The sequence below is a fragment of the Streptomyces sp. NPDC059957 genome, from assembly GCF_042730015.1.
In the GTDB taxonomy this organism is placed as follows: Bacteria; Actinomycetota; Actinomycetes; order Streptomycetales; family Streptomycetaceae; genus Streptomyces.
This window is the reverse complement of the sequence record NZ_JBHWMB010000015.1, coordinates 8,651-63,812: the sequence shown is the minus strand read 5'-3', so window position 1 is coordinate 63,812 and position 55,162 is coordinate 8,651. Positions and strand designations below refer to the sequence as shown.

The 55,162-nt window shown below is 71.7% G+C and carries 57 protein-coding genes (1 of these 57 only partly in view); 26 read left to right on the top strand and 31 right to left on the bottom strand.

Annotation, left to right across the window (positions count from 1 at the left end):
• The 3 genes from ACFWBW_RS12915 to ACFWBW_RS12905 all read left to right on the top strand — a co-directional run.
• Positions 1-751: the 3' portion of a class I SAM-dependent methyltransferase gene (locus tag ACFWBW_RS12915; RefSeq protein WP_385371200.1), read on the top strand. Its footprint begins 59 nt before the window's first position; 751 of the gene's 810 nt are visible here — the last part of the coding sequence; the start codon falls outside the window, past its left edge; it ends in the stop codon at positions 749-751.
• 215 nt (positions 752-966) lie between these two features.
• Positions 967-2,016, top strand: coding sequence for an NlpC/P60 family protein (locus ACFWBW_RS12910; RefSeq protein WP_385371197.1), 1,050 nt, complete (start codon positions 967-969; stop codon positions 2,014-2,016).
• A gap of 262 nt (positions 2,017-2,278) precedes the next feature.
• Positions 2,279-3,529 carry a PP2C family protein-serine/threonine phosphatase gene (locus ACFWBW_RS12905; RefSeq protein WP_385371195.1) on the top strand — a complete coding sequence of 417 codons (1,251 nt, stop codon included), beginning with the start codon at positions 2,279-2,281 and terminating at the stop codon, positions 3,527-3,529.
• A gap of 104 nt (positions 3,530-3,633) precedes the next feature.
• On the opposite strand, the gene ACFWBW_RS12900 is transcribed toward ACFWBW_RS12905, so the two are convergent.
• The 6 genes from ACFWBW_RS12900 to ACFWBW_RS12875 all read right to left on the bottom strand — a co-directional run bounded on the left by ACFWBW_RS12900 (position 3,634) and on the right by ACFWBW_RS12875 (position 8,027).
• Positions 3,634-3,978, bottom strand: coding sequence for a DUF2516 family protein (locus ACFWBW_RS12900; protein ID WP_385371191.1), 345 nt, complete (start codon positions 3,976-3,978; stop codon positions 3,634-3,636).
• 124 nt (positions 3,979-4,102) lie between these two features.
• Entirely contained in the window at positions 4,103-4,657 is a 555-nt protein-coding gene (locus ACFWBW_RS12895; protein ID WP_385371189.1) for a hypothetical protein, read from the bottom strand.
• Between the two features lie 67 nt (positions 4,658-4,724).
• Positions 4,725-5,183 (bottom strand): helix-turn-helix domain-containing protein, encoded by a 459-nt coding sequence (locus tag ACFWBW_RS12890; protein WP_385371186.1) that lies wholly within the window; start codon positions 5,181-5,183, stop codon positions 4,725-4,727.
• A 62-nt stretch (positions 5,184-5,245) separates the two neighbouring features.
• Complete coding sequence (locus ACFWBW_RS12885) at positions 5,246-6,007, bottom strand: putative protein N(5)-glutamine methyltransferase (RefSeq protein ID WP_385371183.1); 762 nt, start codon at positions 6,005-6,007, stop codon at positions 5,246-5,248.
• Between the two features lie 63 nt (positions 6,008-6,070).
• Complete coding sequence (locus ACFWBW_RS12880; protein ID WP_385371180.1) at positions 6,071-7,315, bottom strand: GNAT family N-acetyltransferase; 1,245 nt, start codon at positions 7,313-7,315, stop codon at positions 6,071-6,073.
• Positions 7,316-7,400: 85 nt separating this feature from the next.
• Complete coding sequence (locus ACFWBW_RS12875; protein WP_385371178.1) at positions 7,401-8,027, bottom strand: AmfC protein; 627 nt, start codon at positions 8,025-8,027, stop codon at positions 7,401-7,403.
• Positions 8,028-8,159: 132 nt separating this feature from the next.
• On the opposite strand from ACFWBW_RS12875, the gene dtd reads away from it, so the two are divergent.
• Entirely contained in the window at positions 8,160-8,585 is a 426-nt protein-coding gene (gene dtd, locus ACFWBW_RS12870) for a D-aminoacyl-tRNA deacylase (RefSeq protein WP_243339461.1), read from the top strand.
• A gap of 25 nt (positions 8,586-8,610) precedes the next feature.
• On the opposite strand, the gene ACFWBW_RS12865 is transcribed toward dtd, so the two are convergent.
• The 13 genes from ACFWBW_RS12865 to ACFWBW_RS12805 all read right to left on the bottom strand — a co-directional run bounded on the left by ACFWBW_RS12865 (position 8,611) and on the right by ACFWBW_RS12805 (position 18,745).
• On the bottom strand, positions 8,611-9,579 hold the full coding sequence (locus tag ACFWBW_RS12865) for a YgfZ/GcvT domain-containing protein (protein WP_385371175.1): 969 nt from the start codon (positions 9,577-9,579) through the stop codon (positions 8,611-8,613).
• A gap of 119 nt (positions 9,580-9,698) precedes the next feature.
• Complete coding sequence (locus ACFWBW_RS12860) at positions 9,699-10,160, bottom strand: Fur family transcriptional regulator (protein WP_385371172.1); 462 nt, start codon at positions 10,158-10,160, stop codon at positions 9,699-9,701.
• 125 nt (positions 10,161-10,285) lie between these two features.
• The gene (locus ACFWBW_RS12855; protein ID WP_385371169.1) at positions 10,286-10,858 is read right to left on the bottom strand and encodes an FABP family protein; all 573 of its coding nucleotides are present in this window, start codon (positions 10,856-10,858) and stop codon (positions 10,286-10,288) included.
• Between the two features lie 294 nt (positions 10,859-11,152).
• The gene (locus ACFWBW_RS12850; protein WP_385371166.1) at positions 11,153-12,166 is read right to left on the bottom strand and encodes a hypothetical protein; all 1,014 of its coding nucleotides are present in this window, start codon (positions 12,164-12,166) and stop codon (positions 11,153-11,155) included.
• Complete coding sequence (locus ACFWBW_RS12845) at positions 12,163-13,041, bottom strand: hypothetical protein (protein ID WP_385371164.1); 879 nt, start codon at positions 13,039-13,041, stop codon at positions 12,163-12,165. Before ACFWBW_RS12845 ends, ACFWBW_RS12850 begins: the two co-directional genes overlap by 4 nt.
• Positions 13,038-13,925, bottom strand: a complete 888-nt coding sequence (locus ACFWBW_RS12840; RefSeq protein ID WP_385371162.1) for a hypothetical protein — start codon at positions 13,923-13,925, stop codon at positions 13,038-13,040. The genes ACFWBW_RS12845 and ACFWBW_RS12840 overlap by 4 nt, the downstream gene beginning before the upstream one ends.
• A 114-nt stretch (positions 13,926-14,039) precedes the next feature.
• Entirely contained in the window at positions 14,040-14,303 is a 264-nt protein-coding gene (locus ACFWBW_RS12835; protein WP_385371159.1) for a DUF3099 domain-containing protein, read from the bottom strand.
• A gap of 158 nt (positions 14,304-14,461) precedes the next feature.
• Entirely contained in the window at positions 14,462-14,752 is a 291-nt protein-coding gene (locus tag ACFWBW_RS12830; protein ID WP_243339454.1) for a DUF1416 domain-containing protein, read from the bottom strand.
• Positions 14,753-14,821: 69 nt separating this feature from the next.
• Complete coding sequence (locus tag ACFWBW_RS12825; RefSeq protein WP_112449118.1) at positions 14,822-15,667, bottom strand: sulfurtransferase; 846 nt, start codon at positions 15,665-15,667, stop codon at positions 14,822-14,824.
• Positions 15,668-15,843: 176 nt separating this feature from the next.
• A complete protein-coding gene (locus ACFWBW_RS12820; protein ID WP_350206375.1) occupies positions 15,844-15,927 on the bottom strand; it encodes a putative leader peptide in 84 nt (27 codons plus the stop codon).
• Between the two features lie 164 nt (positions 15,928-16,091).
• The gene (locus ACFWBW_RS12815) at positions 16,092-16,805 is read right to left on the bottom strand and encodes a DUF2993 domain-containing protein (protein ID WP_385371154.1); all 714 of its coding nucleotides are present in this window, start codon (positions 16,803-16,805) and stop codon (positions 16,092-16,094) included.
• Between the two features lie 190 nt (positions 16,806-16,995).
• Entirely contained in the window at positions 16,996-18,480 is a 1,485-nt protein-coding gene (locus ACFWBW_RS12810) for a hypothetical protein (protein WP_385371152.1), read from the bottom strand.
• Positions 18,481-18,490: 10 nt separating this feature from the next.
• Positions 18,491-18,745, bottom strand: coding sequence for a MoaD/ThiS family protein (locus ACFWBW_RS12805; RefSeq protein WP_112449116.1), 255 nt, complete (start codon positions 18,743-18,745; stop codon positions 18,491-18,493).
• A 545-nt stretch (positions 18,746-19,290) separates the two neighbouring features.
• Here ACFWBW_RS12805 and ACFWBW_RS12800 point away from each other — a divergent pair.
• The 5 genes from ACFWBW_RS12800 to ACFWBW_RS12780 all read left to right on the top strand — a co-directional run bounded on the left by ACFWBW_RS12800 (position 19,291) and on the right by ACFWBW_RS12780 (position 25,106).
• A complete protein-coding gene (locus ACFWBW_RS12800; RefSeq protein WP_385371149.1) occupies positions 19,291-20,061 on the top strand; it encodes a response regulator transcription factor in 771 nt (256 codons plus the stop codon).
• Between the two features lie 81 nt (positions 20,062-20,142).
• Positions 20,143-21,165 (top strand): LacI family DNA-binding transcriptional regulator, encoded by a 1,023-nt coding sequence (locus ACFWBW_RS12795; RefSeq protein ID WP_385371146.1) that lies wholly within the window; start codon positions 20,143-20,145, stop codon positions 21,163-21,165.
• 428 nt (positions 21,166-21,593) lie between these two features.
• Positions 21,594-22,829 carry a S1C family serine protease gene (locus ACFWBW_RS12790; protein WP_385371144.1) on the top strand — a complete coding sequence of 412 codons (1,236 nt, stop codon included), beginning with the start codon at positions 21,594-21,596 and terminating at the stop codon, positions 22,827-22,829.
• A gap of 64 nt (positions 22,830-22,893) precedes the next feature.
• Positions 22,894-23,643, top strand: coding sequence for a response regulator transcription factor (locus ACFWBW_RS12785; protein ID WP_385371141.1), 750 nt, complete (start codon positions 22,894-22,896; stop codon positions 23,641-23,643).
• On the top strand, positions 23,640-25,106 hold the full coding sequence (locus ACFWBW_RS12780) for an ATP-binding protein (RefSeq protein ID WP_385371138.1): 1,467 nt from the start codon (positions 23,640-23,642) through the stop codon (positions 25,104-25,106). The genes ACFWBW_RS12785 and ACFWBW_RS12780 overlap by 4 nt, the downstream gene beginning before the upstream one ends.
• Here ACFWBW_RS12780 and ACFWBW_RS12775 read toward each other — a convergent pair.
• Positions 25,086-25,994: a phosphatidylinositol-specific phospholipase C gene (locus ACFWBW_RS12775; protein ID WP_385371363.1), complete on the bottom strand. Its 909-nt coding sequence runs from the start codon at positions 25,992-25,994 to the stop codon at positions 25,086-25,088. The genes ACFWBW_RS12780 and ACFWBW_RS12775 overlap by 21 nt on opposite strands.
• 100 nt (positions 25,995-26,094) lie before the next feature.
• Entirely contained in the window at positions 26,095-26,664 is a 570-nt protein-coding gene (locus tag ACFWBW_RS12770) for a TetR/AcrR family transcriptional regulator (protein WP_385371135.1), read from the bottom strand.
• Positions 26,665-26,813: 149 nt separating this feature from the next.
• Between ACFWBW_RS12770 and ACFWBW_RS12765 the strand changes: the two genes are divergently transcribed.
• Positions 26,814-27,611 (top strand): alpha/beta fold hydrolase, encoded by a 798-nt coding sequence (locus ACFWBW_RS12765; protein ID WP_385371132.1) that lies wholly within the window; start codon positions 26,814-26,816, stop codon positions 27,609-27,611.
• Between the two features lie 94 nt (positions 27,612-27,705).
• Here the strand turns inward: ACFWBW_RS12765 and ACFWBW_RS12760 are convergent, their stop codons facing one another.
• Complete coding sequence (locus tag ACFWBW_RS12760) at positions 27,706-29,529, bottom strand: bifunctional metallophosphatase/5'-nucleotidase (protein ID WP_385371129.1); 1,824 nt, start codon at positions 29,527-29,529, stop codon at positions 27,706-27,708.
• Between the two features lie 261 nt (positions 29,530-29,790).
• Between ACFWBW_RS12760 and mshD the strand changes: the two genes are divergently transcribed.
• A complete protein-coding gene (gene mshD, locus ACFWBW_RS12755) occupies positions 29,791-30,723 on the top strand; it encodes a mycothiol synthase (RefSeq protein WP_385371126.1) in 933 nt (310 codons plus the stop codon).
• A gap of 82 nt (positions 30,724-30,805) precedes the next feature.
• On the opposite strand, the gene ACFWBW_RS12750 is transcribed toward mshD, so the two are convergent.
• Positions 30,806-31,090 carry a hypothetical protein gene (locus ACFWBW_RS12750; protein ID WP_385371123.1) on the bottom strand — a complete coding sequence of 95 codons (285 nt, stop codon included), beginning with the start codon at positions 31,088-31,090 and terminating at the stop codon, positions 30,806-30,808.
• Positions 31,091-31,774: 684 nt separating this feature from the next.
• On the opposite strand from ACFWBW_RS12750, the gene ACFWBW_RS12745 reads away from it, so the two are divergent.
• The 10 genes from ACFWBW_RS12745 (at position 31,775) to ACFWBW_RS12700 (ending at position 45,693) form a co-directional block, all read left to right on the top strand.
• Positions 31,775-34,105 (top strand): RNA degradosome polyphosphate kinase, encoded by a 2,331-nt coding sequence (locus ACFWBW_RS12745; protein ID WP_385371120.1) that lies wholly within the window; start codon positions 31,775-31,777, stop codon positions 34,103-34,105.
• Complete coding sequence (locus ACFWBW_RS12740; protein WP_385371119.1) at positions 34,086-35,051, top strand: CHAD domain-containing protein; 966 nt, start codon at positions 34,086-34,088, stop codon at positions 35,049-35,051. Before ACFWBW_RS12745 ends, ACFWBW_RS12740 begins: the two co-directional genes overlap by 20 nt.
• 320 nt (positions 35,052-35,371) lie before the next feature.
• Positions 35,372-36,508 (top strand): phosphate ABC transporter substrate-binding protein PstS, encoded by a 1,137-nt coding sequence (gene pstS, locus ACFWBW_RS12735; RefSeq protein ID WP_385371116.1) that lies wholly within the window; start codon positions 35,372-35,374, stop codon positions 36,506-36,508.
• 132 nt (positions 36,509-36,640) lie between these two features.
• Positions 36,641-37,630, top strand: coding sequence for a phosphate ABC transporter permease subunit PstC (pstC, locus tag ACFWBW_RS12730; RefSeq protein ID WP_385371113.1), 990 nt, complete (start codon positions 36,641-36,643; stop codon positions 37,628-37,630).
• Positions 37,630-38,712 (top strand): phosphate ABC transporter permease PstA, encoded by a 1,083-nt coding sequence (pstA, locus tag ACFWBW_RS12725; RefSeq protein WP_385371112.1) that lies wholly within the window; start codon positions 37,630-37,632, stop codon positions 38,710-38,712. The genes pstC and pstA overlap by 1 nt, the downstream gene beginning before the upstream one ends.
• A gap of 28 nt (positions 38,713-38,740) precedes the next feature.
• Positions 38,741-39,517 carry a phosphate ABC transporter ATP-binding protein PstB gene (gene pstB, locus ACFWBW_RS12720; protein ID WP_385371109.1) on the top strand — a complete coding sequence of 259 codons (777 nt, stop codon included), beginning with the start codon at positions 38,741-38,743 and terminating at the stop codon, positions 39,515-39,517.
• 250 nt (positions 39,518-39,767) lie between these two features.
• The gene (locus ACFWBW_RS12715) at positions 39,768-41,216 is read left to right on the top strand and encodes an integrin alpha pat-2 (protein ID WP_385371107.1); all 1,449 of its coding nucleotides are present in this window, start codon (positions 39,768-39,770) and stop codon (positions 41,214-41,216) included.
• An 89-nt stretch (positions 41,217-41,305) separates the two neighbouring features.
• A complete protein-coding gene (locus ACFWBW_RS12710) occupies positions 41,306-42,754 on the top strand; it encodes an FG-GAP-like repeat-containing protein (RefSeq protein WP_385371104.1) in 1,449 nt (482 codons plus the stop codon).
• A gap of 35 nt (positions 42,755-42,789) precedes the next feature.
• Positions 42,790-44,235: an FG-GAP-like repeat-containing protein gene (locus ACFWBW_RS12705; RefSeq protein ID WP_385371102.1), complete on the top strand. Its 1,446-nt coding sequence runs from the start codon at positions 42,790-42,792 to the stop codon at positions 44,233-44,235.
• 15 nt (positions 44,236-44,250) lie between these two features.
• Complete coding sequence (locus ACFWBW_RS12700; RefSeq protein WP_385371100.1) at positions 44,251-45,693, top strand: FG-GAP and VCBS repeat-containing protein; 1,443 nt, start codon at positions 44,251-44,253, stop codon at positions 45,691-45,693.
• Between the two features lie 87 nt (positions 45,694-45,780).
• Here ACFWBW_RS12700 and ACFWBW_RS12695 read toward each other — a convergent pair whose 3' ends face one another.
• Both ACFWBW_RS12695 and ACFWBW_RS12690 read right to left on the bottom strand, forming a co-directional pair.
• Complete coding sequence (locus ACFWBW_RS12695) at positions 45,781-46,779, bottom strand: inorganic phosphate transporter (protein ID WP_250744618.1); 999 nt, start codon at positions 46,777-46,779, stop codon at positions 45,781-45,783.
• A 5-nt stretch (positions 46,780-46,784) separates the two neighbouring features.
• On the bottom strand, positions 46,785-47,405 hold the full coding sequence (locus ACFWBW_RS12690) for a DUF47 family protein (RefSeq protein WP_355409568.1): 621 nt from the start codon (positions 47,403-47,405) through the stop codon (positions 46,785-46,787).
• Between the two features lie 194 nt (positions 47,406-47,599).
• Between ACFWBW_RS12690 and ACFWBW_RS12685 the strand changes: the two genes are divergently transcribed.
• Positions 47,600-47,956, top strand: coding sequence for a metal-sensitive transcriptional regulator (locus ACFWBW_RS12685; RefSeq protein WP_385371095.1), 357 nt, complete (start codon positions 47,600-47,602; stop codon positions 47,954-47,956).
• A 13-nt stretch (positions 47,957-47,969) separates the two neighbouring features.
• On the opposite strand, the gene ACFWBW_RS12680 is transcribed toward ACFWBW_RS12685, so the two are convergent.
• Positions 47,970-48,125, bottom strand: a complete 156-nt coding sequence (locus tag ACFWBW_RS12680) for a hypothetical protein (RefSeq protein ID WP_250744641.1) — start codon at positions 48,123-48,125, stop codon at positions 47,970-47,972.
• A 181-nt stretch (positions 48,126-48,306) separates the two neighbouring features.
• Positions 48,307-49,146: a hypothetical protein gene (locus tag ACFWBW_RS12675; protein ID WP_385371092.1), complete on the bottom strand. Its 840-nt coding sequence runs from the start codon at positions 49,144-49,146 to the stop codon at positions 48,307-48,309.
• A gap of 146 nt (positions 49,147-49,292) precedes the next feature.
• On the opposite strand from ACFWBW_RS12675, the gene ACFWBW_RS12670 reads away from it, so the two are divergent.
• Complete coding sequence (locus ACFWBW_RS12670; protein ID WP_385371089.1) at positions 49,293-49,529, top strand: hypothetical protein; 237 nt, start codon at positions 49,293-49,295, stop codon at positions 49,527-49,529.
• A gap of 85 nt (positions 49,530-49,614) precedes the next feature.
• The gene (locus ACFWBW_RS12665; RefSeq protein ID WP_385371087.1) at positions 49,615-49,854 is read left to right on the top strand and encodes a hypothetical protein; all 240 of its coding nucleotides are present in this window, start codon (positions 49,615-49,617) and stop codon (positions 49,852-49,854) included.
• Positions 49,855-50,030: 176 nt separating this feature from the next.
• Here the strand turns inward: ACFWBW_RS12665 and ACFWBW_RS12660 are convergent, their stop codons facing one another.
• The 4 genes from ACFWBW_RS12660 to ACFWBW_RS12645 all read right to left on the bottom strand — a co-directional run bounded on the left by ACFWBW_RS12660 (position 50,031) and on the right by ACFWBW_RS12645 (position 53,652).
• The gene (locus tag ACFWBW_RS12660) at positions 50,031-50,744 is read right to left on the bottom strand and encodes a phosphatase PAP2 family protein (RefSeq protein WP_385371084.1); all 714 of its coding nucleotides are present in this window, start codon (positions 50,742-50,744) and stop codon (positions 50,031-50,033) included.
• A gap of 212 nt (positions 50,745-50,956) precedes the next feature.
• On the bottom strand, positions 50,957-51,976 hold the full coding sequence (locus ACFWBW_RS12655) for an NlpC/P60 family protein (RefSeq protein WP_385371081.1): 1,020 nt from the start codon (positions 51,974-51,976) through the stop codon (positions 50,957-50,959).
• 171 nt (positions 51,977-52,147) lie between these two features.
• Positions 52,148-52,978, bottom strand: coding sequence for a thioesterase family protein (locus ACFWBW_RS12650; protein WP_385371079.1), 831 nt, complete (start codon positions 52,976-52,978; stop codon positions 52,148-52,150).
• Between the two features lie 65 nt (positions 52,979-53,043).
• Positions 53,044-53,652: a LysE family translocator gene (locus tag ACFWBW_RS12645; protein WP_385371076.1), complete on the bottom strand. Its 609-nt coding sequence runs from the start codon at positions 53,650-53,652 to the stop codon at positions 53,044-53,046.
• 99 nt (positions 53,653-53,751) lie between these two features.
• Here ACFWBW_RS12645 and ACFWBW_RS12640 point away from each other — a divergent pair, with 99 nt between their 5' ends.
• Both ACFWBW_RS12640 and ACFWBW_RS12635 read left to right on the top strand, forming a co-directional pair.
• Positions 53,752-54,603 carry a pentapeptide repeat-containing protein gene (locus ACFWBW_RS12640; RefSeq protein WP_385371074.1) on the top strand — a complete coding sequence of 284 codons (852 nt, stop codon included), beginning with the start codon at positions 53,752-53,754 and terminating at the stop codon, positions 54,601-54,603.
• A gap of 172 nt (positions 54,604-54,775) precedes the next feature.
• Positions 54,776-55,072, top strand: a complete 297-nt coding sequence (locus ACFWBW_RS12635) for a hypothetical protein (RefSeq protein WP_385371071.1) — start codon at positions 54,776-54,778, stop codon at positions 55,070-55,072.
• Positions 55,073-55,162: the final 90 nt, after the last annotated feature.

Genomic DNA, 55,162 nt, shown 5'->3' with positions numbered 1-55,162 from the left:
GACGAACCCGAACCGGCTGCGCCGCATGGACCGCTGGATCGCGGCGACGCACGGGGCGGCGCTGCGGCGCGCGGAGGACCCGGTCGCGGTGGACCTCGGCTACGGGGCGGCGCCCTGGACCGCGGTGGAGCTGCTGGCGCGGCTGCGGGAGGCGGCCCCGCGGGTGCGGGTGGTCGGCATCGAGATCGAACCGGCCCGGGTCGCGGGCGCGAAGCCGTACGAGCGGGAGGGCCTGAGCTTCAGGCACGGTGGCTTCGAGGTGCCCTTGGAGGACGGGGTCCGGCCGGCGCTGATCCGGGCGGCGAACGTGCTGCGCCAGTACGACGAGGAGCAGGTCGAGGCGGTGTGGGAGCGCTTGTGTGCCCGGCTCGCTCCCGACGGGCTGCTGGTGGAGGGGACCTGCGACGAGATCGGGCGGCGCCACGTCTGGGTCGCGCTCGGGCCCGAAGGGGCGCGCACGGTGACCTTCGCGACCCGGCTGGGCTCCCTGGAGCGCCCCTCGGACCTGGCGGAGCGGCTGCCGAAGGCGCTGATCCACCGCAACGTGCCGGGCGAGCCGGTGCACGCGTTCCTGCGCGACTTCGACCGGGCGTGGGCGGCGGCGGCCCCGTACGCCTCCTACGGGGCACGGCAGCGCTGGATCCGGACGGCGCGGGCGCTGGCCGGGGACTGGCCGCTGGCGGACGGGCCGGTGCGGTGGCGTCAGGGGGAACTGACGGTGCGGTGGGAAGCGTTGAGGCCTTCGGGGTGACGGGGGCGGCCGTGGCTGCCGTGGCTGCCGTGACTGCGGTGGCGGCTGTGACTGGCGTTGCCGGCCGCGGCGGCCGTGGCCCGGGGGGCCGCGGGGGCGATCGGGACGCATCGGATGGATATCCACAAGGGTGTTGGAATTCACCGACTCGTGGCACCATCCCGAAGGCAATCACAAGTTACTGACGATTAATCAGTCTGGTGTCTGGGGGGACCATGAGGAAACGACGACGGGGTTCGATCGCCCTCACTCTGCTCTGCGCGATGGCGCTGCTGTCCGCGCCCGGCGCACTGGCCGGCACGGCGTTCGCGGCGCCGGAGCCCCAGCAGGGCAAGTCCCTGGAGCAGGTCCGCAAGGACATAGAGGGCCTCTACCGCGAGGCGGGCGCCGCCACGGACGCCTTCAACCTCGCGGAGAGCGAGACCAGGACGCAGTCCGACAAGATCGTGGAGATCGCCAACCTGGTCCTCGCGGGCCAGGACCGCATCACCACCCTGAAGGGCCGCGCGGGGGCTGCGGCCCGTGCGCAGTACCGCTCGGGCGGGCTGCCGCCCGGCGCGCAACTGGCCCTGAGCAACGACCCGGCGCAGTTCCTGGACGGCAACGACCGGCTGCGCCAGGGCGAGAAGGCCACTTCGGACCTGCTCTCCGAACTGAACCGCACCCAGAGCGACTTGCAGCAGTACGCGAGGGACGCGAGCGCGCACTGGGAGACCCTGGAGGCCAACCGGGTCAAGCAGGAACTCGCCAAGAAGCAGGTCGAGGACAAGATCAAGGCGGCGGAGGACCTCGAGAGCAAGCTGGAGGCCGAGCAGAAGGCCCGGCTGCTGGAGCTCGAGGCCGAAGCGCAGCGCAAGGCGCAGAACGACTGGCTGTCCACGCGCCCGATCAACGGCTCCTCGGGCAAGGCCGCCACCGACGCGGGCAAGCGGGCCGTGCAGTTCGCGGCCGCCCAGATAGGCAAGCCGTACGTGTGGGGTGCGGAGGGACCCGGTTCGTTCGACTGCTCCGGGCTGACCTCGCAGGCCTGGCTCGCGGCGGGCAAGCGGATCCCGCGCACCTCGCAGGAGCAGCTGCGGCTGCCCAAGGTCGCGGTCAAGGACATGCGGCCGGGCGACCTGATCATCTACTTCGACGACGCGAGCCACGTCGGCATGTACGTCGGGGACGGCGCGATGGTCCACTCCCCGCGCCCCGGCCGCAACGTCACCATGGCCGGCGCGGGCTCCATGCCGATCAAGGCCGTGGTCAGGCCGGACGCGTAGCGACGGCCCGCTCACCGACAGGCAGCGCCACCGGGGGTTCACCACCCCCGGGGACGGCCCGCCCCCGACGGCGGTACGTCTCGGTGGGCGGGACGTCGTAGGCCTCCGCCGTGACGTTGGTCATTCGCCGACGCGGACTTTCCCACCCGATAACGGCATATGCCGGAGCCCCGAGCCCGACCCGCCATTCCGCTTCCCTCGTCCCGCCGCTAGGGTCGCCGGACGAGCGAACCCCCGAGGGGGCGGGAAGGAACCGGAGACGATGCCCGTACCCGTACCGCGGCAGAGGGACATCCCGGGCACCGAGAGCGGCCCGGGCGCCACGTCATCGCTCACCCTGCTGGTGATCGAGGACGACCCCGCCGGCGGCCTCACCGTCCCCGAGATACTCGACGCCGACGGCCACCGCATCCGGCTGCGCAGCGCCCGCAACCTCACGGAGGCGGCCCGGCTGCTCACCCCGGACGTGAACTGCGTCCTGCTCGACCTCTCGCTCCCGCACGGCGGGGGCTCCGGCTCCGGCTCCGGCGAAGCCGCCGATCCCTTCGGCGCCCTGCGCCAGGTGCTCCGCATCGCCCCGCGGCACGCCGTCCTCGTGCTCACCTCCGAGGAGGACGCGGATCGCGCCGCGGAGGCCGTGCGCGTGGGGGCCCAGGACTTCCTGTTCCGCGACGAGCTCGACGGGCGGCTCCTCGGCCGTGCCATCCGCTACGCGGTGGAGAGAAAACGGGCGGACATCGCCCAGTACAAGCTTGCAGAATCGAAACTTCGGGCCCAGGAGAACGCCCGCCTGGAGCGCGGACTGCTCCCGCACCCGCTCCTGGAGGGCTCCGACCTCCGCTTCGCCGCCCGCTACCGGCCCGGGCGCAGCCGCGCGCTCCTCGGCGGGGACTTCTACGACACCGTCCGCACCCCCGACGGCACCGTCCACGCGATGATCGGCGACGTCTGCGGCCACGGCCCGGACGAGGCCGCCCTCGGCGTCGAGCTGCGCATCGCCTGGCGGGCGCTGACCCTGGCCGGCCTGTGCGGCGACGACCTGCTCTCCACCCTCCAGCAGGTCCTCGAAGTCGAGCGACCCTGCGAGGAGATCTTCGCGACGCTCTGCACGGTGGACATCGCCCCGGACGGCCGGCGCGCGGGCCTGTGCCTGGCGGGCCATCCGGCGCCGCTGATCTCCCGGCCGGGCCGCCCCGCGCGACTGCTCCCGTACGAGAACAGCGGCCCGGCGCTCGGCCTGCTGCCCAAGGCCCGCTGGCCGCGCCGCCAGGTGGAGCTGGGCGGCACGTGGAGCCTGATGCTCTACACCGACGGCCTGATCGAGGGCCGCATCGGCCAGGGCAAGGAGCGGCTCGGGCAGGACGGCATGGTCGAGATGATCAACCGCCACCTGTCCGACGGACTGAGCGGCGAAGGCCTGCTCGAAGCCTCCGTGACCGAAGCCCGCCGCCTCAACGGCGGGGAGCTGACGGACGACGTCGCCGTCGTCCTCCTCTCCCGCGCCGAGGGCTGACGGGCCGGGCAGGCCTTCTACCGCCTACCCGGCTACCGGCTACCGCCTACCCGGCTACCGGCCACCGGCCACCGGCCACCGGCCACCGGCCACCGGCTGTCCGCCTACCGTCCGCCGTTGTAGGGCCCGTACGGCCCGTCGCTGCTGCTGCCTCCACGCCGGCCGCCACCGCCGCCGCCCGAGACCTGCTTGAGGGCGGGGCGCACGTCGACGAAGAACACGATGCTGGCGACCAGCCCGGCGATCTGCAGGAAGAGCATCCCGAGGAAGAAGTCCACGACCACGGTGATGCCGAGGATGACCAGCCAGAAGGTCTTGGTCTGCTTGCTCGCCGCCCGGTACGCGTCCTCGCGCGCCGTCAGCGCCATCACGAAGGCCACCACGGCGAGCACGAGCATGGCGTACCCGAACAGCGGTAGCACCCCTTGATTGAACCCGTTCATCAACATCGTCTGACCGCCTTCTCACGCCTCGCTCGCCGGATGCCGCCTGCCTCCACGCTACCGGCAGAGCCCGATTCCCAAACCACAACGGACCGGACGCCCATCGGGTGCCCGGTCCGTCGCGCGCATCTCAGCTCTCGTCGGCCGGCTCTGCGGCGGCCTTCTTGGCCGCGGCCTTGCGGGCCGGAGCCTTCTTCGGCGCGGGCTCGGCGGCGGGCTCCGCCACCGGCTCGGCGGCTTCCGGCTCCACGACCACGGCGATGTCGACGATCTCCTCGGAGACCTCGCCGCGCCATGCCCGTACGGTCTGCTCACCGTGCTCGGCGACCTTGTCGTAGGCCTCCTTGGCCTTGACCGCGTACTCGGCGGCCACGCCGACCCCGCGCAGCGCCAGGTCCTGGGCGGTCTCCCCGAGCTTCTTCGCGTCGATCGACCCGAACACCTCGGCGACGGTGGCGGTGACCGCCTCCTGCGCCTCCTTGGCCTTCTCCTTGGCCTTCTCCTGCACGGCCTTCGGGTCGGTGTTCTTCACGGCCTCGATGCGCGCGGGAGCCTCGGCGCGCAGCTGCTCGATCAGCCCGGGCACCTTCCTGGCCTGCTGCACGGCGAGGTCGGCGGTGCCGGCGGCGAAGTAGAGGGGGGTCGGGTCGGTGAGGGTCTTCTTCAGGTCATCGGCGATGGCCATGTGGTGGTCCTCCCGGATCACGGTCTCAGTTCGTGCTCTGCGTGTTCAGTGCGTAGTCAGCCTGTGCTCAGCTCGTACGGCGCATCTCGGCATCGCCGCCGCTGCCGCCGTCGGCGGCGGCTTCGGCTCCGGCCGCCCCGGCCCCGTCATCGTCCTCGGCCGCTGCCTTCACCTCGGCCTCGGCGGCGTTCTCCTTGCGGAAGGACGCGTAGATCTGGAGCAGCACCTGCTTCTGCTGCTCGCTGATGGACGGATCCGCGAGGATCACGGCCGTCGTCTCCACGGCGTCCCGGTCCCGCTCGTCCAGGATTCCGGCCTGCACGTACAGCGTCTCGGCGGAGATCCGCAGCGCCTTGGCGAGCTGCTGCAGGATGTCCGCGCTCGGCTTGCGCAGCCCGCGTTCGATCTGACTGAGGTACGGATTCGACACCCCCGCCGCATCGGCCAGCTGCCGCAGCGAAAGCTGCGCCTGCCGCCGCTGCTCGCGCAGGTACTCGCCGAGGTTCCCGACGTTGAGCGATGCCATGCCCCGATCCTGCCGCACCTTGCTAACTATTGCAAGCAGCTGCTTGCAATAACTCCCACGGACTACGGCGCCCTCGCGACGACCACCGTCGCGTAGTACTCCTCGGAGGTCACCGCACGCACCGACAGGCCCGCCGCCGTCAGGGCCGCCGCCGTGACGGGGGCCTGACGGGTGCTCGTTTCGATCAGGAGGGTGCCGCCCGGTGCGAGCCAGGGCGGGGCGCCCGCCGCCACCCGGCGGTGGACGTCCAGGCCGTCCGCCCCGCCGTCCAGGGAGACGGGCGGTTCGTGATCACGGGCCTCCGCCGGCAGCAGGGCGATCTCCCCGGTCGGCACGTACGGGGCGTTGACCACCAGGACGTCCACCCGGCCCCGGAGCCCGGCGGGCAGGGGCGCGTAGAGGTCGCCCTCCCACACCCGGCCGCCGTACGGGGCCACGTTGCGCCGGGCGTAGGCGAGCGCGGCCGGGTCGATGTCCGCCGCGTGCAGCTCGGCCCCCGGCACCCCCGCGGCCACCGCGGCGCCGAGCGCGCCCACCCCGCAGCACAGGTCCACGACGACCGCTCCGGGCCGGGCCGCCGCCACCGCCTGCCCCGCGAGGAACTCACTGCGCCGGCGCGGCACGAAGGCCCCCTCGCCGACGGCCATGCGCAGCCCGCAGAACTCCGCCCAGCCGACGACGTGTTCCAGCGGTTCGCCGGCCACCCGCCGGGCCAGCAGCCCCTCGAGGTGCCCCGCGTCCTCGGCGGCGGCCGTCAGCAGCTCCGCCTCCTCCTCCGCGAAGACGCAGCCGGCCGCGCGCAGGGTTTCCACCAGTGTTGCCAAGTACCTCAGTCCTCGTCCGTCCAGTTTCCCGCTCGGCCGACCGCCCGACACCCCGGACGGGGCTCAAAAGATGTCCGGGCACCACGGCCTGCGCGCCGTGCGGAACACCGCGTCCGCGAGCGCGAGCGTCCCGGGCCGCTCCTCCGTGATACTGCCGAGCGCCGCCAGCCGCACCGCCGACTCGTCGCCCAGGTACAGCGCCCCCAGTGTGCCCACGTCCAGGCGCAGATCGGCCGGCTCCTCCGTGCGTACGCAGTGCCCCGCGCCCGCGTCCAGCCGGTAGCGCCCGCCCGCCGGCCCGGACGGGTCGGCGACCTCCAGGACGAGGACCCCGGGCACGGCGTACGTCCGTGCGCCCAGGGCCCGTACGACGTCCAGCAGCCGCACCCACAGCCAGTCGGCCGCGGTCACCAGCCGGGCGGCGCGCGGGTCGGGCAGCAGTTGGGCGACGAGGTCGTCGGGGGCGCGGTAGCCGGTGCGGACCTTCATCACCCAGTCGATGGAGCAGAGGAAGTGCCACAGCGCCCGCTCCACGTCCGGGGTGAGGGCGAGCAACTGCCGGACCTGCACGGTGTTCTGCGGGACCTTGGCGTCGGTCCAGTGGTCGTCGCAGGTGTACCGGACCAGGCCGGCCACCTCGCCCTCGGCGGTCCGGTACACCGCGTGGAAGGACGGCGTGTACGGGTTGTGGGACAGCGTCTCCACGCCCGTGGTCACCCGCCACCAGCGGGCGTCGCGGCTCACCGCGCCGGGCACGGCCGCCCGCAGCCGCTCGTGCAGGGCCGGGCCCAGCTCCCGCACCTCGGCCTCGTCCACGAGGTCGATCCTGCCGCCGTCGCCGCAGACTGCGGCGCGCGGGTCGAGCCCGGTGCGCGGTACGTCGATCTCCCACTCCGAGGCGGAGGTGGCGGGCCCGTACCCGTACCGACCGTAGATCGGGTACTCGGCGGCGATCAGCGTCGACACCACGTCGCCGCGCGCGTGGGCGGCGGCCAGCTCGGCGGACATCATCCGGGTCAGCAGACCCTGCCTGCGGTGCGTGGGCGCCACGGTCACGTTCGTGACGGCGCTCGACGGGACGAACCCCCCGCCGGGCACGGTCAGTTCCTGCGCGAAGGAGCGGAAGGTCGCCACGCACCGCCCGGTGTCCGCGTCGAACCCGCCCTGGGTCCGGGCGCAGTCGACGTGCCCGGCCACCTGAGCGTGGTCCTCGGCCGTGGGATGCTTCGCGTTCAGGAAACCGGTCTGCTGGGCACGCAGCCACTGGGGAAGCTCGGATGCGGCGATCGGCCGGACGTCAGCGCTCATAGCGACCCACGCTAATCGGCCCGCCCCGCCCCCGTCGCCCGCATTTTTCCCGCGGGCCCCCGCGTCCCCCGCGCCTCCCGCCCGCTCAGGCCAGCAGGTCGTCCACCTGGGCCTCGCCCTCCCGGTAGCGCCGGGTGATCTCCGCGCTGCAGTCGTCCGCCGTGCGCTGGAGCTGCTGGCGGCGGCGCGAGACCTGCTGCTCGTAGCGCACCAACCGGCCCATCCCCTCGTGGAGTTCCTCGTCCGTGCGCGCTCCCAGGTCCGACAGCTCCACGTCGGAGAGCATCTCGGCCGCCAGCAGCCGGTACTCCTCCCCGTGCGGGGTGCCGAGCGTGACGTGCCGGGCGGAGGCGCTGCGGCTGGAGGGGGCGTCCGCGAGGATCTCCGAGAGCCGGTCCACCACCGGCGCCTCGGGGTCCGTACGCCGGGCCAGTTCGGCGCGCAGGATGTCGATGCGGCCCTGGAGCAGCCGGCGTACGTAGCTCAGGTCCGCCTCGTCGCGCTGCGCGTCGCGGCGCAGTCCGCGCAGCTCGGGCAGGCCGAGTGCGGTGGTCGGCGTCGGCGGGGCGTCCGCGGCCCCGGTCCGCTGCGCGGGCGGGCGCGGCGCCGGGGTCTCGGCGGCCGCCGCGGACGCCATGGGTGCGACGGGCGCCGCGGAGCCCACGGTTGCGATGGGCGCAGAAGCAGGTGCGGAGGTACCAGAAGTGTTCATGCGTTCGTGTCCGTCCCCTCGACCGGTGCTGGGGGCACCGCCTGCGTGCATCGTGCCACTCCCCGTGGTACCGACGCAGTCCCACTCCACCCGATCGGCCCCGGACGGGTGCACGCCTGGTACACAGGTGTTATGCGAGCAGTGGTGCAGAGGGTGGACGGCGCGAGCGTCGTGGTGGCCGGCGAGACCGTCGGAGAGATCGTCGGGGAGGGGCTGTGCGTGCTGGTGGGGGTGACCCACGACGACACCCCGGAGAAGGCGGAGCTGCTGGCGCGCAAGCTCTGGTCGGTGCGGATCCTTGAGGCCGAGAAGTCCTGCAGCGACGTGAACGCGCCGCTGCTGGTGATCTCCCAGTTCACCCTCTACGGAGACGCCCGCAAGGGCCGCCGCCCCACCTGGAACGCGGCCGCCGGCGGGGCCTTCGCCGAGCCGCTCGTGGACGCGGTCGTGGCGCAACTGCGGGCGCTGGGCGCGACGGTGGAGACGGGCCGGTTCGGCGCGGACATGAGGGTCTCGCTGACCAACCACGGCCCGTTCACCATCGTCATCGACATCTAGGTCGTCTGGATCCGGCGCGCGGCGGTCATGGCGCCACGACGACCTCCTGCGCGGCGGCCGTCTTGCCCACCAGCAGCGGGGCGTCCACCGGGACGTTCCGCTTGACCAGCGCGAGCGCGATCGGGCCCAGCTCGTGGTGGCGGACCGAGGTGGTCACGAAGCCCAGCTGACGGCCCTCCTCCCCGTCCGCGGCCAGCCGTACGGGCGCGCCGTGCGCGGGGAGCAGCACCTCGGAGCCGTCCAGGTGCAGGAAGACCAGCCGGCGCGGCGGCTTCCCCAGGTTGTGGACGCGGGCCACCGTCTCCTGGCCGCGGTAGCAGCCCTTCTGCAGGTGCACGGCGGTGCCGATCCAGCCGAGCTCGTGCGGGATGGTGCGGTGGTCGGTCTCCAGGCCGAGCCGCGGCCTGTGTGCCTCCACGCGCAGGGCCTCGTACGCGAGCAGCCCGGCGGCCGGGCCGTGGGAGTCGGCGAAGGCCTCCAGGGCGTCGCGCGGCAGGAACACGTCGCGGCCGTACGGGGTCTCGCGTACGGCGAGTTCCTTGGGGACCTCGGCGATGGAGCCGGCCGGCAGGTGCACGACGGCGAACTCGGCGGTCCGGTCGGCGACTTCCACGCGGTAGAAGAAGATCATCGACTCCAGGTAGGCGATGAGCGCCTCCTGGGTGCCGGGCTCGACGTGCATCCACATCGTCTCGCCGTCGTCGACGAGGTAGAGCGCGTGCTCGATGTGGCCGTTCGCGGAGAGGATCAGCGCTTCGGTGGCCTGGCCGGCCGGGAGGGCGGTGACGTGCTGAGTGATCAGCAGGTGCAGCCAGCTCAGCCGGTCCGAGCCGGTGACGGTGACGACCCCGCGGTGGGAGAGGTCGACGAAGCCGCGGCCGTCGGCGAGCGTGCGCTGTTCTCCGTACAGCTCTCCGTAGTGGGCGGCGACGCCCTCGTCGCGGCCTTCGGCCTGCACGGCGCCGGGGAGATGGAGCAAGGGGCTGCTGGTCATGGCACCAGCGTACGACCCTGCCCCGGGCAGTCCTAGTGCCGCCCGGCGGCGCTCGTGCCGCTCTGCGGTGCGAGGCGGCGCCAGGTGGGGCCGGCGGGGCTAGGTGGGGCCGGGCGGGGCTAGCGCTGCTTGGCGGCGCAGGTCTTGCAGCGGCCGAAGATCGCGAAGTGCTTCATGTCGGTCTCGAAGCCGAAGGTGTCGCGGAGCTTGGACGTGAACTCGGCGGCGATGTCCACGTCCGCCTCGATGACCTCGGTGCAGTCGCGGCAGACCAGGTGGATGTGGTGGTGCCGGTCGGCGAGGTGGTACGTGGGGGCCCCGTGCCCGAGGTGGGCGTGCGAGACGAGCTTCAGCTCCTCCAGGAGCTCTAGCGTGCGGTAGACCGTGGAGATGTTGACCCCGGAGGCCGTCTTCCTCACCTCGACGAGGATCTCGTCCGGGGTGGCGTGCTCCAGGGCGTCCACGGCTTCCAGCACGAGTTGGCGCTGCGGGGTCAGGCGGTATCCGCGCTGGCGCAGGTCGCTCTTCCAGTCACCGCTGTCGGCGGCGGCGAGGTTCTCGGTGCTGTCGGTGGTCACCACCCGGCCAGTGTAGGCCTCGGGCCCGTTCGAGGGGAGCGGGGAGGCCGTACGGAAGGCGCCGCACGTGCGGGAGCCCCCGGCGGCCGAGGCTGCCGGGGGCTCCTGCGCACGCTTGCCGGGGCGCTCTAGCGGAAGAAGGCGATGCCGTCGTCCGGCATGTCCGGGAGGTTGCGCGCCATCTCCGCGACCTCCTCGGGCGTGACGACCTTCTTCAGCTGGGCCGACATGTAGGGGCGCAGCTCCACCTCGGGGGTGGCCTTCTCGCCGACCCACATGAGGTCGCTCTTCACGTAGCCGTAGAGCCGCTTGCCACCGCTGTACGGGCCGGAGGCCGCGGTGCGGGCGACCGCGTCCGTGACCACGTCGATCTGCGGCTTCTTGTCGGCGAGCTCGCCGTACCAGACCTCGACGACGCCCTGGTCACGGACCATGACGATCTCGACCTTGCGGTCATTGTCGATGCGCCAGTAGCCCGACTCGGACTCCAGCGGGCGCACCTTGTTGCCCTCGGCGTCGAGCACCCAGGTGTGGGAGGTGTACTCCAGGAAGTCCCGGCCGTCGTGGCTGAAGACGACTTCCTGGCCGAAGTTGCACTTCTCCTCACCAGGGAAGTCGAAGACGCCTGCGCCCTCCCAGTTGCCGAGGAGGAAGGCGAGGGGGACGAGACCGGGGTTCAGGTCGGACGGGATCTGGATCATGAATGGCTGCTCAGCTCAGGCGATCTGTGGGAGGGGTTCCGGTATCCGGGGCGGTCGGCGGCAGATCCGAGGGGATCAGCGCTGGCCCTGGTACAGCTTCTTCACGGCCAGGGCGGAGAAGGCGAGGACGCCGACACAGACCAGGACCAGCAGGGAGGTGAAGACTGCCTCAAGCACGGGGTGCTCCTCGGAGTGAAGGGTGGCGTTACGGGGCCGGTCCCCAAGCCTACTGGCCTGGGGACCGGGGCACCGTGTGAGGTAGCCCGTACGACGCGCTCCCCCGGCGGCCGCGCGCTAGCCGAGCAGCTGGTGCTGGAGGATCACCGTCTGGTGGAAGGGCACGGTCGCCACCTCGCCCTTGCGGGTCTGCAGGACGAGGGCCTGGATGTCTCCGGACTGGATGCAGCCCAGCTTGGTCTGCTCGTCGCCCGTGGGCTTGGGCTCCTGGTAGAGGATGATCTCGCTGGTGTTGCCCTGCGTGCTGAACCCGGAGGTCCGGGCCCCCAGCGGGTGCCGCTGCGAGGACTTGGCGTTGCGCCAGTCCGTGTCGATCTCCAGCCTCGTGGCACTGCCGATGCTGGTGTCGGCTCCGCAGCCCTTGAACGCGCCGAGGAACTCGGGTGTGTGGAAGCGCAGCAGGTAGACCCGCGTACGGGTGCCGTCCGGAGTGGTCCAGCCGCGCGCGGCGATCTGGCGCAGTCCTTCGTTCCCGAACTGCTCCTTCATCTCCTCGCGGGCCGTGGCCCCGTACTCCTCCAGGAGGGTGTCGACGGTCACCACCCCGTCCTTCTCCAGTTTCAGCGTGGAGTCGGGGGCCGATCCGGTGGGAGCCGGCAGGAGCAGCTCGGTGAGCCCCGCGTAGTGGATGCCGCCCGGGTTGTCCTCGGCGAACGGCAGGGGCGCGCCCGGCGGCAGTACCGGCTTGGTCAGCGCCGGGAACGTCCAGCGGCCGTCGGCCTTGGTGGACAGGCCCGGCATGTCGGTGCGCTCGGGCTGGGTGACCCCGTACGCGACACCCGTGCCCACGGCGCCGAAGACCAGTACGGCGGCGGTCCAGCGCAGTGCTGCGAACAGCTTGCGGCGGTCCTTGGGCGCGGCCGGGACCTCCGGGGCCGCGAAGGGGTTGGCCGCGAGCGGGTCCGCGGCGAACGCGGCGGCGGCGGCCGCCCCCTGCTCGTCCGCGGCGGGCCGGGGAGCCTGAGCCTGCTCGGGCACCCCGTCGGAGACAGGGTGCGTGACCGCGGCGGGCTGCGGCGCGGTGTCGTCGAGGAGCTCCGGCACGGCTCCGGTGGTGTTCTGCTCGGTCACGCGGACTCCCCGGGGGACTTCAGGTGCTTCATCTGGCTCTGGAAGAGCGCGACGGCGTTGGCGGTGGCGAAGGGCTTGGGCCCGTACGCGCGGAAGGTGACCATCACGTCGCCCTCGACGGCCACGCAGTCGATCGAGTCGATCTTTTCCTTCTTCTTCTCGCCGATCGCCTCCAACGAGCACTTGGCGTCCGGGAAGCCGTCCACCTTCGGAGCCGTGCGGCCGTCACCCGTGAAGTCGAGGAACTTCTTGCTGACCTCGGAGAACGCGCCCACGGCCTTCGGGTCGGCCTGCATGATGCGGATCTCGGCGAACCAGCTGGTCCGCTCGTTCACGTAGCTGCGTCCTGCCAGCCCCTTGAGCTTCAGGTTGGCCAGCATCTTGTCGCGGTCCTTGCGCTCGGCGCTGGTCAGGCCGCTGCGGGTCTCCTTGAAGCCCTCGACCGCCTTCTCGCCGGAGACGAAGAAGTTGTTGCCGTCCTCCTCCAGGTCCGGCCCCAGGACGAATCCGGCCGGAATCGGCAGCAGTTTGCCCAGGAGCGCGTTCGTCGGCACGGAGCCGGGGGCTTCGCGCTTCGGGAGCCCCTCGCCGAAGGGGGCCCAGTAGGCGGTGGGCGCATCCCGGTCGGCGTCCGCGATGGCGGAGGACGCCCAGACGCCGCCGCCCACGAGCACGGCTGCGGTCACGCCGAGGGCGATCAGGGCGACCGCCTTGCGGTTGACCTTGCGCGTACGCGCGGGCTTCGCGGGCGGAGCGAGGGGGGCGACTGCCTCCGCCTCGGGCGCCGGGGCCGGGGCCGGGGCCTGTGCCGGGGCAGGGGCCTGTGTCGGCGTCTCCTCCTGAGCCGCCTTCGCGTCGTTCTGCGGCTCGGTCACAGTCGCTCCAGCTGTCGCTTGGCCAGGTCCACGACGTCGCTTTCGCTGACCTTGCCGCGGTTGTTCGTGTAGTGGATGTCGAGCACGATGTCGCCTCGCCGGGCGATGGCGCGGGCTCCGCGCATCGGGAGGTACCCGGGCTTCTCGTCGGCCTTGGAGTCCACCCAGACGCGCCCGAGGTCCGAAGGGAGACCGGGAATGAGTACGCCGCTGTTGCCCGCGTACTCGGCCTCGGGCATGTACCTGGACTGACCGGTCTGGTAGCTGTCCGCACCAGAGCGTTCGTTGAACTGGATCAGCCGCACGTAGACGAAGGTCGTGTCGTTCACCGCCCAGCTCACCGCGGCGATCCGCCGGATGTCCTGTTCGGCGAGGTATTCCAGCTGGCTGTCCGGCTTCTTGAAGAAGGTCGCGAAGTATTCGATGGGCTCGTAGCCCGCCGCTTCGGTCTTCGCTCCGCCCGGCGCCTCGATCAGCAGCTTCGCGAGGTCGTCGTCCGTCTTGTGCCAGCGGTTGGCGTTGATCGTCTTGTTCGTGGTGGCGTCATCGGGCGCGAGCGCCTTCGGGTCCACCAGCTCCGCCTGCGCCAGCGGCGCCAGCGGGGTCGGTTCGCGGTCGTACTGGATCGCGTAGCCGGTGATCGTGCCCGCCAGGACGCCGAGGACGGCGGCGCCCGCGATCAGGAGGACCGCACGGCGGCCGCGTCGGACGCGGGGAGTGGCCGGAGCCGCCTCCAGAACTGCGTCGGGGGCCGCACCGGGAACGGTTGCGAGGGTGGCCGCAGGAGCGGCTTCAGGAGCGGCCGGAGCCGCGTCCGGAGTGCCCGGTTCCGGGGCGCTCTCCGCCTCTTTCCGCTGGTCAGGGATGGTCTGTTCGTGTTCCAAAAGAAGTCCCCCCACAGGACTGGAGTCGCGGACCGATCGCCCGCGTACACAGAAGACACCCTCGCGTGGGGAGATGTTGTGATCATCCTTATTACATTTTTATCTCAACGGGTTTCAATCCTCGCGACGCGGCTTTCCGTCCAGTTCGTCCCACCACTCGTCGGACTTCCGGTCGCCCGAGGGGTCGTCCCACCACCGGTCGTCCGGACCGCGCCGGTTCGCGACCATGGCGGCGACCGGCGGAATGACCATGGCGACCACGCACATCGCCACGGCGGCCTCGACGGACCACAGGCGCACGAAGGACCAGGCGGAGACGAAGAGGAACAGGCATCCGCCCATGAGCAGGAAGTAGGCGCGCCGGCGCCGGGCGTACATGCCTCCAGGGTAGAACCGGACCCCGCTCCCGGGGAGTCCCGGAACAGCACGAAGGGCCGCACCCCGATCCGATGGCGTCCAACCCCCGGGGGTGCGGCCCTTCGGCCGGTCGTGCAGTCATGCGGTCATGCGGTCATGCAGTCATGCAGGTGCGGTGCTCAGACCGCGATCGCCACGTCCGTGACGCCGCCGGACTCGACGACGACCACGGCGCGGTCCGCCTGGGCGCCGGGCACGAGGGCGCGCAGCGTCCAGGAGCCCTCGGCCGCGTAGAAGCGGAACTGGCCGGTGGCCGAGGTCGGGACCTCGGCGGTGAACTCGCCGGTCGAGTCCAGCAGACGGACGTAGCCGCTGATGGGCTCGCCGTCCTTGGTGACCTGGCCCTGGATGGCCGTCTCACCGGGCTTCAGCGTCGAGAGGTCGGGCCCGCCGATCTTTGCTCCACACATGTTCTCTGTCCTGTCCTAGAGAGGTATGACTACGGGCGTCGCATGCCCGGAATTACGAGTTGCCCGGAGTTACTTGTTCGCGCCGAGCTCGATCGGCACGCCGACCAGCGAGCCGTACTCGGTCCACGAGCCGTCGTAGTTCTTGACGTTCTCCTGGCCCAGGAGCTCGTGCAGCACGAACCAGGTGAGCGCGGAGCGCTCACCGATGCGGCAGTAGGCGATGGTGTCCTTCGCCAGGTCGACCTGCTCGGCCTGGTAGAGGGCCGTCAGCTCTTCGTCGGACTTGAAGGTGCCGTCGTCGTTGGCGTTCTTCGACCACGGGATGTTGCGGGCGCTCGGGATGTGGCCCGGACGCTGCGACTGCTCCTGCGGGAGGTGCGCCGGCGCGAGGAGCTTGCCCGAGAACTCGTCGGGCGAGCGGACGTCGACCAGGTTCTTCGTGCCGATCGCGGCGACCGCGTCGTCACGGAAGGCGCGGATCGAGGTGTCCTGGGCCTTGGCCTTGTACTCGGTGGCCGGGCGGCTGGGGACCTCGGTGCCGTCGACCAGGTCGCGGGAGTCGAGCTCCCACTTCTTGCGGCCGCCGTCGAGCAGGCGGACGTCCTGGTGACCGTAGAGCTTGAAGTACCAGTAGGCGTAGGACGCGAACCAGTTGTTGTTGCCGCCGTAGAGGACGACGGTGTCGTCGTTGGAGATGCCCTTGGCGGAGAGGAGCTTCTCGAAGCCCTCCTGGTCCACGAAGTCACGGCGGACCGGGTCCTGGAGGTCGCTCTTCCAGTCGATCCGGACGGCGTTGGTGATGTGGTTCTTGTCGTACGCGGACGTGTCCTCGTCCACCTCGACGATGACGACGTTCGCGTCGTTCAGGTGGGCCTCGACCCAGTCGGCGTCTACGAGGACGTCGCTGCGGCTCATGATGTTCTCCTCCGGGGCAGTGTGCGGCGGGGTGCTGCTGGTGGTGCTGGGAGCGTGCGTCCGGGTGCGCTCGCGCATCCTGTTGCGGGGAGGCTTCAGGAGGGCGGGAGGCAGAGGTGGTCACACGGGAAAGCGGAAGGCCGTCGTCCGGCTATGGAGCGGGATGCGCTCACACGTCACATGGATCGACAGAGCATGGCGGCGACGCGACACAGGTCTACTGCCCGTCGCTTCGTGAGGTCCGCCTGCTGATGCTTCATAGCCATGGATCGTAGGGACGAATCGGCCGCCCTGTCACCGCCGTGTCATATTCCGAGACAGGATCGTCCGGATGGTGAGATGAGGCCTCTTGTGGATCTTCGGGTGCGAGCCGCCCGGAGCCCCGTAAGGCCCTCCCAGCTGCGGATCGGACCCACCCGTCTCACTATCCGGCCAGGGCGAGATCCTTACCGCCCAGGGTGAGCACCACGCCGGCCTCGTCCGAGGTCAGCTCCGTCAGCCGGACCCCCGACGGCAGGCCGGCGCCGATCCGCCGGTCGAAGTCGGTCTTCTTGCGGACCACGGCCTCGATCCCGGGGAGGCCCTCGCCCGGCACCTCGTCGGCGCGGACCCGGACGATCATCGAGCCCTTCCCGTCGCCGGAGTCGACGAGGGAGACCGTCGACACCACGCTGCGGCTGAAGGTCCTGCCGAGGAACTCCACCCTCGCGGTGACCTTCACCTTGCCCGGCGCCCCGCCGTAGGCGACGGTCACCCCGGGCTGGGCGGCCGCGGTCAGATCGGCGTACGTGACGAGGGCCGAGCCCTTGGCGGACCGGGCGGTACCGCCGTTGTAGTCACCGTTCAGCTCCACCCCGCGGAAGGCGACCCGCAGCCGGGACAGGTGCGTCGTACGGCCCTCCGCGGTCGCCACGTCGACTCCGGCCACCTTCAGGTCGACCTGGTCGAGGTCCCGGGAGAGCAGCTGGGTCAGGAAGGGGAACCCGTGGATGTCCGCCTCCACGCCGGACAGGCCCTGCCGGGCCCGTATCTCATCCGCCAGCCGGTTCTCGGCATAGCCGGCGGCCCAGCGGTCCACCCCGACGAACAGGCAGCCGAGGACCACTCCGACGATCACAACGACACGCAGGACACGCACGTGCCCACCCCCCAGACGATTGGTACGTCGGCCCAGTGGACCATGACCGGCCGTGAGGGCGCTGTGAGTTGGCGCGAGGCGGGGCGGGGCGGGGCACGGCGGGGGTGCGTGGGGTGTGGTGGGGCGGGTGGGGGTGTGACAACGCCCGCCCCGGCGAGCGGGGCGGGCGCTGTGGAGGGGAGGCCGGGCCTCAGCCCACCACCCTGCCGATCAGGTAGACCGCCGGAGCCGCCGCGGCCAGCGGCAGCGCGACACCGGCCGTCATGTGGACGAACTTCGACGGGTAGTCGTACGCCGCCACGCGCAGCCCGATCAGCGCGCAGACCCCGGCCACCAGGCCGATCAGCGCACCGCCCGCTCCGACGGACATCAGCCCGCCCACGGCGATGCCCGCACCGGTCGCGGCGGCCAGCGAGACGCCGACCGAGGGCGCGGTGGGCAGCGGGAGCGCCCGCGCGAAGACGGCCACCGCCACGGCGGCGGCGCCCACGCTCACGGCGGCGGAGTCGGCCGCGAGGTAGCCGGCGCAGACGATGGCCAGCGCGGCCGAGGCCACCGAGGCCATCAGCCCGTACATCCGCTCGTCCGGATCCGCGTGGCTGCGCAGCTGGAGCACCAGCGTCAGCAGCACCCAGGCGCCGAGGGTGCCGATGATCGCGCCGGGGCCGTACGGCTCGTCCACCGCGAGCACCGCCACATCGGCGACGACCGCCCCGGCGAAGGCCAGGGCGATGCCCTGACGGGCCGGCCACATGCCGTTGAGCCGGAACCAGCCCGCCGCGGTGAGGCCCTGGAGGGCGATCAGGGGTGCGAGCAGCGCGAACTCGCTCAGCGCGGCGGCGGCCGCGAGGACCAGCCCGAGGGCGGCCGTCAGTATGGCCGCCTGCGGACCGGGATCGATGATCGGAGAGCGGCCTTCGGCGCGGGCCTGGGCCGGGTCCACGGCGCGCAGCGTGTTGCCGGCGAGGGTGGGCGGCGACCAGGCGGGCTCCTCCTCGGCCGCCCCGCCGGCCACCCCGCCGGCCACCCCGTCGCCCGCCACCGGGTGCGCGGCGGGAGCCCCGTCCGGGACCTGGACCGCCTGCTGCGGGAGGTACGGGGCCGACTCCGTGGCCCACTCCTGGCCGGGGGCCGGAGCCTGGACCTGGGCCGCCTGGGCCTGGGCCTGAGCCGGCTGCGCCTCCGGCCGGAACGGGTCGGACGGGCCGGGGTAGGGCTGCGCGTACGCCGTCTCCCCCCACTGCTGCGGGGGCTCGCCCTGTGGTGCCTGCTGCGCCTGTGGTGCCTGCTGCGCCTGCGCGGCCTGCGCCTCGTCGCGGAACCAGTGGTCCGGGGCCGCGGTCTGCGGGTAGGCCGGAGCCGCGTAGGGATCCGGGTAGGGGTCCGCGTACGCCTGCTGCTGCCCCCACTCCTGCCCGGAGACGGGCTCCTGGGCCTGCGGCTGGGGGGCCTGGGCCTGCGGCTCCTCGCGGAACCATCCCTCGGGGGCGACCGGGTACTGCGCCGGTACGCCGTCCAGCGGCGCCTGCACCGGCTGGTACGAGGTGTCCCACGTCGGGGACTGCCAGGTCTGGGTCCCGTACGGATCCGGCTGCTGCTGTTGCTGCTGCTGCTGCTCCAGAAACTGCTGATGCTGTAGCTGCTGCTGTTGCTGCTGTTCCTCAGGCGTGCTCATGGGGCTCCGCTCACCCGCCCGCGAACGGCGGGAGCACCTCGACGGTGCCCCCCTCGGTCAGCTCGACGGAATCGTGCGGGCGCTTGCCCACGGGCTCTTCGTTCACGAGGAAGGAGCAGCGCAGCAGGACCCGGGTCAGCTCCCCGGGGTGGCGTTCCCGCACGGCGTCGAGCGCCTCGGCCAGTGTCCGCGCCGAGTACGGCTCCTCCGCCGTCTTGGCCGCGGCCTTGGCCGCCGCCCAGTAGCGGATGGTTCCGGTTGCCACTGCACGCTCCTCTCGTCGGCGCTCTGCCGTCGGCCTCCATCATGAACCCTCGCGCCCCCGATCCCGGCGTGCCTCCGCGCGCCCCGCGTGCGCCCAGGCGGCCCGCACCGGGTCCACCGATACGGTGAAACCGGCGCATATGCAGGTCCCGGGGGTGGCGGGAACCACAGAAGTGGAACGCGCAGAAGCCTCGGCCCGGCCCGGGAGGGTGGGCTATTCTGCTGGCGAGAGGATCCGGGCAACGTAGCCCCCGGGTCCTTTTGTGCTTTCAGCACGTTGAACTGACCGAGAACAGTGGTGTCCATCCGGGCCTCAGGGCGCGGGGACGGACGGACACCGGCAAGTCGTACGAAGCAGTGCCGCGAAAGTCCTCGACGGGACCGAGGAGGAACCGACGTGATGGACCAGCGAACCGTCGTGCAAGTGCAGGTGCAAGCAGTAGAGGTACGGGCAGTAGGGGTACCGGCGCACGCACCTGCGCACGCACACCACCAGCACGACCAGCACGACCAGCAGCACCGTCCGACCAGGGCGGGTGGTCGGGCATGAGCTCACTCCTGCTCCTGACCAACGCCCTGCAGCCCTCGACCGAGGTCCTGCCGGCCCTCGGCCTGCTGCTCCACAGCGTCCGGGTGGCCCCCGCGGAGGGCCCCGCCCTCGTGGACACCCCGGGCGCCGACGTGATCCTCATCGACGGCCGCCGCGACCTGCCCCAGGTGCGGTCGCTGTGCCAGCTGCTCCGCTCCACGGGGCCCGGTTGTCCGCTGATCCTCGTCGTCACCGAGGGCGGCCTCGCGGCCGTCACCGCCGACTGGGGCATCGACGACGTCCTCCTCGACACCGCGGGACCGGCCGAGGTCGAGGCGCGGCTGCGCCTCGCCACCGGCCGCCAGCAGCTCGGCTCGGACGACTCCCCGATGGAGATCCGCAACGGCGACCTGTCGGTCGACGAGGCGACGTACTCGGCGAAGCTGAAGGGCCGGGTCCTGGACCTGACCTTCAAGGAGTTCGAACTCCTCAAGTACCTCGCCCAGCACCCGGGCCGGGTCTTCACCCGTGCGCAGCTCCTCCAGGAGGTGTGGGGTTACGACTACTTCGGCGGCACCCGCACCGTCGACGTGCACGTACGGCGTCTGCGCGCGAAACTCGGGCCCGAGCACGAGTCGCTGATCGGTACCGTCCGCAACGTCGGGTACCGCTTCGTCACCCCGGAAAAGGTGGAACGGGCGGCGGCGGAAGCGGCCGCGCAGGCGGCCACGAAGGCGGCGGCCGAGGCCTCCGCGCGGGCTGCCGCTGCACTCACCCGGATGGACTAGGGGTCCTGTGGGAAGGCTGTGGGAATGACCTCCTCCGGACGCCCTGCCCAGAGGTAGGTCACCCCGCGTAGACTTCCGCGCGTGGCCAAGGTGACGCGGGATGACGTGGCACGACTTGCGGGTACTTCTACCGCCGTCGTGAGCTACGTCATCAACAACGGACCCAGGCCGGTTGCCCCGGCCACGCGCGAGCGTGTCCTCGCCGCGATCAAGGAGCTGGGCTACCGCCCGGACCGGGTCGCGCAGGCGATGGCCTCACGCCGCACCGACCTCATAGGCATGATCGTCCCCGATGCCCGCCAGCCGTTCTTCGCGGAGATGGCGCACGCGGTCGAGCAGGCCGCCGCCGAGCGCGGAAAGATGGTGCTGGTCGGCAACTCCGACTACCGCACCGAGCGCGAGGTCCACTATCTGCGGGCCTTCCTCGGGATGCGGGTCTCGGGCCTGATCCTGGTCAGCCAGGGCATGAGCGAGCAGGCCGCCTCCGAGATCGAGGCGTGGGACGCCCGCGTGGTCCTCCTCCACGAGCGCCCCGAGGCCATCGACGACGTCGCCGTCGTCACGGACGACATCGGCGGCGCTCAGCTCGCCACCCGGCACCTCCTCGAGCACGGGCACCCGTACGTGGCCTGCCTCGGCGGCGTCGAGAGCACCCCCGAGGTCGGCGACCCGGTGGCCGACCACGTCGAGGGCTGGCGGCGGGCCATGCTCGAATCCGGCCGCTCGGTGGAGGGCCGGCTCTTCCAGGCCCCGTACAACCGCTACGACGCGTACAAGGTCGCCCTGGAGCTGCTGGCCGGGCCGGACCGCCCGCCGGCGATCTTCTGCGCTACGGACGACCAGGCCATCGGCGTCCTGCGCGCCGCGCGGGAGCTGCGCATCGACGTGCCCGAGCAGCTGGCGGTGGCCGGCTTCGACGACGTCAAGGAGGCGGCCCTGACGGACCCGCCCCTCACCACGATCGCCTCGGACCGCCCCGCGATGGCCCGCGCCGCGGTGGACCTCGTCCTGGACGACGCCCTGCGGGTGGCGGGTTCCCGCCGCGAACGCCTGAAGCAGTTCCCCTCGGCCCTGGTCATCCGCCGCTCCTGCGGCTGCCGCTAGTGCCTTTTCGACGCGGAGCTCGCACCACTCGGCCCTAGGGCCTCCCGGGCTTCGCCCCGCTGCGCCGGACTCGGTCCGGCGGTGGCCGGGCGGGGTTGCCGCCACTGCCGTCCTGGCGCGGGGGCCGGTGGGCGGGTGCGGCCGGCCGGGCCCTGCGGGGCGGAGTTCCCCTACCCGCCCTTCGCCCGTTCCCCGGGCTCTGCCCGGACCCGGTCCTCAAACGCCGGACGGGCTGGATGTGCCGCTGCGCGGCAAAATCCAGCCCCGCCGGCCAAATCCAGCCTCGCCGGCGTTTGAGGCGCGGGGTCTGGGGCGGAGCCCCAGGGGGTCCGGGCCCAGCCCGGGCTTATATCGGGCATACACGGTTCTGTCGGGCTTCTCAGCGGGGACTCAGGAAGCTCTCATCATCGGCGGACAGAGTCGTATCCATGACCGAGAACCTCCGCCGCGAAGGCGAGTACCCCCAGGAAAACCTCCCCCAGCAGCCCGCCCCCTGGGGCGAGGACTGGCAGCGCGGTCGTGACCGGCTCGCACAGGACGCCGCGTACCCGCCGCCGCCGGCCTACCCCCCGGCCGCACCCGCCCCCGGCTGGCACGAGGCCCACACTCCCCCGGTCATCCAGGGAGAGACCGTCCCCCAGAACAGCGGGAGCGGCAACGGCGGCAACGGCGGCTGGGCCACCTGGGGCGAGGCCGCCCCCGCGGCCCCCGGCCCGGCCCGGGCCCAGGGCCACGCCCGTGCCAAGCGCCCGGTCGCCCTCCTCGCCGCCGTGGCCCTCGCGGCCGCCGTCGTCGGCGGCGGAACGGCCGCCGCCGTCCAGCAGATGCTGGACAAGACCGGCAACGCCGGCACCGGCGTCAACGGCAGCACCATCTCCCAGTCGAACAAGGGCACGGTCACCGGCGTCGCCGAGAACGTCAGCCCCTCCGTGGTCCGCATCGACACCAGCACCACCTCCGGGCAGGGCACCGGCTCCGGCATCGTGATCACCGCCGACGGCGAGATCGTCACCAACAACCACGTGATCGACGGCGCCGCCAAGATCCAGGTGACGATGAGCGACGGCCAGAAGTACAGCGCGAAGATCGTCGGCACGGACCCGGACAAGGACCTCGCCCTCATCAAGCTGGAAGGCGCGAGCGGCCTCAAGCCGGCGAGCCTCGGCAACTCCGACAGCCTCAAGGTCGGCGACGAGGTCGTCGCCATCGGCTCCCCCGACCGCCTCACCGGCACGGTCACCAGCGGAATCGTCTCAGCGCTCGACCGCGAGGTGAACGTCCCCAAGTCCGAGCAGAAGCAGCAGTCGCCCGAGGACGGCTTCCCGTTCTCCTACGGCGGCCGGCAGTTCAACGGGAACACCGGCACGGACACCACCTCGTACAAGGCCATCCAGACGGACGCCTCCCTCAACCCCGGCAACTCCGGCGGCGCCCTCGTCAACATGAACGGCGAGATCGTGGGCATGCCCTCCGCGATCTACTCCCCCTCCAGCGGCAGCGGCTCCGCCGGCAGCGTCGGCCTCGGCTTCGCCATCCCCGTCAACACCATCAAGGCCGACCTCCCCTCCCTCCGCAAGGGCGGCCCGGGCGGCGACGGCGGCAGCAGCAACGGCAACAGCGGCTCCGGCAACAACACCGCGAACGGTTTCGGGACCTCCTTCTAGCCCGACTTCCAGGCCGCCCGTGCGAGCCTGGTAGGAGACCGACCACCACCTGGGGGGACCCCGTATGAGCGCCGAAGGCGACCAGCAGCGCATCCTCGTCGTCGACGACGAACCGGCCGTACGCGAGGCCCTGCGCCGCAGCCTGGCCTTCGAGGGGTACGGCACGCAGACCGCCGTCGACGGGCTCGACGCCCTCGACAAGGCGGACTCGTACGCCCCCGACCTGATCATCCTGGACATCCAGATGCCGCGGATGGACGGCCTGACCGCCGCCCGCCGGCTGCGCGCCGCCGGCAGCACCACGCCGGTCCTGATGCTGACCGCCCGCGATACGGTCGGCGACCGCGTCACCGGCCTCGACGCGGGCGCCGACGACTACCTGGTCAAGCCGTTCGAACTGGACGAGCTCTTCGCCCGGGTGCGCGCCCTGCTGCGCCGCAGCTCCTACGCCGCCCCCGCCGGCGGCGACGGCCGGCCCGAGGACGCCGACGCGCTGACCTTCGGGGACCTGCGCATGGACCTCGCCACCCGCGAGGTCACCCGCGGCGGCCGCCCGGTGGAGCTGACCCGTACCGAGTTCACCCTGCTGGAGATGTTCCTCGCGCACCCGCGCCAGGTCCTGACCCGCGAGCAGATCCTCAAGACCGTATGGGGCTTCGACTTCGAGCCCAGCTCCAACTCCCTGGACGTGTACGTGATGTACCTGCGCCGCAAGACCGAGGCCGGGGGCGAGCCCCGCCTGGTCCACACCGTGCGCGGGGTGGGATACGTCCTGCGCGCCGCGGGGGCCGGCGACACCGGCGGCCCGGAGTGAGCCCCACCGCCAGATTCCGCGGCCTCCCGCTCCGCTCCCGCCTCGCCCTGCTGGTCACCGTCGCGGTGGCGCTGGCCGTGGCGGCGGTCGCCGCGGTGTCCTGGGTGATGGTGCGTACGCAGCTGCGCGACCAGCTCGACCGGTCCCTGATGGCCACGAACGCGTCCGCGGAGGTGGGGCGGCTCATCTTCGACAACCGGCCGTGCCCGGACAAGGCGCCCACGCAGAACGACCAGAACACCCAGCCCGGCCAGGAGATCGCAGGCAGCCTCAACGCGTCCGTCCAGATCGTGACGGCCGACGGCAGGCACTGCTGGGTGAGCGGTCCGCAGAACCTGCCGGTCACCGAGCTCGACAAGCAGATCGCCGCGGGGCTGCGGGGCGGCACCCTGCACGACGTGACGACCGCCGAAGGCGTGGACATGCGCGTCTACACCCAGCCCGCGCGCGTCTCCCCGACCTCCCCGCTGTTCGCCATCTCGGTCGCCAAGCCGCTCGCCGACATCGACAAGCCCCTGTCCACCCTGGCCTGGGTGCTCGTCTTCGTCTCCGGCGTCGGCATCCTCGGCGCCGGCGTCGCCGGCCTCTGGGTGGCCCGTACCGGCCTGCGCCCGGTCGACGAGCTGACCGGCGCCGTCGAGCACATCGCCCGTACCGAGGACCTCACCGTCCGGATCCCCGACGAGGGCGACGACGAGATCGCCCGGCTGTCGCGCTCCTTCAACTCCATGACGGCCGCGCTCGCCTCCTCCCAGGAGCGCCAGGCCCAGCTGATCGCGGACGCCGGGCACGAGCTGCGCACCCCGCTCACCTCGCTGCGCACCAACATCGAGCTGCTGGCGCGCAGCGAGGAGACCGGCCGGGCCATCCCGCCGGAGGACCGCAAGGAGCTGCTGGCCTCGGTCAAGGCGCAGATGACGGAACTGGCCTCGCTGATCGGCGACCTGCAGGAGCTGTCCCGCCCGGACGCGGCCGCCCCCGGCCCCCTCGGGGTGGTGGCCCTGCACGAGATCGCGGGCGCGGCGCTGTCCCGGGCCCGGCTGCGCGGTCCGGAGCTGGACTTCGACTCGGACCTGGCGCCCTGGTACGTACGCGGCGAGGCGGCGGCCCTGGAGCGGGCGGTCGTCAACGTCCTGGACAACGCGGTGAAGTTCAGCCCGCCCGGCAGCACGGTCACCGTGTCGCTGCGCGCGGGCGCGCTGACCGTACGGGACCGCGGCCCCGGCATCCCGGCCGACGACCTCCCGCACGTCTTCGAGCGGTTCTGGCGCTCCCCGTCCGCCCGGGCCCTGCCCGGCAGCGGCCTGGGCCTGTCCATCGTGGCCCGTACGGTGCAGCGCGCGGGCGGCACGGCCGAACTCCGCGCCCCGGCGGACGGCGGCCCGGGCACGGAGGCGGTGCTCCGCATCCCGGGCGCCCCGACTCCGCCGCCCGCGCAGGCGTCAGTTGTGCCGGATCAGTGAGGCGACCAGGCCGGAGCGGGTGTTGGGGAAGTCCATGGGGACGATCCCGAGCCCGGTCCGGCCGGTGAGCTCGGAGCCGTCGACGAAGGCGTGCACCTGCGGGCCCAGCCGGTCGGAGTTCCAGCGGGGCGGCAGGGCCGCGGCCGTGCTGGTGTAGTTCATGAAGAACCTGCCGGGCTGCTGGACGGCCTTGCGGAAGTGGTTCTCGATCTTGCCCCGTTTGGCGAAGGGCTCGGCCATGTAGTCGTCCTGGATGTCGAAGACGTTGCCGTCGCCGTAGCGCAGACCGCCGGGGAGGCCGCCGTTGTCGGGGAGCAGCAGCACCTTGCCGCGCACCTGACCGAGGGTGGGCAGCGAGTCCGCGATCTTGAAGAGCGGGCTCCAGCCCCGGTTGTTCAGGTAGTCGTCGAAGACGGCGCGGAAGGTGGTGTTGCTCTCCTCCGAGTACTCCTGCTTGAGCCGCATCAGCACGGTCTCGGAGGGGTGCGCGGCGAGGAAGTTCCAGCAGGCGGCGAGGACGTCGCCGAACATCAGGTTCTGGTAGTACGCGCCGTGGTGGATCGCGAAGGATCCGCCGGTCACCCGGCAGCGGACGTCGAGGAAGCGGATCCCGGAGCCGAGCTGGTCGGCGATGGAGGTGTTCTGGCAGGCGACGTAGAGCCCGCCCCGGGTGGCGCCCGAGTCGTGGGTGCCGGGGATGGTCATGCGCTGGAGAGCGGTGGAGTCGCCGAGTCCGCTCATCCAGTCCTGGGTGGAGAGTCCCGCGGCGGTCGCCGGGGCCGCGCCGAGCCCGGCGACAACGCCGGTGGCGCCCAGGGCCGCCGCCCCCGCCAGGAAGCTGCGCCGGCGCAGCCCCGTACCCGCGCCGCCGCCCGCGTTCGTGCCCATGCCGGTGCCCGTGCCCACGCCCATGCCCGCCCCTTTGCCGACCCAGTGGTGGCCCGGATTATGGCGTGCGGAGCCATGCATTACTACCCACGGGTAGGGGTCAGCTTTCGAGCAACTCCGCCATCGCGCGCAGCCCTTGGGCGAGGGACCGGCCGTCCGGCGCGTGCTCCGGGTCGGTCAGGCACTGCACCATGACCCCGGTCAGCAGCGCGATGTGCACCGACCCGAGGCTCCGTACGTCCTCCTCCGCGACCTCCCCGACGGGGACTCCGCGCAACTGCGCGGCCACCATGCGGCGGTTGCGGCGCTGACCCTCGGCCAGGACGGCGAGCAGCTCGGGCGAGGACTGCGCGTGCACGAAGGCCTCGACGGAGGCGGTCCAGAGCCAGCGCATCTCGCCGAAGTCCCGGATCTTGCGGTCCCAGGTGTCGGCGTAGCGCTCCCGCGCGGTGTCACCCTGCCCGGCGAGCCGGCCCGACCCCGCGGCCCACTCGTCCATGGCCGCGAACAGCGCCTGGTTGAGCAGCACCTCACGGGTGCCGAAGTGGTAGCCGATCGCGGCCATGCTCACCTGCGCGGCCGAGGCGATGTCGCGCACGGTCGTCCGGAGGTACCCCTTCTCCTCCAGGCAGCGCCGGGCTCCGGCCAGCAGGTCCTCGCGATTTCCCATGCCCGGATCGTATCCGCGCCCCATTTTGGGCAAGCGCGCTACACGAGCGTATTGCGCGCTTGCCCAAATCCTGGCAGCCTGATCCCAGAGCCACCGACCAGCCCGCCCTACCAGCCCGCCCGACCAGCACAAACGGGGAGAGCAACGCCATGCCGAGCAACGCCATGCGCCACGAGCTGAAGATCGACGACCGCACCCTGTCCTACCTGGACTTCGGCGGGCCCGGCCGCCCCCTGCTCGCCCTCCACGGCGGGCTCTCCGAGGGCGCCCACTTCACCGCGCTCGCCGCCGACCTCGGCGAGCAGTGGCGGGTCATCGCCCCCGACCAGCGCGGCCACGGCGACTCCGGCCCCGCCCCCGAGTACAGCCGCGCGGGCTACGCCGCCGACGCCGCCGCCCTGCTGGAACACCTCGCCCCCGGCGGCCCGGTGCCCGTCCTCGGCTTCTCCCTCGGCGGGGTCAACGCCTGTCACCTGGCCGCCACCCGGCCCGATCTGGTGTCCGCCCTGATCAACGTCGACGCCCCGGTGGAGAGCCCGAGCCGGGACGCCCTGTCCTTCTGGGACTTCCTGCACGACCTCCCGTACACCGCGTCCACCCGCGAGGAACTCCTCGCCGCCCTCGGCCCGCTCGCCGAGGGGACCGGGCCCTTCCTGCGCCCGCTGCCGCAGGACACCGGCTGGCGGCTGCCGTTCGACCCCGCGGCCACCCTGGCCACCCTCGCCGGGGACGAGAGCTCGCGCTGGGACGTCTGGCTCGCGAGCGGCTGCCCGGCGCTGCTCGTCCACGGGCTGCGCAGCGACGTGCTCTCCCGGGAGCTGGCCGGCGCGATGGCCGCCCGGCGCCCCGGGACCTCGTACGCCGGCCTCGACACCGAGCACTTCGTGCCCTTCCAGGACCCGAAGGGCCTCGCGGAGGCCGTACGCGGCTTCCTGGCCGCGCTGTAGGCCGCCGGGGAACTCCGCAGGACCCCCGGGAACGCCGAAGGGGCGGCGGGCCGGTGGCCCGCCGCCCCTCAAGAGGCAGGAACTGCTTCAGGTGCTACTTGATGACCGTGATCCGGCCCGCCACCGGCGGGGCCAGCGGCGCGGCCGCCGAGGAGTGCCCCGTCAGGTAGGCGTTGAAGATGTCCAGGTCGGACGCGCCGACCAGCTTGTTCTTGTGCTCCTTCAGGACGCCGAAGCCGTCACCGCCGCCCGCGAGGAACTCGTTCATCGCGACCCGGTAGGTCCGGGCGGGGTCGATGGCCTCGCCGTTCAGCTTCACCGAGTCCACGACGATGCGGTCCGCGCCCGCCTTGGTGGTGTCCAGGGTGTAGGTGAAGCCCTTGGAGACCTGCAGGATCTTCGGGCTGATCCCGTTGACCGGGCCGCTGACCTGCTGCTGGAGCGCGGTGATCAGCTGGGCGCCGGTCAGGTCGACGACCGTCATCATGTTGGTGAACGGCTGGACCGTGTACGACTCCCCGTACGTCACCACACCGTCGCCCTCGGCGCCGGCGGCCTTGTAGGCCAGGTCCGCGCGGATGCCGCCCGGGTTCATGATGGCGAGCTGGGCACCGCCCTTGGCCGCCGGGGCCAGGGCCTCCAGCTGCGCGTCGGCGATCACGCTGCCGAGCGGCTTCTCGTACTCCGACGAGCCGCGGCCCGCGATGTCGGCCGAGATGTAGCCCATCGGACGGTTCGCGATCGGCGCGGCCAGCGCGTTCCAACGCTCGATCAGCGCGGTCAGGTCCGGGGCCTTGGGCTGGTCCCGGGTGACGACCTTCTGGACCGCCTTCGGCGAGCGGACCGGCGTACGGACGATGTCCTTGGTCGCGCGGTCGTACGTCAGGGTGGTGTCCGTGAACAGCCGGCCGTACGAGGCGGCCGAGGTGACCGTGCGCGGCTTGCCCGCCGGGTCGGGGATGTTGCACGCGTACGCCTGGTGCGTGTGGCCGGTGACCAGGGCGTCGACCTTCGGCGAGATGTTCTTCGCGATGTCGACGATGGCCCCGGAGATGCCGGCGCCGGCGCCCGGCACGTCGCAGTCGTAGTTGTACGCGCCGCTCGCGGGCAGGCCGCCCTCGTGGATCAGCGCCACGATCGACTTCACGCCCTGCTTGTTCAGCTCTTCGGCGTACTTGTTGACCGTCTCGACCTCGTCGCCGAACTTGAGGCCCTTGACCCCGTCGGCGGTCACGATGTCGGGCGTGCCCTCGAGGGTGACGCCGATGAAGCCGATCTTCACGTCCCCCTTCTTCCAGATGAAGGTGGGGTTCATCATCGGACGCTTGGTCTTCTCGTCCACCACGTTCGCGGCGAGGTACTTGAACTCGGCGCCGCCGAACTCCTTGCCGTACTCGAAGCAGCCCTCGACCGGGTGGCAGCCGCCGTACTGCATGCGGCGCAGTTCGGTCTTGCCCTCGTCGAACTCGTGGTTGCCGACGCCGCTCACGTCCAGGTCGAGGTCGTTGAGCGCCTCGATCGCCGGCTCGTCGTGGAAGAGGCCCGACACCATCGGGCTGGCGCCGATCATGTCACCGGCTGCGGCGGTGACGGAGTAGCGGTGTCCCTTGCGGGCCTCGCGCAGGCTGGTGGCGAGGTACTCGACACCGCCCGCGGGTATGGCCTTGGTGGTGCCGTCGGCCTGACGCTCGGTCACGGTGCCCGAGGAGCCCTGCGGGGGCTCCAGCGTGCCGTGGAGGTCGTTGAACGACAGCATCTGCACGTCGACGGTGCGGCCGTTGTCCTGGCCGTATCCGTCACCACTCGCGGCTCCGGCCGGAAGGGCGGCGGCGATCATCGCACCGCCCGCCGCGGCAGCGGCGAGAGCGGTGAGGGCCAACCGGCGGTTTCGGCGGTGCCGTTGTGGCGTCGCTGACATTTGGTCCCCTTTGCGGACAGCGATACATCTTGGGAGGTCTGCCGCAGCCTAGAGTCAACGCGCGTAGCGCGACAGGGGGTACCGGGTATCGAGCTGGTTACACGCAGGAGACGGACACCCGGCGGCGGGACTGTCCGCGGCCGGTTCGCTGCCGGTTCGCGGCCGGTTCGCGGCCGGTTCGCGGCCTGATCGCGCGGCTGCCGGGACGCCCTTCCGGCCCGCACCCCACCGCTCCCCCACCATGGTCGTAGGCTCGGTTCCATGACTGACGACGCAGCAGTGGTCCTGGAGCCGGGACGGCAGATCCAGACCCTCGACGAACTGACGGACGAACAGGCCGACGCCGTTCTCGCCCTGATCGAGGACGCGGCCCGCACCGACGGCACCACCGCCGTGTCCGAGCAGGGCCGGCTCCAGCTGCGCGGCGGGGCGCGGGAGGGGATCCGCCACTTCCTCCTGACCGCCGACGGGCGGCTCACCGCGTACGGGCAACTGGAGGACACCGACCCGGTGGAGGCCCCCGCCGCCGAGCTCGTCGTGCACCCCTCGCTGCGCGGGCGCGGGCACGGGCGGGCGCTGGGCACCGCCCTGCTGGCCGCCTCCGGCAAGCGGATCCGGGTGTGGGCGCACGGCGGCAAGTCAGCGGCCCGGCACCTCGCGCAGGTGCTCGGGCTGACCCTGTTCCGCGAACTGCGCCAGCTCCGCCGCCCGCTCGGCGCCGACTCGGCCCCCCTGCCGGAGGCCGTCCTCCCCGCGGGCGTGACCGTACGCACCTTCGTGCCCGGCGCCGACGACGCCGCCTGGCTCGCCGTCAACGCGGCGGCCTTCGCCCACCACCCCGAGCAGGGCTCGCTCACCCAGCGGGACCTGAACGACCGCATCGCGCAGCCCTGGTTCGACGCCAAGGGCTTCTTCCTCGCCGAGCGCGACGGCGAAGTGATCGGCTTCCACTGGACGAAGGTGCACGCCGAGCAGCAGCTGGGCGAGGTCTACGTCCTCGGCGTACGCCCCGGCTCGCAGGGCGGCGGCCTCGGCAAGGCCCTCACCGCGATCGGCCTGCGCCACCTGGCCGCGGCGGGCCTGCCCACGGCGATGCTCTACGTGGACGCCGACAACCCGGCGGCCCTGGCCGTGTACGCGGGCCTCGGCTTCTCCACCCACGAGGTGGACCTGATGTACCGCACGGAGAGCTGACCCGCGTCCGCAACCGGGGGCCGGGGTCCCTCCCCCGGCCCACGGCTATTCGTCGGCTCCCCGACTCCCCGGCTACTCGGCTCTACTCGGCGCCCAGCTTGCAGGCGCTCTCCGCCGTCGCCTTGGTCACCCCGCTGCCCTCGGTCAGGCCGGTCACACACTCGTCCTGGGCGCCGGTCAGGGCGATGTAGCACGAGGCGCGGACGGATGCCGGGGCCTCGCCGCCCTTCAGCTCCCGCTCGACGTGGTTGATACAGGCCGAGACGTCCGCGGGGGCGGCCAGGGCGGCGGGAGCCGTCAGGGCCGCGCCGCCCAGGGCGAGGGTCAGACCGGTGAGGACACCTGCGATACGGGTCGACGTGCGCATGGGACGTACCTGCTCTCCGGGATCACCACGCGGCCCACACCGGAACCCGGACCTGCCCGGACCCGGATCAGCCCGGATCTGCCCGGATCCGGACCTGCCCGGACCTGAGCTGAGCTGCCTGGACCTGACCTGCCCCGGACCTGAGCTGCCCGGATCCGAACGTCCGGACCACGCGGGAACGGCGCCGAGCACGCGCGGCCGACGCACGGCCCCGGGCCCGGTCCCCGTACCGGACCGACTCGGCAGGACATCCCTCCCTCCTCCCGACGCTAGAACACCCCCGGCCCCCACGCACCCGCTGGGGGCGGCAGCTCCCGCCCGGCGCCGCCGCCCTCGATCCCCCTCCCCCACCCCGCCCCCGCCGGCGCCGCCGCCCCGCACCCACATGCCCCGGGCCCCCGGGCCCCAGCGCGGGCGTAGCCGACGCGGCCCCGGCCCGCCGGACCCCCGGCGGCCCCACCGGGGCCAGGCCCAGGCGGCGACAGCCTCCGCCTCGCGGGCGCGGCCCCGGATCCCCCGCTCCCGGTCGACACCAGACGACCCACGCCCGGACCCTGGAAGCCATACGCCATTAACCGGGCATTAATGCGCGGTCGCGAAGCTGACCGCATGCAGCCCCGACTCCGACTGACGGCCGACACTTCCGACGCGCCTGTCCTCCCGCGCGCGCGGAAGAATGGAGTCATGAGCCACAAGCCCAGCGCAGCCCCTTCCGAGGTCCCCGCCCAGCAGCCGGCGCACAAGTTCGCCTCGCCGTCCGCACCCAGCGCCGCCGATGTCTCCGCGGCCGCGGCCGCCCGCGCCGCCACCCCCGAGGCCGTGGCCGCCCGCGCCGCCACCGGCGCGCACGCCCGCCTGGGGTCCATAGCCGCCCACCGCCCGCACGTGGACCTGGAACCGGATCTCGACGCGGACCTGGACGCCTACGACGAGAAGGACACCGGTGAGCTGCCCCCGGGCCGCTTCCTCGACCGGGAGCGCAGCTGGCTCGCCTTCAACGAGCGCGTCCTGGAGCTCGCCGAGGACCCCGCCACGCCCCTCCTGGAGCGCGCGAACTTCCTGGCGATCTTCGCCAGCAACCTCGACGAGTTCTTCATGGTCCGCGTCGCCGGCCTCAAGCGCCGCATCGCGACCGGCGTCGCCACCCGTTCGGCCTCAGGCCTGCAGCCCCGTGAGGTCCTCGACCTCATCTGGACCCGCTCCCGCGAGCTCATGGCCCGCCACGCCGCCTGCTTCCAGCAGGACATCTCCCCGCAGCTCGCCGAGGAGGGCGTCCACCTCATCCGGTGGCCCGACCTCACGGAGAAGGAGCAGGCGCGCCTCTTCACCCTGTTCCGCAACCAGATCTTCCCGGTGCTCACCCCGCTGGCCGTGGACCCCGCGCACCCGTTCCCGTACATCTCCGGCCTGTCCCTGAACCTGGCCGTGGTCGTACGCAATCCCGTCAGCGGTCACCGCCACTTCGCCCGGGTCAAGGTGCCCCCGCTCCTCTCCCGCTTCCTGGAGGCCTCCCCGCAGCGCTACGTCCCGCTGGAGGACGTGATCGCCGCGCACCTGGAGGAGCTGTTCCCCGGCATGGAGGTGCTCGCGCACCACATGTTCCGCGTGACCCGCAACGAGGACCTCGAAGTGGAAGAGGACGACGCGGAGAACCTCCTCCAGGCCCTCGAGAAGGAACTGATGCGGCGCCGCTTCGGCCCGCCGGTGCGCCTGGAGGTCGAGGAGTCCATCGACCCCGGCGTCCTGGACCTGCTCGTGCAGGAGCTGAAGGTCAACCCGTCCGAGGTGTACCCGCTCCCCGGCCCCCTCGACCTCACCGCCCTCTTCGGGATCGCTTCCCTGGACCGCCCGGAGCTGAAGTTCAAGAAGTTCGTCGCCGGCACACACCGCGACCTCGCCGAGGTCGAGTCCGCGTCCGCGCCCGACATCTTCGCGGCGCTGCGCGAGCGCGACGTGCTGCTCCACCACCCGTACGACTCCTTCTCCACCTCCGTGCAGGCCTTCCTGGAGCAGGCGGCCGCCGACCCGGACGTCCTGGCGATCAAGCAGACGCTGTACCGGACCTCCGGCGACTCCCCGATCGTGGACGCCCTGATCGACGCCGCCGAATCCGGCAAGCAGGTCCTCGTACTCGTCGAGATCAAGGCACGCTTCGACGAGCAGGCCAACATCAAGTGGGCCCGCAAGCTCGAGGAATCCGGCTGCCACGTCGTCTACGGGCTCGTCGGCCTCAAGACCCACTGCAAGCTGTCGCTCGTCGTCCGCCAGGAGGGCGACACGCTGCGCCGCTACTCCCACGTCGGCACCGGCAACTACCACCCCAAGACGGCACGGCTCTACGAGGACCTCGGCCTGCTCACCGCCGACTCCCAGGTCGGAGCGGACCTCTCCGACCTCTTCAACCGGCTGTCGGGCTACTCGCGCCGCGAGACCTACCGCCGGCTGCTGGTGGCCCCGCGCTCGCTGCGCGACGGCCTGATCTCCCGGATCGACAAGGAGGCCGCCCACCACAAGGCGGGCCGCCCCGCGTACGTCCGCCTCAAGATGAACTCGATCGTCGACGAGGCGCTCATCGACTCCCTCTACCGGGCCTCGCAGGCGGGCGTGCCCATCGACATCTGGGTGCGCGGCATCTGCGCGATCCGCCCCGGTGTCCCCGGGCTCTCGGACAACATCCGGGTCCGCTCGATCCTCGGCCGCTTCCTGGAGCACTCCCGGGTCTTCGCCTTCGGCAACGGCGGCGAACCCGAGGTGTACATAGGCAGCGCCGACATGATGCACCGCAACCTCGACCGCCGTATCGAGGCACTGGTCAGGGTCGCCGACCCGGCCCACCGCGCGGCACTGGACCGGCTGCTGGAAACAGGCATGTCCGACCTCACCACCTCCTGGCACCTGGGCCCCGACGGCGAATGGACCCGGCACAGCACGGACAGCGAGGGCCAGCCGCTGCGGCACGTTCAGGAGATGCTCATTGACGCCCGGAGGCGCCGGCGTGGCTCAGCCAAATCATGACCTGACCGCGACGGCGGCAGGCACCGTGCTCGGTACGTACCTGCGTGCGCAGGCCACCGCATTCCTACGGGGCCTGCGCCTGCACGAGGAGGGCGCGGCGAGCGGCGGCGGCGAGGTCAGCGAGGCGGCGCGCAGCCTGCGGGGGGCTGCGCGCCGGATCTCCTGCTCCCTGTCCACGTTCAGGGCGGTGGCCGATTCCTCCTGGGCGGATTCGCTGCGCACCGAGCTGGTCTGGCTCTCGGCGACCCTGGCCGACGAGCACGCCTACGCGGCCCGGCTGTCACGGCTGATGGACGCCCTGCAGCGACTGTCGGGGAGCCCCGAGGTACCGGCGCCAAGGGGTACGGCGGGGTCGCTGACCGTGGGCTCGGCCCGCGCGGGCGCCCTGCTGGAGCGCCAGCTCACCCTGGCCCGCACCCGGGCCCACTCCGCGACCCTGCAGGCGCTCGGCTCCTCCCGCTTCCACGCGGTCGCGGACGCGGTGGCGGTTCTGGCCTCCGAGGTCCCGCTGGACCCGGTGGCGGCGGGCGGCCGGGTGGACGAGGTCCTGGTCCCCCTCGCCGAGGTGGCTCGTTCCCGCCTGTCCACGGCGGTGCACTCCCTCCCCGCCCCCTCGCCCTCGCACCCGTACGACGCGGACCACGACGGCTCGTGGAACGAGGTGCGCCGCCTGCTGCGCGTCCACCGCTACGCCCAGGAGGCCCTGGGCGGCGACGTGGCCCGCCTGACGGCCGCGGGCGAGGCCCTGACCCGCCACCGCGACGCCGCGGAAGCCGCCGCCGCCTCCGCCACGGCAGCCCGCACCCCCCGCATCGCCCCGGCGACGGCATACGCCCTGGGCGTCCTGCACGCGGACCAGCGCCACGAGGTCGAAGCCTCCCGCACCACCTTCCAGCACATCTGGCACCCGGCAGATTCCAGCCAATCCAGCCCCGCCGGCGTGTGAGGCGCGGGAGTCCGGGGGCCGGCCCCCGGAATCGGCGCCGCACGCACCACACCCCCAACGGTCACGCTGCGGTAACGGCGGGATAACGGGAGATGACGCCGGGTGCCGAACCCGCCGGTACACACCACCCCGTCCGCCACGGTTCACCATCCGTTCACTTAGCGCGGTCGGCGGCTTCACCTGATCTGCCTAACTTCGTAGGAGCAGGGAGCGAGTCGCCGCGAAGGCGGACGATTCACCCGCGCAACCGACGTAGTCCTCTTCGCACGCCGCCCCGATTCAGAAAGCGGCCGGCGGCTTCTGGAAGGAAACACCCGAAAGTGAAGCTTCAGCGCAAGAACATGCTTCGTGCCTCCGCCCTCGGGGCGCTCGTCGTGTCCGGCGCCCTGGTCCTCACGGCGTGCGGCTCGGACGACAACACCAAGACCGACGCCGGCGCCTCGGGCAAGCCTTCCGCCGCCGTGGGCGACATCAAGTGCGACGGCGCCAAGGGCAAGCTCCTCGCCTCGGGCTCCTCCGCGCAGAAGAACGCGGTCGACCTGTGGGTGAAGAACTACATGGCCGCCTGCCCCGGCGTCGAGGTGAACTACAAGTCCTCCTCCTCCGGTGAGGGCATCGTCGCGTTCAACCAGGGCACCGTCGGCTTCGCCGGCACGGACTCGGCGCTGAAGCCCGAGGCCGTCGAGGAGTCGAAGAAGATCTGCACCGGCGGTCAGGGCATCGACCTGCCGATGGTCGGCGGCCCCATCGCCATCGGCTTCAACGTCGCCGGCGTGGACAAGCTGACGCTGGACGCCCCCACCCTCGCCGCGATCTTCAACGACAAGATCAAGAAGTGGGACGACGAGGCGATCAAGAAGCTGAACCCCGGCGTCACGCTTCCCGCCACCGCGATCCAGGCGTTCCACCGCTCCGAGGACTCGGGCACCACCGAGAACCTCGGCAAGTACCTCAAGGCCGCCGCTCCCGAGGCCTGGACGTACGAGGCCGCGAAGAAGTGGCCGGCCCCGGGTGGCCAGGCCGCCTCCGGCTCCTCCGGCGTCGCCTCGCAGGTCAAGGCCGTTGACGGTGCGATCGGCTACTTCGAGCTCTCGTACGCCTCCTCGCAGAGCATCAAGACCGTGGACGTCGCCACCGGCGCCGCCGCTCCGGTCAAGGCCACCGGCGAGAACGCCTCCAAGGCCATCGCCGCCGCCAAGATCTCCGGCACCGGCGACGACCTGGCGCTGAAGCTCGACTACGCCACCAAGGCCGAGGGCGCCTACCCCATCGTCCTGGTGACCTACGAGGTCGTCTGCGACAAGGGCAACAAGGCCGAGACGCTCCCGACCGTGAAGTCCTTCCTGAACTACACCGCGTCCGACGCGGGCCAGAAGGTCCTGACCGAGAACGGCTACGCCCCGATCCCGGCCGAGATCAACGCCAAGGTTCGCGAAATCATCGCGAAGATCGCCTGATCCAGACCCCCGGGACCACCGGTCCGCTCTCCCCCGTCCGGGGGGCGGACCGGCCCCGGGACCCTCCCCTCCACCCAGGGGATCCGGTGCACCGCCGCCAGGGGGCTCGCCCCCGACCAGACCGGAAAGACCATGGCTTCCATCACACCCACCCAGATAGACACGGCTCCGCCTGTCTCCAAGAGCGGAAGGTCCACCGGCCGCGCCGGTGACAAGATCTTCGCGGGCCTCTCCAAGGGCTCCGGCATCCTGCTCCTGGTGATCATGGCGTCGATCGCCATCTTCCTCACCTACCGCGCCTCCATCGCGCTGGCCGACAACGAGGGCAACTTCCTCACCACGTTCGACTGGAACGCGTCGGCCAATCCCGCCGTCTTCGGCATCGCCGTCCTGCTCTTCGGCACCGTCGTCAGCTCGATCATCGCGATGGCCATCGCGGTTCCGATCGCTGTCGGCATCGCCCTGTTCATCTCGCACTACGCGCCGCGCAAGCTGGCCGCCCCCCTCGCCTACGTGGTCGACCTGCTGGCCGCCGTGCCGTCGATCATCTACGGCATCTGGGGCGCCCTCTTCCTCGTCCCGCAGCTCGCGGGGCTGAACCTGTGGCTCGACGAGTACATGGGCTGGACCTACGTCTTCGACAAGACCCAGGTCGGCGTCGCGCGCTCGCTCTTCACCGTCGGCATCCTGCTCGCGATCATGATCCTGCCGATCGTGACCAGCGTCAGCCGCGAGGTCTTCCTGCAGGTCCCGCGCATGAACGAGGAGGCCGCACTGGCCCTCGGCGCGACCCGCTGGGAAGTCATCCGCCTGTCGGTGCTGCCCTTCGGCCGCTCCGGAGTCATCTCCGCCTCGATGCTAGGCCTCGGCCGCGCGCTCGGCGAGACGATGGCCGTCGCGACCGTCCTCTCCCCGAGCTTCCTGATCTCCGGCCACATCCTGGACCCGGGCGGCGGCACGTTCGCGCAGAACATCGCCGCGAAGTTCGACGAGGCCAACGAGTTCGGCCGCGACGCCCTGATCGCCTCCGGCCTCGTGCTCTTCCTGCTCACCCTGCTGGTCAACGGCGCCGCCCGGCTGATCATCGCCCGTCGCAAGGACTTCTCGGGGGCGAACGCCTGATGAGCCACGCACTCCAAGACCAGCGCCCCTCCCGGGCCACCAAGTCCGCCGCTCCCGGCAGCCTGACGCAGGGCCACCTGCCCCGCTGGGCTCCGGCCGGCATCGCCGCCGTCTCGGTCGCCCTCGGCTCCGGCCTCGGCGCCCTCTTCGGCCTCGACAGCAAGATCCAGTGGGGCCTGCTGGCAGCCGTCCTGTTCGTGGTCATCACCTACACGGCCAGCTCGATCGTCGAGAACCGCCGCCAGGCCAAGGACCGGGTCGCGACCTCCGTCGTCTGGGTCTGCTTCGTCCTCGCCCTCGTCCCGCTGCTCTCGCTGCTGTGGACGACGATCAGCCGCGGCATGAAGGTCCTCGACGGGGACTTCCTCGGCCACTCGATGAACGGCGTGACCTCCTTCGAGCCCGGCGGCGGCGTGTACCACGCCCTCCTCGGCACCATCGAGCAGGTCGCCCTGGCCACCGCGATCTCGGCCCCCATCGGCCTGCTGACCGCCATCTACCTGGTCGAGTACGGCAAGGGCCCGCTCGCCAAGGCCGTCACCTTCTTCGTCGACGTCATGACCGGCATCCCCTCCATCGTCGCGGGTCTGTTCATCCTGACGACGTGGACCCTGATGCTCGGATTCGGCCCCTCCGGCTTCGCCGGATCCCTGGCCCTGTCGATCCTGATGATGCCCGTCGTGGTCCGCTCCACCGAAGAGATGCTCAAGCTCGTCCCGAACGAGCTGCGCGAGGCCGCCCTGGCCCTCGGTGTGCCGAAGTGGCGCGTGATCCTCAAGGTCGTGATCCCCACGGCCGTCGGCGGCATCGCCACCGGCGTGATGCTGGCCGTGGCCCGCATCGCGGGTGAGACCGCCCCGATCATGCTGCTGGTCTTCGGCACCCAGCTGATCAACAACAACCCCTTCGAAGGCGCCCAGTCCTCGCTCCCCCTGTACATCTGGGAGCAGTACAAGGTCGGCAGTGAAGCCTCCTACGACCGGGCCTGGGGCGCAGCCCTCGTCCTGATCGCCTTCGTCATGATCCTCAACCTGGTGGCTCGCGGCATCGCCCGCTGGAAGGCCCCCAAGACCGGTCGCTGACGCGACCACTGAAAGCGAAGTGACCACCATGGCGAAGCGAATCGACGTCAGCGGACTGTCCGCCTTCTACGGCACCCACAAGGCCATCGACGACATCTCGATGACCGTGGAGCCCCGCTCCGTGACGGCCTTCATCGGCCCCTCCGGCTGCGGCAAGTCCACCTTCCTGCGCACCCTGAACCGCATGCACGAGGTCACCCCCGGTGGCCGCGTCGAAGGCAAGGTGCTGCTGGACGACGAGAACCTGTACGGCCCCGGCGTGGACCCGGTCGCGGTCCGCCGCACGGTCGGCATGGTCTTCCAGCGCCCGAACCCCTTCCCCACCATGTCGATCTTCGACAACGTGGCGGCGGGCCTGCGCCTGAACGGCTCCTTCAAGAAGTCCGAACTGCAGGACATCGTCGAGAAGTCCCTCCAGGGCGCCAACCTCTGGAACGAGGTCAAGGACCGCCTGAACAAGCCCGGCTCCGGCCTCTCCGGCGGCCAGCAGCAGCGCCTGTGCATCGCCCGCGCCATCGCGGTCGAGCCCCAGGTCCTGCTCATGGACGAGCCCTGCTCGGCCCTCGACCCGATCTCCACCCTCGCCATCGAGGACCTGATCGGCGAGCTCAAGGAGCGCTTCACGATCGTCATCGTGACGCACAACATGCAGCAGGCGGCGCGCGTCTCCGACCGCACGGCCTTCTTCAACCTCTCCGCGGTGGGCCAGCCCGGCAAGCTGATCGAGCTCGACGACACGGACCGGATCTTCTCGAACCCGTCCGTGCAGGCGACCGAGGACTACATCTCGGGCCGCTTCGGCTAAACCGGGATGTGATTGAGCGTCCTGCGGTGCTGCATGGCGGTGCCACCGCAAGGCGAAAGAAAGAAAAAGGGCCGGTTCCCCCTGGGTGGGGGGAACCGGCCCGCTTCATTTCCCGGGCCCGGCCCGCCACCCCGCATCGTGATCTGGATCACAACAACCCTGCCCCCTGCTCGTCGGTCATACGTACGCCAGCGACACGTTGCGTACCGGGAACGGCCCTTGCGGCCGCACCGGAATCCGGGGGGATCTTTTGCGTAGTACCAAGTACCTGACGGCCGCCGCCTGCACCACGGCAGTGCTGGCCGTCACCGGCCTGTCCCCCGCCACGGCCGCGCCCACCGCCCCGACTGCCGCGGCGAAGCCCGTGACCAAGGACGCCGCCGACTTCAACGGCGACGGCTACGCCGACCTGGCCACCGGCGCCCCCAGCGCCACCGTCAACGGACTCAAGCGGGCCGGCCTCGTCTCCGTCGTCTACGGCTCCCCCACCGGCCTGCGCCACGACAAGCAGCAGCTGATCAGCCGCGCCACCCCCGGCATCCCCGGCGAACCGAACGCCTCCGAGGGCGGCTGGGGGCAGCGTGCCACCCACGGAGACCTGGACGCGGACGGCTACGACGACCTGCTGGTCGGCACCGGCGTGGGGGAGAACCTGGTCCTGTGGGGCGGCAAGACCGGCATCTCGGGGGGCACCACCCTCCCGAAGGGCGCCGGCACCATCCAGTCGCCCGCAACCAGCGGTTCGGGCGGCGGCATCGGGGACGTCAACGGCGACGGCAAGGACGACCTCGTCACGCACGCCCAGGCCTACAAGTCCCCCACCCCGTGGCCGGGCGTCCTCACCCAGTACGGCCCGCTCGACCGCGCCACCGGCAAGCCGGCCTCCGCCCGGTTCCGCGACACCCTGACCAAGGACGGGGTGATGGTCCACCACGTCTCGGTCGGTGACATGACCGGCGACGGCATCGCGGACATCGTGGGGTCGGGGATCAAGGGCAACGCCGAAGGCGCCAAGGCGGCAGCTGTCGTGCTGAAGGGAACCCGCACCGGTCCGGTCCCCGGCGGCACGCTCAACGAGATGCAGGGCGCCGAGTTCGGCGACGTCAACGGAGACGGGTACCGCGACCTGGTCAGCAGTTCCTGGGCCGCCGACCCCACCCGGAGCGGCGGGATCCACGTCACCTACGGCGGCCCCGACGGCGTCAGCATGACCCTGCCCGGTCGCCGCTACGACCAGAACACCCCCGGCGTCCCGGGCGTCAACGAGAAGGACGACCGCTTCGGAAGCGACTTCACCCTCGGCGATGTGGACCAGGACGGCTACGCGGACATCGTCGTCGGCGCCCCGTTCGAGTCGGGCTCCGGAGGCGGCTCCACCGGCGCGGGAGCGATCACCGTGCTGCGCGGCTCCAAGACCGGCGTCACCACCACCGGCGCCCAGTCCTTCACCCAGAACTCCACGGGCATCCCCAGCACCTCGGAGAAGACCGACCACTTCGGCCAGGCGGTCACCCTCCTCGACGCGAACAAGGACGGCAAGCCCGAGCTGTACGTCGGCGGCAACGGCGAGGACACCTGGGTCGGCCGGGTCTGGCAGCTGCAGACCGGCGCCACCGGCCTGACCGGCACCGGTGCCACGTCCTTCAACCTGGGCGGCGGCTACGGCAGCGCCCACTTCGGCGCCTGGTTCGGCAAGTAGGCGACACAACGCCTCCGGGCCGGCCCCTCCCGCCAAGGAGCCGGCCCGCACCTCACCACCCATCGGTTCCACGGGGGGACACCCAGCCCATGCGCACGCGCACGTTCCTCACCACAGCCGCCTGCATCGCCGCCGTCATCGGTCTCACCAGCCCGGCCCCCGTCACCGCGACCCCGCCCGCGTCCCCGTCCACGGCCCGTGACACCGCCGACTTCAACGGCGACGGCTACCCCGACCTCGCGATCGGCGCCCACACCGCCACCGTCGACGGCGTCAAGCGGGCCGGCGCCATCACGGTCGCCTACGGCTCGGCCACCGGCCTGAGGTACGACCAGCCGGCCATCAGCCAGGCCACCCCCGGCGTCCCCGACAGCCCGGTCGAGGACGGCAAGTGGCACGAGGTCGCGGCCCACGGCGACTTCGACGGCGACGGCTACGACGACCTGTACGTCCGCTGGACCGAGAAGAACCTGATCCTCTGGGGCTCCCCGAGCGGCATCACGGGCGCCTCCACCACCCTCCCCGCGGGCAACCACAAGGCCACCGACCCCACCCTCCTCGACGGCGCCTTCGGCAGCGGCGACGTCAACGGCGACGGCGTCGCGGACATCGTCATCCGCTCCCACGGCGGCCTCACCGTCGGCCTCGCCGTCCTGTACGGGCCGGTCGACCGCAGCACGGGCAGGCCCGCGTCCACCGCCTTCCGCGACATCGAGAAGGAAGACCGGCTGAACGGACCCCGAGCCCTGTTCGTCGCGGACGTCACCGGCGACGGGTTCGCCGACGTCATCGTCAGCGGCGACCGGGAGGACAAGCCCAAGAGCAAGGTCCTCAAGGGCAGTCGCACCGGCCTGGTCAAGGGCAGCGGCACGTTCAAGCAGTACGCGGGACACTCGACCGTCACCGGCTCCGCCTTCGGCGACCTCAACGGCGACGGGTACCTGGACCTGGCCGTCGGCCTCACCGCGACGCGCGGCGACGTCGAGCGGGATGCCGTCAGCGTGAACTACGGGGGCCCGAAGGGCCTCAACACCACCGCGCCCGCCCGGCTCCTCACCCAGTCCTCCATCGGCGTCCCGGGCATCGCCGAGCTGGGCGACCTCTGGGGCAGCACCCTGGCCATCACCGACACCGACGGCGACGGATGCGCGGACCTGCTGGTCGGTGCGCCGTACGAGACCGCCGGCGACGAGACCACCACCGCCCGGTCCGGCGCCCTCACCGTGCTGCGCGGCAGCAGGACCGGCATCACCACCGCCGGCGCGCAGACCCTCACCCAGAACACCGCGGGCGTCCCCAGCACATCCGACAGCAACGACCACTTCGGCTCCGCGCTCGCCGCGATCGACACCGACAAGAACGGCGAGACCGAGGTCTACGTCGGCGGCAACGGCGAGGACGTCTACGACGGCCGCGTCTGGAAGCTCCTCACCGTCCCCGGCGCCGGCCTCACCGGCACCGGCGCCACCAGCTTCGACCTGACCGCCTTCGGCGGCAGCTCCGGCGCCTCGAACTTCGGCTACCGCTTCGCCGGCTGACCCGGCAGCGCCCCCTACTCCCAAGGACCTTCACCATGCGCAAGCACACCCTGCTGACCGCCGTCGCGGGCGCGGCCACAGTCATCGCCGTCGCGGGAGCCGCCCCCGCCACGGCTGCCGCCCCCGCGGCACCCGCCTCGGCGCTCGCCGCCCCCGACACCGCCGACTTCAACGCCGACGGCTACCCCGACCTGGCCATCGGCGCCCACACCGCCACCGTCAACGGGCAGAGCAAGGCGGGGGCGTTGTCCGTGGTCTACGGCTCGGCCACCGGCTTGCGGTACGACAAGGCGTCCGTCATCAGCCAGGCCACCGACGGCGTCGCGGGCGACCCCGGCGTGAACGGCACATGGAGCCACGTCGGCGGCCACGGCGACTTCGACAAAGACGGCTACGACGACCTGCTGGTCTCCAGCCGCAGCCGCATAGAGATTCTCTGGGGCAGCGCGCAGGGCATCACGGGCGCCTCCGCCACCGTCCCGGACGGCAACCTGCCCACCGGACCGGACCGCCTCTACGCCGCCGTCTCCATCGGCGACGTCAACGGGGACGGCATCCCGGACATCCACTCGGTGAGCTGGGGCAGCGGCCGCCTCGGCCACGGCCTGGTCACCGAGTTCGGACCCTTCGACCGGACCACGGGCAAGCCGAAGTCGATCTTCCGCCGCGACACCGCCTCCCAGGACGGCCACGAGACCAGCTCCATCAAGGTCGGCGACATGACGGGCGACGGCATCGACGACATGCTGGTGGGCGGAGCCGACAAGAAGTGGGTGTACAAGGCCACTCTGTTCAAGGGCACGCGCCCGGGCGGCCTGGTCAAGGTCGGCCCCGCGCCCACCTTCGTGAACCCCAGGAACTACGAAGTCATCAAGCCCGGCGGCTTCGGCGACATCAACGGGGACGGCCACCAGGACTTCGTCAGCGGCGCCGGCGAGAAGGTGACCGTCATCTACGGCGGCCCGAACGGCATCAGCACCACCCTCCCCTCCCGCTCGTACAGCCAGAGCAGCACCGGCGTGCCCGGCGTCAGCGAGACCGGCGACCTCTTCGGCGAGGCGATCACCGTCGCCGACACCGACCAGGACGGCTACGCCGACGTCCTCATCGGCGCCCCCGGCGAAACCGGCACCGACCCGGCGACCACCGCCCGTTCCGGCGCCCTCACCATCCTGCGCGGCAGCAAGACCGGCATCACCACCACCGGCGCCAAGTCCTTCACCCAGAACTCGACGGGCATCCCCAGCACCTCCGAGCTCGACGACAAGTTCGCCACGACCATCCGCGTCCTGGACAGCGACAACAACGGCAAGCCCGAGGTCTACGTCGGCGGACACGGCGAGGACAACTTCACCGGCCGCGTCTGGAAGCTCGACACCGACATCACGGGCGTCATCGCCGCCGGCGCCACCAGCTTCAACTTCGCCGACCTCGGCGGCCCCAAGGGCGTCTCCTCCTTCGGCTTCCGCACCGTCGGCTGATTGAAAGGTTCCATCATGCGCAAGCAACGCTTTCTCGCCCTGCCCACCGCGGCCGCGGCGACCATCATCGGCGCCACCGCCCTGACCCCGGCCGTCGCCGCCCCGACGGCCGGCCAGGCCGCCACCCCCGCCTTCCACAACACCGCCGACTTCAACGGCGACGGCTACCCCGACCTAGCCGTCAGTGCCGACACCGCGGCAGTGGGCGAGGTCGACCGAGCCGGGATGATCTCCGTCCAGTACGGCTCCGCCACGGGCCTGCGGGACAAGGCCGCGCTGATCTCCCGGGACACCGCGGGCGTTCCCGGCGAGCCGGCCCGGGACCAGCCGTTCGGCCGGATCTCCGGCCAGGGCGACGTGGACCACGACGGATACACCGACCTGCTCGTGCGCGACACCCAAGGGCTCCTCATGCTGCGCGGCGGCAAGGACGGGCTCACCGGCCGCGACTCCGGCCAGATCAAGCACGGATCGCGGACCCCTGACGGGTCGTATCTGTCACCCGACAAGGCAGCGGTCGGCGATGTCACCGGTGACGGCGTCCCCGACATCCTCACGACCGCGAGTGAAAACGGGTTCGACCACAAGCTGGCCGTGTTCCAGGGCCCCTTCAACTTCGCCACCGACAAGCCGGCGGCGGTCCAGATCCGCCACGTCAACAAACTGGACGATCTCCGCGTCATGGCCCTCTTCGTCGCGGACATGACCGGAGACGGCATCGCGGACGTCGTCGCCACCGGCTTCTACGGGGGCGTGGTCTACAAGGGCGGACCGGCCGGTCTGACCCCCGTCGGCGTGGTCAAGGGACACAACACCGGCACGTTCGGCGACGTCAACGGCGACGGCTTCCAGGACTTCATCGGCGCCGAGGGCCTCTATATGGACAAGGAGGGCGGCCGGATCCACGTCACCTACGGCGGCCCCAAGATGGCCCGCGCCCTGTCCGACGTGCTCACCTACAACCAGGACAGCCCCGGCGTCCCGGGCGTCGCGGAGAAGGACGACCGCTGGGGCCAGGCGCTCACCGCCGGCGACACCGACGGCGACGGTTACGCCGACGTCGTCGTCGGCGCCCCCTGGGAGACCGGCACCGACGCGACCGCCACGCACCAGTCCGGCTCGATCACCCTGCTCCGCGGCAGCGCCTCGGGCATCACCGGCACCGGCTCCAAGGCGCTCACCCAGAACTCGGCCGGCATCCCCAGCACCTCCGAGCGCCTCGACCACTTCGGCGCGGCCACGACCCTGCTCGATGCGAACAAGGACGGCAAGCCCGAGCTCTACGTCAGCGGATACGGCGAGGACGCCTACAAGGGCCGGGTCTGGAAGCTGAAGACCGACGCCACCGGCGTCACCGGCACCGGTGCCACCAGCTACAGCCTGAGCGACCTCGGCGGACCGGCCGGCCGCACCCACTTCGGGTGGGGCTTCGGCAACGGCACGGCCGTCGTCTTCTGACGGCCGACCCGGCACCCGACACACCAGTGCGCCCCGCCGGATCAGCCGATCCGGCGGGGCGCACTGGTTCGCGTACGACGCGTGCGGTCACACGAAGGCGAGGTTGACCACCCAGAAGCTGAGCGCCGCGACCAGCGCCGCGGCCGGCATGGTGATGAACCAGCCCAGGATGATGTTCTTGGCGACTCCCCAGCGGACCGCGTTCACCCGCTTGGTCGCGCCCACACCCATGATCGCCGAGGTGATCACGTGGGTGGTGGAGATCGGCGCGTGGAAGAGGAACGCCGAGCCGAACATGATCGAGGCGCCGGTGGTCTCCGCCGCGAAGCCCTGCGGCGGGTCCAGCTCGATGATCTTGCGGCCGAGCGTGCGCATGATGCGCCAGCCGCCCGCGTACGTACCCAGCGAGAGCATCACGGCACAGGCGATCTTGACCCAGACCGGGATCGAGTCGCCCGCGTTCTGCACGTCGGCGATGACCAGGGCCATCATCACGATGCCCATGGTCTTCTGCGCGTCCTGCAGACCGTGGCCGAGCGCCATCCCGGCCGCCGAGACCGTCTGCGCGATGCGGAAGCCGCGCTTGGCCTTGTGCGGGTTGGCCCGGCGGAACATCCACATGATGGCGACCATCACCAGGTAGCCGACCACGAGGCCGACGACCGGCGAGATGAACATCGGGATGACGACCTTGTCGACCACACCCGACCAGAGCACCTCGGTGCCGCCCGCCAGCGCGGCGCCCACCATGCCGCCGAACAGGGCGTGCGAGGAGGACGAGGGCAGGCCGAAGTACCAGGTGATCAGGTTCCACACGATCGCGCCGACGAGCGCCGCGAAGAGGATCCACATGCCCCGGTTGCCGTGGGGCGTCTCGATCAGGCCCTCACTCACCGTCTTGGCGACCCCGCTGCCGAGGAAGGCACCGGCGAGGTTCATGACCGCGGCCATCGCGAGCGCGGCGCGCGGGGTCAGCGCACGGGTCGAGACCGAGGTCGCGATCGCGTTCGCGGAGTCGTGAAAACCATTCGTATACGTAAAGCCGAGCGCGACACCGATGGTCACGATCAGAGCGAAGGTGTCCACGAGGTTCAGGACTCCTTGACCGCGATGGTCTCCACCGTGTTCGCGACGTGCTCGAACGCGTCGGCCGCCTCTTCGAGCACGTCGACGATCTGCTTGAGCTTCAGCACCTCGATGGCGTCGTACTTGCCGTTGAAGAGCTGGGCGAGCAGCTTGCGGTGGATCTGGTCGGCCTGGTTCTCCAGACGGTTGACCTCGATCCAGTACTCGGTCAGGTTCTCCATCGTGCGCAGGTGGGGCATGGCCTCCGCGGTCAGCTCGGCCGCGCGCGCCAGCACCTCGATCTGCTGCTCGACACCCTTGGGGAGCTCCTCCACGTTGTAGAGGACGACCAGGTCGACCGCCTCTTCCATGAAGTCCATGATGTCGTCGAGGCAGGACGCCAGGTTGTAGATGTCCTCGCGGTCGAACGGCGTGATGAAGGAGGAGTTGAGCTGGTGGAAGATCGCGTGGGTGGCGTCGTCTCCCGCGTGCTCCGCTGCCCGCATCCGCTCCGCGATCTCGGCCCGGGCGGACATGTCCGCTCCGAGCAGTTCCATCAGGAGCTTCGAGCCCGTGACGATGTTGTCCGCGGATGCGGCGAACATGTCGTAGAAGCTCGTCTCCCTGGGGGTCAGACGAAATCGCACGTGAGGTCCTCGGGGTGCATTGGATTCGGTCAGGCTGATGCTAGGCGCATCCCCCGGCCACGGCTAACCGGCAGTTCCCCAGTGTCCTCCATCAGGCAGAGTGAGGACACCGGGCCCCTGCCCCTGCGGCCGAGGGCCGGTACCCTATACCCATGAGGGGTATAGGTCCCCCATGCCGGACCACGGGAGGACGCATGACTGCCATCCAGGCGGAGGGCTCCGGAGCCACCACGGACACGGGCGCGGCCACGGACACGGGCGCCGGCGCGGTGCACGGCTACCACCACCAGAAGGACGAGCACCTCAAGCGCCTGCGCCGGATCGAGGGCCAGATCCGCGGGCTCCAGCGCCTCGTGGACGAGGACGTCTACTGCATCGACATACTCACCCAGGTCTCGGCGAGCACGAAGGCGCTCCAGTCCTTCGCGCTCCAGCTGCTGGAGGAGCACCTGCGGCACTGCGTCGCCGACGCGGCCGTCAAGGGCGGGGGAGAGATCGACGCCAAGGTCGAGGAAGCGACGAAGGCGATCGCCCGGCTGCTGCGCACCTGACCGGGGACGCGGGTCAGCCGGACCAGACGCCCATCAGCACCTCGTCGATCCGGTCCTGGCTGAGTCTCTCCTCGGCCACGGCCGACGCCGCGATGATCAGCTCCCCGCACAGTTCGATCTCGGCCAGAGCCACGAGGTCCTGCACCGTCGAACCGCCTGCGGGAGTCACGCGTGTCACCTCAATCTGCCGTCGTCCGGTCGCCGACGCTCGGCTTCTCAGCGTAGGGAGCGCGCGGCGCGGCGCACATGACACGGATGGACCATTTCCGGCCCCCCCACACTGGACCGATGGCCGGTCATGGCCCGATCGCGCCGCCCCCGAGCACGCCGCCCCCGGCGGCTCCGGCCGGCTAATCGGCGATCTTCCCGGCGTAGATGTCTCCCTCGGCCGGCAATACGACGGTGACCGGGGTCCCGAAGCCGTACAGCAGCGTGGTGGAGGACACGTCGATCACGCCGTTGTTGACGTACGTGAAGCGGTGGCGGACCTTCCGCAGCAGGCCCTCGGCGTCGAGGTAGGCGTCGAAGGGCACCGCACCCTTGCTGAACCCTTTCGCCGCCGCCTCCAGCGCACCCTTCACCGCCGGTGAGGCCTGCGCCGCGGCCCGCGCGATGTCGGTCGTACCCCGGAAGTGCCGCACCTTGGTCCCGGCCACCTCGGTCTCGCCCACGTAACTCACCTCCCGCGCCCCGCGCAGCAGCTCCGCGGCGGCCATCGGGTCGGTGGCCCCGCCGGTGACGAGGTTCCCGTCGGCGAGGGCCGTCGTGTCGATCCGGACCCACTTGTCGTCGGGGACGCCCGCGCCCCGGTTCTTCATGTAGAGCGCGCCCGGTACGAGCAGCTCGGTGATGGGCCGGTGTTCCGCCTTGCCCTTGGCGTCGTCGGGGAGCATGACCAGCAGCTGCCCCATCCGGTTCTTGAAGTCGACCCCGCCCTCGCCCCGGATCGTGACCCGCGTGCCGCCCGTCGCCATCTCCATGGCCGTACGGGCCTGCGCGCTCCCGGTCGCCAGGAGCGCGTCGGCGGCCCCGCGGACCGTCGCCGCCGGGTCCTCCGCGGGCCGGGCGTCGTCGCCCGCGACGGCGTCGCCACCGCATCCGCTCAACGCCGCCACCGTCAGGGCCAGGCCGACCGCGACCGCAGCCCGACCCGCGCGTCCCGGCCTCCGCCTGTGCTGGTGCACCACCATCGCCTGCCAACCCCCAACGCGTGACCGCTGTTTGCCCGAGGCCCCCACCCGCTCCGCTTAACGAGGTCCCCGGCCTCCCGTCACGGCCACGGGCTCCTCGCACCGGGGCAGTGCCCCACCCGCCACGGGCCCGGTACCTTGGTGGAGTGGAACCGCACACCGAAGCGACTCTCGTCCCTCCGCTTGCCGCAGTGCCGCTGCCCCGCAACCCCGGTCCCGGCACTGACCCGACGCCGACACCGACACCGCCCACCGATCACGCCACCAGCACCTCGGACCGCGGCTCGTTCAGCCTCGCCGTCTGTACCTGCGGCTGGCGCGGCCCGGCCCGCCGCTCCCGCGACCTGGCCCGCAAGGACGCCTCGGGCCACGCCCCGGAGTAGCCCGGAACTCCCCGCCCGACCTCCCGGTTCGCCCGATCGGACGGCCCGGCTGGCCGACGCGCCCGGGAGCGGTTGCCCTTGACTCATGCCCGGACCCGCGCCCCGACTCGCCGCCCTCACCTGGGCACTGCTGATCGCGTTCGCCCCCGCCGCGCCGGCCCGGGCCAGCCCCGTGGGCACGGCGGACGGGCCCGGCGACGTCGCCCTGGCCATCGGGGTCACCACCACCGCGGCCGCCGCGACCGGCCTGTGGCTGCGTTCCCGCTACCGGCGCTCCGACGCGGAGGCGGATGCGGAGGCCGCGGACCCCGGCGGCGATCCGTGAGCCCGCCCCCGCGCTCCCGTCCGGCCGCGGTCCGCGTCTGCTTCGGGGCCGCGGCGCTGTGCCTGCTGGCGGCCGTGGTGCTGAGCGTCTGGGACTCGTACCGCATCGGCTGACACCCCGGGCACCGCCCGGAGCCGCACGTCGGACGGGTGAGCACCACCCGGAGCCGCGCAGCGTCAGGCGGCGAGGTCGCTCTCGTGCCCGCGCCCCGGCGGCGGCGTCGCCGCGAGGTCCACCGGCCGGGCCACCACGCGGTCGCGCGACCGGACCAGTACGCCGAGCCGCGGGGACCGGGCGACCGCCCGTACCGCCGGGGTCAGCAGCGCCATCGCGAGCGGCGCGAGCAGCAGCACCACCGCGGTGCCCAGGGCGAGCCCGCCGATGACGTCGGTCGGATAGTGCAGGCCCATGTAGACCCGCGTGAACCCCTCCAGCAGGGCCAGCCCGATCCCGATGAAGCCGAGCCCGCGGTGGGCCACGAACAGGCCGACGCCGAGCGCCATCGCGAGCGTGGTGTGGTCGCTGACGAAGGAGAAGGCGCTGTCGCCGATCCCGGCGCCGGGGTCCAGCACCTCGACCCCGCCGTGCTGCGCGTCCGGCCGTGCCCGGCCCACGAACTCCCGCAGCGGAACGTTCAGGAGCAGCGCGGCCCCGGCGGCGAGCGGGGCCCACACGAGCGCCGCGAAGGACTCGACGGCGGCGGACTCGTCCTGCCGGCGCGCTCCGCGCCAGCACCACAGCACCAGGAGGACGAGGGCCAGCAGGATCCCGTACTCGCCGAGGACCGCGACCGTCCGGTCGAGCCAGTCCGGGGCGTGCCGAGCCAGTCCGTTGATCTCGTACAGCAGGCTTACATCCACGTTCGGCCCACCTGTTGTGAGTCCAGCCATGGTGATGCGGCCCCTTGCCCTTGCCTTGGTACCCGTACGGCCGCACTCCGATGTGCGGCCCTTGGCCCCCCGGTGATCAATCCGGTACTTCCGCTCGACTGCCCCCGGTGACCATGGAACGCCCGTTCTGACGGTTGCGTTCCACTCTCCACTGAATGATCACCCCAACGTTATCGAAGAGTGACTCATCGTCGCAGCTCAGGGCCTTCGCTTCACGCTGTGTTGCCAACGCCCTCGCGCCGGGGCAGCGCCTCCGCACCGTCCTTCGTCACGCGCGTCGCGCCGAAGTAGTCGGGCGTGTCGATCTTGTCGAAGCGGATCACGGCTCCGGTGAACGGGGCGTTGATCATGTACCCGCCGCCCACGTAGAGCCCGACGTGCCGGATCTCCCGGGAGTTCGTCAGATCGTCGGAGAAGAAGACCAGGTCACCCGGCAGCAGTTCCGCGCGCGAGGGATGCGGACCGGCGTTGTACTGGTCGTTCGCCACGCGCGGCAGGTCGATCCCCACCGACTCGTACGCGGCCTTGGTCAGCCCCGAGCAGTCGAACCGCCCGCCCTGCTCGGGCGTCCCGTTCCCGCCCCACAGGTACGGGGTCCCCAGCTGCTTCTGCGCGAAGTAGATCGCCCCGGCGGCCTGCTGCGAGGGCGCCACCCGTCCGATGGGCGCCTCGAAGCTCTTGGAGAGGTTCGTGATCGTCTTCACGTACCCCTGGGTCTCCCGGTACGGCGGGACGCCCCCGTACTGCTTCACCGCGCCGGGACCCGCGTTGTAGGCGGCCAGCATGTTCTTCACCGGGTCCCCGGGCACCTTGGACACGTACCGCGCCAGCTCGCAGTCGTACGAAGCCGCCGACGGGATCGCGTCGTTCGGGTCCCAGATGTCACGGTCCCCGTCGCCGTCCCCGTCGATGCCGTGCGTCGCCCACGTCCCCGGGATGAACTGCGCGATGCCCCGCGCGTCGGCCGGGCTCACCGCGCCCGGGTTCCAGCCGCTCTCCGAGTAGAGCTGGGCGGCGAGCAGCGCGGGGCTGAGCGTCGGGCAGAGGTTGCCCCACTTCTGCACGAGGGACTGGTACTTCCCCGGCACGGCACCCTTCGCGAGCCCGCCGGCCCGCCCGCCCGCGCCGGTCGCGATGCCCGCGGCCGCCGAGTACGTACCGACCACGAGCAGGGCGAGAAAGCACAGGCACGCCCCGAAGCTGATTCCACCGACCACCCAGAGTCTGCGCACCCGCCAACCTTCCCCCATCGAACGGCTTTTCCCGGGGCTCCCGCCACCCCGTGTCGAATCATCCCGCCGGGGGACCCGCACAGGAACCGCCCCACCCGGGGCACTTGGAGCACAGATCGCGGCGGACGAGTGAACTCATAGGACGATACGAAGTATTTGTGCTCCTGGGTCCTACCCCCTCGGCGCAACGAACAGGCTCTGCGCGCTCCGCCCGATCGGCCCCTTCTCGTCGTGCAGCCGCGCGTCCGCCAGCCCGATGCCCGCCGCGTCCACGCTCGTACGGGCCTCCACGCACACCCATTCACCGGCCGGATGGCGGTGCAGGTGCACGGTGAGGTCGCCGTTGACGAAGAGGTACCGCCCGAAGTCCACGACGGAGCTGATGCCGTTGCCCGAATCCGCCGCGACCAGGACCCGGTCCAGCGGCCGCGGCTCCTCCCCGGCGACGAGCGGCACCCGCATCCGCATCCAGCAGGTCCCGGGACCGAGTTCGACGAACGCGCCCCGCGTGAACCGGGTCTCCATCGCCGAGTGGTAGCCCTGCTCCCACGGCACCGGGAAGAACGGCGTGGGCCCCACCTCCCCGGGCGGCGGCAGCTCCGGCCCCGGCACGACGGACGGTACGGACTCCCCCGCCACCCGGATCCGCAGCGCCCGCGCCAGCATCACGGGCGCGGCCCCGGCGGGGGCGAGCGCGGCCTCCACCACCTCGGTACCGCGGCCGGCCCGCAGCACGCTGGTCGTCAGCTCCAACGGCCCGATCGGCACCGGCCGAAGGATCTCGTACGTGATCCGGGCGATCCGCATGTCGCCCCGCCCGCCCGGCCGCTCCTCGATCGCCCGCCCGAGCAGCGCGGCCGGCGGTCCGGCGTGCTGCGAGCCCGGATCCCACGGACCGCGCGTGTAACCGCTCGCCAGGAACCGCCCCTCGTCGACCCGCTCGTAGAACGCGTCGACCTGACTGACCTCACTGACATCGCTGACACCACTCTCGGCACCCATGGCCGCCACGCTACCGAGTGGTAACCGGCGACCGCCAGCCCCGCCCCTCCCCCCCGGGGGAGGACTCAGCGGGCGAAGCCCAGCCCCACCCCGAGCCCCACCAGGACCGAGCCGATGGCCCGGTTCAGCGTCTTCTGCGCCTTCAGCATCCGGTCGCGCAGCCGGGAGTTGGAGAAGAACAGCGCGACCGCCCCGAACCACCCCAGGTGCGCCGCGGACATGAACAGCCCGTACCCGGCCTGCTGCCACACCGGAGTCCCCGGCCCGACCACCTGTGTGAAGGTGGACACGACGAACAGCGTGGTCTTCGGGTTGAGCACATTGGTCAGGAACCCGCTCCGGAGCGCCCCGAGCGGCGTCAGCCCGCCCTTCTCCTCCAGGTCCACGGCCACCTCGGCGCGCGCCCGGAAGGTCCGTATCCCGATCCACACCAGGTACGCGGCGCCCGCGAGCTTGATCACCGTGAACAGTTCGGCGGAGGAGGCGATCAGCAGACCGACCCCGAGCATCGTGTAGGAGACGTGGACCAGCACCCCGGCCGCGACCCCGGCGGCCGCGAACAGCCCGGTGGGCCGCCCGTAGAGGTAGCTGTTGCGGACGACCATGGCGAAATCCGCGCCGGGACTGATGACGGCGAGGAAGGTGATGACGGCTACTGCGATCACTTCGGTCATACGGCGATGCTCCCCGGACCCGCCCGCGACGATCAAGGGCTTTCCGCATCCCGGCCACCCCACGAGAGCCCAACTCCCCCACGGGGAGACAATGAGGACGTGCCCAAGCCTCCTCCCGCCCGCCCCACCAGCCCTGCCGCCCCCGCTCCACTCCCCCTCCTCCAAGCGGACTGCGCCAACTGCTTCGCCCTCTGCTGCGTAGCCCTGCCCTTCTCGAAGTCCACCGACTTCGCCGTGAACAAGTCCGCCGGCACCCCCTGCAAGAACCTCCGGCAGGACTTCCGCTGCGGCATCCACACCGGCCTGCGCGACCAGGGCTTCCAGGGCTGCACCGTCTTCGACTGCTTCGGCGCCGGCCAGCAGGTCTCCCAGGTCACCTTCGGCGGCCGCGACTGGCGCTCCCACCCCGCCACCGCCGGCCCGATGTTCACGGTCTTCCCGGTGATGCGGAGCCTGCACGAGCTGCTCTTCTACCTCACCGAGGCCCTCACCCTGCCCGCCGCCCGCCCGCTCCACCCACAGCTGCGCACCGCCCTGGCCGACACCACCCGCTGGACCGGGTCCACCCCGCAGGCCCTCGCGGAGTTCGACATCACCCCGCTGCGCCAGGAGGTGAACACCCTGCTCCTGAAGACCAGCGAGCTCGTACGGGCCAAGGTGGCGGGCCGCAAGAAGAACCACCGCGGCGCCGACCTGATGGGCGCCCGCCTCGCCGGCGCCGACCTGCGCGGCGCGAACCTCCGCGGCGCCTACCTGATCGCAGCCGACCTCAGCGGCGCCGACCTGCGCACGGCCGACCTGATCGGCGCGGACTTCCGCGACGCCGACCTGCGCGACGCCGACTTGCGCGGAGCCCTCTTCCTCACGCAGCCCCAGCTGAACGCGGCCCGGGGCAACCCCGCGACCCGCATCCCGCCCTCCCTGACCCGCCCCGCGCACTGGCTCCCGTAGGACGGCTCCGGGACCGAACCCACCCACTGGCGGCGCACACCCGACACGCGTGCGCCCCCGGCGCATCCACACACCCCTCCAGGGCCGTCACCATGCGCACCCGACCCCCTACGGTGAGCCACACATCCGGAAGACGATCGTCACCTGCCGGCTCACTGGAGGCTCCCCCACCATGCGACGACCGACCACGACCCTCGGCACGCTCGGCACCCTCGCCGCCGCCACCACCCTCGTCCTCGGCCTCGGCGGCTCCGCGCACGCATCCTCGGGCGAACTGGTCATCAACGGCCGGGCGATCCACGAACCGTCCGGCTGCATCCTGCACGACGGCCCCGCCGCGGTCACGAACCACACCGACCGCCCGACCTTCATCACCAGCGGCCGCTGGTGCACCGGGGCGGTCATCGGCGTCATCCACTCCGGCGAAACCCGCTTCGCCCCGTTCGCCTCGAACATCTTCGTCCCGTAGCCCGGACACCCCGCGGGTGGGGGGGGCGGGTCGTTTTCCCGGGGGGGTACCAGAGGGGGGGGGGGGACCAACCCCCGTGTCCGCTCCCCC

Bases quoted from the DNA above. Each gene is read 5' to 3' on its own strand.
- ACFWBW_RS12880 (WP_385371180.1), bottom strand. From the start codon at position 7,315: ATGAGCGCTGACGTCCGGCCGATCGCCGCATCCGAGCTTCCCCAGTGG.
- ACFWBW_RS12685 (WP_385371095.1), top strand. From the start codon at position 47,600: ATGACTGCCATCCAGGCGGAGGGCTCCGGAGCCACCACGGACACGGGC.
- ACFWBW_RS12745 (WP_385371120.1), top strand. From the start codon at position 31,775: ATGAGCCACAAGCCCAGCGCAGCCCCTTCCGAGGTCCCCGCCCAGCAG.
- ACFWBW_RS12830 (WP_243339454.1), bottom strand. From the start codon at position 14,752: ATGTGTGGAGCAAAGATCGGCGGGCCCGACCTCTCGACGCTGAAGCCC.
- ACFWBW_RS12910 (WP_385371197.1), top strand. From the start codon at position 967: ATGAGGAAACGACGACGGGGTTCGATCGCCCTCACTCTGCTCTGCGCG.
- ACFWBW_RS12835 (WP_385371159.1), bottom strand. From the start codon at position 14,303: ATGTACGCCCGGCGCCGGCGCGCCTACTTCCTGCTCATGGGCGGATGC.
- ACFWBW_RS12825 (WP_112449118.1), bottom strand. From the start codon at position 15,667: ATGAGCCGCAGCGACGTCCTCGTAGACGCCGACTGGGTCGAGGCCCAC.
- ACFWBW_RS12750 (WP_385371123.1), bottom strand. From the start codon at position 31,090: ATGCGCACGTCGACCCGTATCGCAGGTGTCCTCACCGGTCTGACCCTC.
- ACFWBW_RS12855 (WP_385371169.1), bottom strand. From the start codon at position 10,858: ATGATCCAGATCCCGTCCGACCTGAACCCCGGTCTCGTCCCCCTCGCC.
- ACFWBW_RS12800 (WP_385371149.1), top strand. From the start codon at position 19,291: ATGAGCTCACTCCTGCTCCTGACCAACGCCCTGCAGCCCTCGACCGAG.
- ACFWBW_RS12875 (WP_385371178.1), bottom strand. From the start codon at position 8,027: ATGAACACTTCTGGTACCTCCGCACCTGCTTCTGCGCCCATCGCAACC.
- dtd (WP_243339461.1), top strand. From the start codon at position 8,160: ATGCGAGCAGTGGTGCAGAGGGTGGACGGCGCGAGCGTCGTGGTGGCC.
- ACFWBW_RS12760 (WP_385371129.1), bottom strand. From the start codon at position 29,529: ATGTCAGCGACGCCACAACGGCACCGCCGAAACCGCCGGTTGGCCCTC.
- ACFWBW_RS12700 (WP_385371100.1), top strand. From the start codon at position 44,251: ATGCGCAAGCAACGCTTTCTCGCCCTGCCCACCGCGGCCGCGGCGACC.
- pstA (WP_385371112.1), top strand. From the start codon at position 37,630: ATGAGCCACGCACTCCAAGACCAGCGCCCCTCCCGGGCCACCAAGTCC.
- ACFWBW_RS12635 (WP_385371071.1), top strand. From the start codon at position 54,776: ATGCGACGACCGACCACGACCCTCGGCACGCTCGGCACCCTCGCCGCC.
- ACFWBW_RS12650 (WP_385371079.1), bottom strand. From the start codon at position 52,978: ATGGGTGCCGAGAGTGGTGTCAGCGATGTCAGTGAGGTCAGTCAGGTC.
- ACFWBW_RS12820 (WP_350206375.1), bottom strand. From the start codon at position 15,927: ATGAAGCATCAGCAGGCGGACCTCACGAAGCGACGGGCAGTAGACCTG.
- pstC (WP_385371113.1), top strand. From the start codon at position 36,641: ATGGCTTCCATCACACCCACCCAGATAGACACGGCTCCGCCTGTCTCC.
- ACFWBW_RS12665 (WP_385371087.1), top strand. From the start codon at position 49,615: ATGCCCGGACCCGCGCCCCGACTCGCCGCCCTCACCTGGGCACTGCTG.
- ACFWBW_RS12770 (WP_385371135.1), bottom strand. From the start codon at position 26,664: ATGGGAAATCGCGAGGACCTGCTGGCCGGAGCCCGGCGCTGCCTGGAG.
- mshD (WP_385371126.1), top strand. From the start codon at position 29,791: ATGACTGACGACGCAGCAGTGGTCCTGGAGCCGGGACGGCAGATCCAG.
- ACFWBW_RS12900 (WP_385371191.1), bottom strand. From the start codon at position 3,978: ATGTTGATGAACGGGTTCAATCAAGGGGTGCTACCGCTGTTCGGGTAC.
- ACFWBW_RS12890 (WP_385371186.1), bottom strand. From the start codon at position 5,183: ATGGCATCGCTCAACGTCGGGAACCTCGGCGAGTACCTGCGCGAGCAG.
- ACFWBW_RS12765 (WP_385371132.1), top strand. From the start codon at position 26,814: ATGCCGAGCAACGCCATGCGCCACGAGCTGAAGATCGACGACCGCACC.
- ACFWBW_RS12785 (WP_385371141.1), top strand. From the start codon at position 22,894: ATGAGCGCCGAAGGCGACCAGCAGCGCATCCTCGTCGTCGACGACGAA.
- pstB (WP_385371109.1), top strand. From the start codon at position 38,741: ATGGCGAAGCGAATCGACGTCAGCGGACTGTCCGCCTTCTACGGCACC.
- ACFWBW_RS12895 (WP_385371189.1), bottom strand. From the start codon at position 4,657: ATGGCCATCGCCGATGACCTGAAGAAGACCCTCACCGACCCGACCCCC.
- ACFWBW_RS12865 (WP_385371175.1), bottom strand. From the start codon at position 9,579: ATGACCAGCAGCCCCTTGCTCCATCTCCCCGGCGCCGTGCAGGCCGAA.
- ACFWBW_RS12810 (WP_385371152.1), bottom strand. From the start codon at position 18,480: ATGAGCACGCCTGAGGAACAGCAGCAACAGCAGCAGCTACAGCATCAG.
- ACFWBW_RS12790 (WP_385371144.1), top strand. From the start codon at position 21,594: ATGACCGAGAACCTCCGCCGCGAAGGCGAGTACCCCCAGGAAAACCTC.
- ACFWBW_RS12705 (WP_385371102.1), top strand. From the start codon at position 42,790: ATGCGCAAGCACACCCTGCTGACCGCCGTCGCGGGCGCGGCCACAGTC.
- ACFWBW_RS12905 (WP_385371195.1), top strand. From the start codon at position 2,279: ATGCCCGTACCCGTACCGCGGCAGAGGGACATCCCGGGCACCGAGAGC.
- ACFWBW_RS12645 (WP_385371076.1), bottom strand. From the start codon at position 53,652: ATGACCGAAGTGATCGCAGTAGCCGTCATCACCTTCCTCGCCGTCATC.
- ACFWBW_RS12660 (WP_385371084.1), bottom strand. From the start codon at position 50,744: ATGGCTGGACTCACAACAGGTGGGCCGAACGTGGATGTAAGCCTGCTG.
- ACFWBW_RS12675 (WP_385371092.1), bottom strand. From the start codon at position 49,146: ATGGTGGTGCACCAGCACAGGCGGAGGCCGGGACGCGCGGGTCGGGCT.
- ACFWBW_RS12775 (WP_385371363.1), bottom strand. From the start codon at position 25,994: ATGGGCACGAACGCGGGCGGCGGCGCGGGTACGGGGCTGCGCCGGCGC.
- ACFWBW_RS12710 (WP_385371104.1), top strand. From the start codon at position 41,306: ATGCGCACGCGCACGTTCCTCACCACAGCCGCCTGCATCGCCGCCGTC.